This window comes from Pseudarthrobacter linnaei (assembly GCF_055412825.1).
This window is the reverse complement of record NZ_JBVAYX010000011.1, coordinates 57,494-114,806: the sequence shown is the minus strand read 5'-3', so window position 1 is coordinate 114,806 and position 57,313 is coordinate 57,494. Positions and strand designations below refer to the sequence as shown.

Annotated in this window: 45 protein-coding genes (1 of these 45 only partly in view); 17 read left to right on the top strand and 28 right to left on the bottom strand. The window is 66.0% G+C overall.

Annotated elements, in window-relative coordinates; all coding sequences use genetic code 11:
* Positions 1 to 227, top strand: a 227-nt coding sequence (locus ACZYZ3_RS12145) for an LGFP repeat-containing protein (RefSeq protein ID WP_463964066.1), incomplete at its 5' end; no start/stop codon positions are given.
* A gap of 109 nt (positions 228 to 336) precedes the next feature.
* Here ACZYZ3_RS12145 and rfbA read toward each other — a convergent pair.
* A complete protein-coding gene (rfbA, locus tag ACZYZ3_RS12140) occupies positions 337 to 1,206 on the bottom strand; it encodes a glucose-1-phosphate thymidylyltransferase RfbA (protein WP_463964065.1) in 870 nt (289 codons plus the stop codon).
* Positions 1,207 to 1,261: 55 nt separating this feature from the next.
* Here rfbA and rfbB point away from each other — a divergent pair, with 55 nt between their 5' ends.
* The 4 genes from rfbB to ACZYZ3_RS12120 are packed head-to-tail and all read left to right on the top strand — an operon-like array spanning position 1,262 to position 4,850.
* Positions 1,262 to 2,260 carry a dTDP-glucose 4,6-dehydratase gene (gene rfbB, locus ACZYZ3_RS12135; RefSeq protein ID WP_463964064.1) on the top strand — a complete coding sequence of 333 codons (999 nt, stop codon included), beginning with the start codon at positions 1,262 to 1,264 and terminating at the stop codon, positions 2,258 to 2,260.
* A 3-nt stretch (positions 2,261 to 2,263) separates the two neighbouring features.
* A complete protein-coding gene (locus ACZYZ3_RS12130; RefSeq protein WP_463964063.1) occupies positions 2,264 to 3,685 on the top strand; it encodes a sugar nucleotide-binding protein in 1,422 nt (473 codons plus the stop codon).
* Positions 3,682 to 4,428: a glycosyltransferase family 2 protein gene (locus ACZYZ3_RS12125; protein ID WP_463964062.1), complete on the top strand. Its 747-nt coding sequence runs from the start codon at positions 3,682 to 3,684 to the stop codon at positions 4,426 to 4,428. The genes ACZYZ3_RS12130 and ACZYZ3_RS12125 overlap by 4 nt, the downstream gene beginning before the upstream one ends.
* Before the next feature lie 11 nt (positions 4,429 to 4,439).
* A complete protein-coding gene (locus ACZYZ3_RS12120) occupies positions 4,440 to 4,850 on the top strand; it encodes a DUF2304 domain-containing protein (RefSeq protein ID WP_463964061.1) in 411 nt (136 codons plus the stop codon).
* A 70-nt stretch (positions 4,851 to 4,920) separates the two neighbouring features.
* On the opposite strand, the gene ACZYZ3_RS12115 is transcribed toward ACZYZ3_RS12120, so the two are convergent.
* Positions 4,921 to 5,802 (bottom strand): glycosyltransferase family 2 protein, encoded by an 882-nt coding sequence (locus ACZYZ3_RS12115; protein WP_463964060.1) that lies wholly within the window; start codon positions 5,800 to 5,802, stop codon positions 4,921 to 4,923.
* Positions 5,803 to 6,021: 219 nt separating this feature from the next.
* Here ACZYZ3_RS12115 and ACZYZ3_RS12110 point away from each other — a divergent pair, with 219 nt between their 5' ends.
* The 4 genes from ACZYZ3_RS12110 to ACZYZ3_RS12095 are packed head-to-tail and all read left to right on the top strand — an operon-like array spanning position 6,022 to position 10,142.
* A complete protein-coding gene (locus ACZYZ3_RS12110; RefSeq protein ID WP_463964059.1) occupies positions 6,022 to 6,777 on the top strand; it encodes a glycosyltransferase in 756 nt (251 codons plus the stop codon).
* A 7-nt stretch (positions 6,778 to 6,784) separates the two neighbouring features.
* Positions 6,785 to 7,735 (top strand): glycosyltransferase, encoded by a 951-nt coding sequence (locus ACZYZ3_RS12105; RefSeq protein WP_463964058.1) that lies wholly within the window; start codon positions 6,785 to 6,787, stop codon positions 7,733 to 7,735.
* A gap of 43 nt (positions 7,736 to 7,778) precedes the next feature.
* Complete coding sequence (locus tag ACZYZ3_RS12100; protein ID WP_463964057.1) at positions 7,779 to 8,828, top strand: hypothetical protein; 1,050 nt, start codon at positions 7,779 to 7,781, stop codon at positions 8,826 to 8,828.
* A gap of 39 nt (positions 8,829 to 8,867) precedes the next feature.
* Positions 8,868 to 10,142 (top strand): lipopolysaccharide biosynthesis protein, encoded by a 1,275-nt coding sequence (locus ACZYZ3_RS12095; protein ID WP_463964056.1) that lies wholly within the window; start codon positions 8,868 to 8,870, stop codon positions 10,140 to 10,142.
* Between the two features lie 328 nt (positions 10,143 to 10,470).
* Here ACZYZ3_RS12095 and ACZYZ3_RS12090 read toward each other — a convergent pair whose 3' ends face one another.
* Positions 10,471 to 10,959: a hypothetical protein gene (locus ACZYZ3_RS12090; protein WP_463964055.1), complete on the bottom strand. Its 489-nt coding sequence runs from the start codon at positions 10,957 to 10,959 to the stop codon at positions 10,471 to 10,473.
* 94 nt (positions 10,960 to 11,053) lie between these two features.
* Complete coding sequence (locus tag ACZYZ3_RS12085; RefSeq protein WP_463964077.1) at positions 11,054 to 12,994, bottom strand: DUF6541 family protein; 1,941 nt, start codon at positions 12,992 to 12,994, stop codon at positions 11,054 to 11,056.
* 309 nt (positions 12,995 to 13,303) lie between these two features.
* Here ACZYZ3_RS12085 and ACZYZ3_RS12080 point away from each other — a divergent pair, with 309 nt between their 5' ends.
* Entirely contained in the window at positions 13,304 to 14,329 is a 1,026-nt protein-coding gene (locus ACZYZ3_RS12080; protein ID WP_463964076.1) for a substrate-binding domain-containing protein, read from the top strand.
* Between the two features lie 5 nt (positions 14,330 to 14,334).
* A complete protein-coding gene (locus ACZYZ3_RS12075; protein WP_463964054.1) occupies positions 14,335 to 16,023 on the top strand; it encodes a DUF2142 domain-containing protein in 1,689 nt (562 codons plus the stop codon).
* A gap of 79 nt (positions 16,024 to 16,102) precedes the next feature.
* On the opposite strand, the gene ACZYZ3_RS12070 is transcribed toward ACZYZ3_RS12075, so the two are convergent.
* Genes ACZYZ3_RS12070 through glf form a run of 4 tightly spaced genes read right to left on the bottom strand, consistent with a single transcriptional unit; the run spans position 16,103 to position 20,911 of the window.
* Positions 16,103 to 16,864: an ABC transporter ATP-binding protein gene (locus ACZYZ3_RS12070; protein WP_463964053.1), complete on the bottom strand. Its 762-nt coding sequence runs from the start codon at positions 16,862 to 16,864 to the stop codon at positions 16,103 to 16,105.
* Position 16,865: 1 nt separating this feature from the next.
* The gene (locus ACZYZ3_RS12065) at positions 16,866 to 17,735 is read right to left on the bottom strand and encodes an ABC transporter permease (RefSeq protein WP_463964052.1); all 870 of its coding nucleotides are present in this window, start codon (positions 17,733 to 17,735) and stop codon (positions 16,866 to 16,868) included.
* On the bottom strand, positions 17,736 to 19,727 hold the full coding sequence (locus tag ACZYZ3_RS12060) for a glycosyltransferase (protein WP_463964051.1): 1,992 nt from the start codon (positions 19,725 to 19,727) through the stop codon (positions 17,736 to 17,738).
* Positions 19,724 to 20,911, bottom strand: coding sequence for a UDP-galactopyranose mutase (gene glf, locus ACZYZ3_RS12055; RefSeq protein WP_463964050.1), 1,188 nt, complete (start codon positions 20,909 to 20,911; stop codon positions 19,724 to 19,726). Before glf ends, ACZYZ3_RS12060 begins: the two co-directional genes overlap by 4 nt.
* Before the next feature lie 202 nt (positions 20,912 to 21,113).
* On the opposite strand from glf, the gene ACZYZ3_RS12050 reads away from it, so the two are divergent.
* Entirely contained in the window at positions 21,114 to 25,082 is a 3,969-nt protein-coding gene (locus ACZYZ3_RS12050) for an FtsK/SpoIIIE domain-containing protein (RefSeq protein ID WP_463964049.1), read from the top strand.
* Positions 25,083 to 25,148: 66 nt separating this feature from the next.
* On the opposite strand, the gene ACZYZ3_RS12045 is transcribed toward ACZYZ3_RS12050, so the two are convergent.
* Positions 25,149 to 25,637: a hypothetical protein gene (locus tag ACZYZ3_RS12045; protein ID WP_463964048.1), complete on the bottom strand. Its 489-nt coding sequence runs from the start codon at positions 25,635 to 25,637 to the stop codon at positions 25,149 to 25,151.
* A 240-nt stretch (positions 25,638 to 25,877) separates the two neighbouring features.
* Here ACZYZ3_RS12045 and ACZYZ3_RS12040 point away from each other — a divergent pair, with 240 nt between their 5' ends.
* Positions 25,878 to 26,126 (top strand): WhiB family transcriptional regulator, encoded by a 249-nt coding sequence (locus ACZYZ3_RS12040; RefSeq protein WP_003804966.1) that lies wholly within the window; start codon positions 25,878 to 25,880, stop codon positions 26,124 to 26,126.
* A 242-nt stretch (positions 26,127 to 26,368) separates the two neighbouring features.
* Here the strand turns inward: ACZYZ3_RS12040 and ACZYZ3_RS12035 are convergent, their stop codons facing one another.
* From ACZYZ3_RS12035 to ACZYZ3_RS12020, 4 genes are read right to left on the bottom strand one after another with little or no spacing between them, the layout of a single operon-like run.
* A complete protein-coding gene (locus ACZYZ3_RS12035) occupies positions 26,369 to 27,838 on the bottom strand; it encodes a sensor histidine kinase (RefSeq protein ID WP_463964047.1) in 1,470 nt (489 codons plus the stop codon).
* 35 nt (positions 27,839 to 27,873) lie between these two features.
* Positions 27,874 to 32,748 carry an NAD-glutamate dehydrogenase gene (locus ACZYZ3_RS12030; protein WP_463964046.1) on the bottom strand — a complete coding sequence of 1,625 codons (4,875 nt, stop codon included), beginning with the start codon at positions 32,746 to 32,748 and terminating at the stop codon, positions 27,874 to 27,876.
* Positions 32,749 to 32,807: 59 nt separating this feature from the next.
* Positions 32,808 to 34,166, bottom strand: a complete 1,359-nt coding sequence (locus ACZYZ3_RS12025) for a CpaE/TadZ family protein (RefSeq protein ID WP_463964045.1) — start codon at positions 34,164 to 34,166, stop codon at positions 32,808 to 32,810.
* A complete protein-coding gene (locus ACZYZ3_RS12020; protein ID WP_463964044.1) occupies positions 34,163 to 34,807 on the bottom strand; it encodes a CpaB family protein in 645 nt (214 codons plus the stop codon). The genes ACZYZ3_RS12025 and ACZYZ3_RS12020 overlap by 4 nt, the downstream gene beginning before the upstream one ends.
* 149 nt (positions 34,808 to 34,956) lie before the next feature.
* On the opposite strand from ACZYZ3_RS12020, the gene ACZYZ3_RS12015 reads away from it, so the two are divergent.
* A complete protein-coding gene (locus tag ACZYZ3_RS12015) occupies positions 34,957 to 35,172 on the top strand; it encodes a helix-turn-helix domain-containing protein (protein WP_463964043.1) in 216 nt (71 codons plus the stop codon).
* A gap of 36 nt (positions 35,173 to 35,208) precedes the next feature.
* On the opposite strand, the gene ACZYZ3_RS12010 is transcribed toward ACZYZ3_RS12015, so the two are convergent.
* Entirely contained in the window at positions 35,209 to 35,817 is a 609-nt protein-coding gene (locus tag ACZYZ3_RS12010) for a hypothetical protein (protein ID WP_463964075.1), read from the bottom strand.
* A 130-nt stretch (positions 35,818 to 35,947) separates the two neighbouring features.
* Between ACZYZ3_RS12010 and ACZYZ3_RS12005 the strand changes: the two genes are divergently transcribed.
* Positions 35,948 to 36,763 (top strand): LysM peptidoglycan-binding domain-containing protein, encoded by an 816-nt coding sequence (locus tag ACZYZ3_RS12005; RefSeq protein WP_463964042.1) that lies wholly within the window; start codon positions 35,948 to 35,950, stop codon positions 36,761 to 36,763.
* An 8-nt stretch (positions 36,764 to 36,771) separates the two neighbouring features.
* Positions 36,772 to 37,374 carry an Rv3235 family protein gene (locus ACZYZ3_RS12000; RefSeq protein WP_463964041.1) on the top strand — a complete coding sequence of 201 codons (603 nt, stop codon included), beginning with the start codon at positions 36,772 to 36,774 and terminating at the stop codon, positions 37,372 to 37,374.
* A gap of 156 nt (positions 37,375 to 37,530) precedes the next feature.
* Here the strand turns inward: ACZYZ3_RS12000 and secA are convergent, their stop codons facing one another.
* From secA to mtrA, 7 genes are all read right to left on the bottom strand, one after another.
* A complete protein-coding gene (secA, locus tag ACZYZ3_RS11995) occupies positions 37,531 to 40,266 on the bottom strand; it encodes a preprotein translocase subunit SecA (protein ID WP_463964040.1) in 2,736 nt (911 codons plus the stop codon).
* 70 nt (positions 40,267 to 40,336) lie between these two features.
* Complete coding sequence (locus tag ACZYZ3_RS11990; protein ID WP_463964039.1) at positions 40,337 to 41,593, bottom strand: winged helix-turn-helix domain-containing protein; 1,257 nt, start codon at positions 41,591 to 41,593, stop codon at positions 40,337 to 40,339.
* A 32-nt stretch (positions 41,594 to 41,625) separates the two neighbouring features.
* Entirely contained in the window at positions 41,626 to 42,357 is a 732-nt protein-coding gene (gene hpf, locus ACZYZ3_RS11985; protein WP_463964038.1) for a ribosome hibernation-promoting factor, HPF/YfiA family, read from the bottom strand.
* 162 nt (positions 42,358 to 42,519) lie between these two features.
* A complete protein-coding gene (locus ACZYZ3_RS11980) occupies positions 42,520 to 43,521 on the bottom strand; it encodes a ComF family protein (RefSeq protein ID WP_463964037.1) in 1,002 nt (333 codons plus the stop codon).
* A gap of 89 nt (positions 43,522 to 43,610) precedes the next feature.
* A complete protein-coding gene (locus ACZYZ3_RS11975) occupies positions 43,611 to 45,332 on the bottom strand; it encodes an LpqB family beta-propeller domain-containing protein (protein ID WP_463964036.1) in 1,722 nt (573 codons plus the stop codon).
* On the bottom strand, positions 45,329 to 47,167 hold the full coding sequence (gene mtrB / locus ACZYZ3_RS11970) for an MtrAB system histidine kinase MtrB (protein ID WP_463964074.1): 1,839 nt from the start codon (positions 47,165 to 47,167) through the stop codon (positions 45,329 to 45,331). The genes ACZYZ3_RS11975 and mtrB overlap by 4 nt, the downstream gene beginning before the upstream one ends.
* Positions 47,168 to 47,438: 271 nt before the next feature.
* Entirely contained in the window at positions 47,439 to 48,113 is a 675-nt protein-coding gene (gene mtrA / locus ACZYZ3_RS11965; RefSeq protein WP_226761460.1) for an MtrAB system response regulator MtrA, read from the bottom strand.
* A gap of 185 nt (positions 48,114 to 48,298) precedes the next feature.
* Between mtrA and ACZYZ3_RS11960 the strand changes: the two genes are divergently transcribed.
* Positions 48,299 to 49,012, top strand: coding sequence for a DUF4166 domain-containing protein (locus ACZYZ3_RS11960; RefSeq protein ID WP_463964035.1), 714 nt, complete (start codon positions 48,299 to 48,301; stop codon positions 49,010 to 49,012).
* Between the two features lie 31 nt (positions 49,013 to 49,043).
* On the opposite strand, the gene ACZYZ3_RS11955 is transcribed toward ACZYZ3_RS11960, so the two are convergent.
* The 7 genes from ACZYZ3_RS11955 to mnmA form a co-directional block, all read right to left on the bottom strand.
* Complete coding sequence (locus ACZYZ3_RS11955; protein ID WP_463964034.1) at positions 49,044 to 50,087, bottom strand: uroporphyrinogen decarboxylase/cobalamine-independent methonine synthase family protein; 1,044 nt, start codon at positions 50,085 to 50,087, stop codon at positions 49,044 to 49,046.
* 2 nt (positions 50,088 to 50,089) lie between these two features.
* A complete protein-coding gene (locus tag ACZYZ3_RS11950) occupies positions 50,090 to 50,572 on the bottom strand; it encodes a chorismate mutase (RefSeq protein WP_463964033.1) in 483 nt (160 codons plus the stop codon).
* Between the two features lie 176 nt (positions 50,573 to 50,748).
* Positions 50,749 to 52,458, bottom strand: a complete 1,710-nt coding sequence (locus ACZYZ3_RS11945) for an ABC transporter ATP-binding protein (protein ID WP_463964032.1) — start codon at positions 52,456 to 52,458, stop codon at positions 50,749 to 50,751.
* Positions 52,455 to 53,480, bottom strand: coding sequence for an ABC transporter permease (locus ACZYZ3_RS11940; RefSeq protein ID WP_463964031.1), 1,026 nt, complete (start codon positions 53,478 to 53,480; stop codon positions 52,455 to 52,457). The genes ACZYZ3_RS11945 and ACZYZ3_RS11940 overlap by 4 nt, the downstream gene beginning before the upstream one ends.
* A gap of 1 nt (position 53,481) precedes the next feature.
* Positions 53,482 to 54,573 carry an ABC transporter permease gene (locus ACZYZ3_RS11935; protein ID WP_463964030.1) on the bottom strand — a complete coding sequence of 364 codons (1,092 nt, stop codon included), beginning with the start codon at positions 54,571 to 54,573 and terminating at the stop codon, positions 53,482 to 53,484.
* A gap of 130 nt (positions 54,574 to 54,703) precedes the next feature.
* The gene (locus ACZYZ3_RS11930) at positions 54,704 to 56,338 is read right to left on the bottom strand and encodes an ABC transporter substrate-binding protein (protein WP_463964029.1); all 1,635 of its coding nucleotides are present in this window, start codon (positions 56,336 to 56,338) and stop codon (positions 54,704 to 54,706) included.
* 339 nt (positions 56,339 to 56,677) lie between these two features.
* Positions 56,678 to 57,313 carry the 3' portion of a tRNA 2-thiouridine(34) synthase MnmA gene (mnmA, locus tag ACZYZ3_RS11925; RefSeq protein ID WP_463964073.1) on the bottom strand. It continues 519 nt past the right edge of the window, so only the last 636 of its 1,155 coding nucleotides appear in the window; the start codon falls outside the window, past its right edge — the gene reads right to left on this strand; its stop codon occupies positions 56,678 to 56,680.

Genomic DNA, 57,313 nt, shown 5'->3' with positions numbered 1-57,313 from the left:
ACTTCGAGAAGGGCTCCATCATGTGGTCCCCCCTCTCCGGCGCCGCCCCCATGACCCTCGGCCCGATCCAAACAGCCTGGGGACAACAAGGATTCGAAAACGGCCCCCTCGGATACCCCACCAACACCCAAACCTGCACCACCAACAACACCACCTGCACCCAGCAGTTCACCGGCGGAAAAATCACGTGGACGGCAACCCTGGGGGCCAGAATCCAGCCGAGCTAGGTCTCAGGGACCGGCCCCGGCCGGTCCCTGAGACCGGAGCCGCGTTGAAAACTGAGAAAGGTACGGGGGCCAGATTGGCCCCCGTACCTTTCGCTGGATCCGGTTCGTGCTAGGCGCCCTGCTCCAGGAGCCGAATGAGGTAGCTTCCGTAACCACTCTTAACCAGTGGCTCGGCGCGCTGGCGCAGTTCATCGTCGCTGAGGAAACCCAGCCGCCAAGCGATCTCTTCCGGCGCCCCGATCTTCAGGCCTTGACGGTTCTCCGTGGTGCGCACAAAGTTCGAGGCGTCGTTGAGGTCGCTGAACGTTCCGGTATCGAGCCATGCCGTGCCGCGGGGAAGGATCTCCACCTGGAGCTTGCCCCGTTCCAGGTAGGTCCTGTTCACGTCCGTGATTTCCAGCTCCCCCCGCGGAGACGGCTTGAGGTTTTTTGCAATTTCTACGACGTCGTTGTCGTAAAAGTACAGCCCCGGCACCGCGTAGTGGCTCTTGGGCTCCAGCGGCTTCTCCTCCAAGGAGATGGCTTTGCCCGACTCATCAAATTCCACCACACCGTAGGCTTTGGGATCCGCAACCCAGTAGCCGAAGACGGCGCCACCGTCGATGTTCTCGAAACGCCGCAGCTGCGTGCCCATCCCCGGACCGTAGAAAATATTGTCGCCCAGGACCAGCGCTACCGGCTCGTTGCCGATGTGCTCGGCTCCCAGCACAAATGCTTGTGCCAATCCGTCAGGCGCAGGCTGCTGGATGTAGCTGAGGCTGACGCCAAATTGCGAGCCATCGCCCAACAGACGCTGGAACTGCTCAGCATCGTGCGGGGTCGTGATAATCAGGATGTCCCTGATCCCCGCCAGGATGAGCGTTGACAGCGGGTAATAGATCATCGGCTTGTCGTAAACCGGGACGAGCTGCTTGCTTACACCCAGGGTGATGGGGTGAAGTCGTGAGCCGGTACCGCCGGCAAGTATTATTCCGCGCATCCCTCTATCATTCCCTTCACTGTGTGGCTCAGCAAATCCGGTAACGTAGGGGACTATGCAGCGACTTCTAGTAACCGGCGGCGCCGGCTTCATCGGCTCGAACTTTGTCCACTATGTACTTGAAAACACCGACGATCATGTCACTGTGCTGGACAAGCTCACTTACGCCGGCAACGTCGAGTCCCTGACGGGACTGCCGGACTCGCGCTTCCGCTTTGTGCAGGGTGACATCTGCGACGGCGCCCTCGTGGACGGACTCGTTGCCGACCACGACGTTGTTGTGCACTATGCTGCGGAGTCGCACAACGACAATTCGCTGCACGATCCCCGCCCCTTCCTGGATACGAACATCATCGGCACCTACACGCTGATCGAGGCTGCCCGCAAGCACAGCAAGCGCTTCCACCACATCTCCACCGACGAGGTCTACGGCGACCTGGAACTCGACGATCCCGAGCGGTTCACGGAGAACACCCCGTACAACCCGTCCAGCCCGTACTCTTCGACCAAGGCAGGTTCGGATCTGCTGGTGCGCGCCTGGGTGCGGTCGTTCGGCCTGCAAGCGACGATAAGCAACTGCTCGAACAACTACGGCCCCTACCAGCACGTGGAGAAGTTCATCCCGCGCCAGATCACCAATGTGATCGACGGAATCCGTCCGAAGCTCTACGGCACGGGCGAAAACGTCCGCGACTGGATCCACGCCAACGACCACTCCTCCGCTGTCCTGGCAATCATTGCCAAGGGCCGGATCGGCGAGACGTACCTGATCGGCGCCGACGGAGAAAAGAACAATAAGGACGTCGTGGAGCTGATCCTCAAGCACATGGGCCAGTCCCCCGATGCGTACGACCACGTCGTGGACCGACCGGGACACGACCTGCGTTATGCCATCGATTCCTCGAAGCTCCGCAACGAGCTGGGGTGGGAACCCCGCTTCTCCAACTTCGGCGCCGGGATCGAGGACACCATTGCGTGGTACCGGGACAACGAGGAATGGTGGCGTCCCCAGAAGGCCTCAACAGAGGCCAAGTACCAGGAACAGGGCCAGTAAGCGATGTCGATCGAGTTCTCCAAGAAGCTCACTGCCCGCGAAACGCCCATTCCTGGGATTGTGCTGTATGACTTGCCGGTCCATGGCGACAACCGCGGCTGGTTCAAGGAGAACTGGCAGCGGGAAAAGATGGTCGCCCTCGGGCTGCCGGATTTCAACCCTGTGCAGAACAACATCTCCTTCAATGAAAAGGCCGGCACGACCCGTGGAATCCACGCGGAACCGTGGGACAAGTTCATTTCCGTGGCCACCGGCCGGATTTTTGGCGCGTGGGTCGACCTCCGCGAGGGGCCGTCGTTCGGCACCGTCTTCACCGCCGAGCTGGATGCCAGCCAGGCAATTTTCATCCCTCGCGGCGTCGGCAACGCCTTCCAGACACTCGAGGACAACACGGCCTACACCTACCTGGTCAATGACCACTGGTCCGCTGACGCCCAGGAACAGTACACCTTCCTCAATCTCGGCGATGAGAGCGCCGCAATCGCCTGGCCCATTCCCCTGGACCAGGCTGAACTGTCGGACAAGGACAAAGCCCACCCCCGCCTCGCCGAGGTTGTTCCCATGCCGCCGAAACGGATCCTCGTCGTCGGTGCCGACGGCCAGCTCGGCAAGGCCCTGCGGGAACTCTACAGCAGCGACCCGTCCGTCGAATTCGCCGGACGGTCCGGGTTTGACCTCAGCAGCGAGGAATCGTATGCCGCCAGGAACTGGAAGAACTACTCGACCATCATCAACGCTGCCGCCTACACCGCCGTCGACGCCGCGGAAACCGCTGAAGGCCGCAGGTCCGCGTGGGCGGTGAACGTCACCGCGGCGGCCCGGCTGGCTCGCGCCGCCGTCGAGCATGATTTGACCCTGGTCCATGTCTCCTCGGACTACGTCTTCGACGGCACCAGCGATGTCCACGCTGAGGCCGAACCGCTGAGCCCGCTGGGGGTTTACGGCCAGACAAAGGCAGCGGGTGACGCCGTCGTCAGCGTCGTGCCGCGCCACTACATCGTGCGCACAAGTTGGGTGATCGGCGAGGGAAGCAACTTCGTCCGCACAATGGCGTCCCTCGCGGACCGTGGCGTCAGGCCCTCGGTGGTCAACGACCAGATCGGGCGGCTCAGCTTCACCCAGGACATCGCCGCCGGGATCCGGCATCTGCTCGAAAGCGGTGCCCCGTTCGGAACCTACAACCTGAGCAACGACGGCGAAGCGCAATCCTGGGCGGACGTTGCCGGGGACGTGTACGAGCTCATCACCGGGTCCCGGGACGCCGTCACTGGAGTCAGTGCCGCGGACTACTTCAAGGACAAGGACGCAGCACCCCGGCCTGCGGCGAGCACCCTGGCGCTGGACAAGCTTCGCGATTCGGGTTTCTCACCGGCGCCGGCGGCCGAGCGCCTCATAGATTACGTCAACATGCGGACGAAGCCATGACCCATGCCTCGGAAGCCACCCCGGGCGTCCGCCACAAGACGCTCGTCATCATGCCTGCGTGGAACGAGGCCGAGGTCATCGGCACTACCGTGCGGGAAGTCTTTGAGTACGGACCGGCGTGCGACATCCTGGTCATTGATGACGGTTCCCGCGACAGCACCGCGGCGCTAGCCAGTGCGGCGGGCGCCCACGTCCTCCGCCTGCCGTTCAATATGGGGGTCGGCGGCGCCATGCGGACCGGTTTCAAGTATGCGAAGTCCCATGGCTACACGCAGGTCATCCAGGTGGATGCGGACGGCCAGCACGATCCCCGGGACATCAAGGCCGTGCTGGACGGACTCCGGGAAGCCGATATCGCCATCGGGGCCCGCTTCGCGGACAAGGGCACCTATTCGGTACGTGGCCCCAGGAAATGGGCGATGAATGTGTTGGCCTGGAGCCTCTCCCGCATTGCCGGCACCCGGCTGACGGATGTCACCTCAGGATTCCGCGCCGCCAACGAAAAGGCGATCCGGCAGTACGTCGACCACTACCCCGCCGAATACCTGGGAGATACCATTGACTCCCTGGTGGTTGCCGTCCGATCCGGGTGCACCGTCCGCCAAGTGCCGGTTTCGATGCGTGAACGCCAGGGCGGTCAGCCCAGCCATGACCCGGTCAAAGCCGCCTTGTATCTTGGCCGTTCAGGGCTCGCGCTGCTCTTCGCGTTGACCCGAAAAAGGTCAACCCCCTCCACCAATTAGGGATTCTCACAATGGCACTCATTATGGGCCTCATCGTCGTCGTGGCGATACTCATCTACGTTTTTGAGATGCTCCGCACCCAAAAACTGAGGGAAAAATACGCTGTTCTGTGGATCATCATCGGGATCGGCACCCTGATCTTGAGTGTCTTCCCGCAGCTCCTGAACCAGGCGAGCAGCCTCCTCGGAATCCAGATTCCGGCCAATCTGCTGTTTATCATGACTCTGGTCCTCCTGGTCGGCGTCTGTCTTCATCTTTCCCACGAGCAGTCCCAGGCGGAAGATGAGGTGCGGATCCTCGCGGAAGAAGTCGCCATCCTCCGGTCGGACCTGCAGGACCTCAGGGATCAAGGGGCACCAGGGCCGCCGCGCCCGGCGAATGACCCGGTTCTCAACGTCAGGCCCGGAGCCGACTCGCAGTAACCGGACGCAAAGGTGGCCGGCACGCAACAGCGTGCCGGCCACCTTTGGTTTCCCGAGGCTTCGGTCGGGCCTAACTAACGATGTGCTTCATCAGCCGGGGCAGCGAGTCCACGCGCCCCTTGGACACAGACTTCAGCACGACAGAGGCCGCGTTCAGCCTGGACGTTGTATGGAACCGGGCGGCACGCGCCGCATGCTTCCAGCCGAGCACGCCGAACCGGTCGGCTTGAAGCTCAAAGAAGCGGCGTTCCTCGTCAAAGCGGCGGCCATCGAGGGCCCGGACGGACGAATCTGAGGCCGAGTGGCGGCGGTACAGGAAGGCCAGAACCGGGTCCACGATCATCGAGCCGTCCTCGGCAGCAATGTCCAGGAGAAGTGCCAGATCCTGCACAACGTCCAGGCCCTCGGTGAATCCGATGCGGGTGATGGTCTCGGCCCGCCAGGCCAGCGACGGGAAATAGGCCCAGTCTGCACGGACGAGGCTGGTGGCCATCTGCTCACCTTTAAGCTCGATCCGCTCGCTGGTCTTGGGAGCATAGACCTTCTTGACCGTGTCCACGAGAGTGGTGCAGGCAATGCCCTTCTCGTCAATGACCTGGACGCCGGGCTGCACGACATCGGCGGCGGGGTAAGCCTCGAAAGCGCTGACCACAAGACCAAGGTAGTTGGGGAGCATGACATCGTCCGCACCCATAATCACCACGTACTCGGACTCGACGAGTCCGAGCGCCTTGCGGTAGTTGCCGTTGGCGCCGAGGTTCTGTTCGTTCCGCTGGTAGCTGACCCGGGAATCTTCAATGGTGGAGAACCATCGTGCGGGTTCAGGATCCGGGTAACCGTCATCGATGACCAGGAGCCGCCAGTCCTGATACTGCTGGCTCATGACGCTTTGGGCCGCCAGCTTCATCTGGTCTACGTCCCCGTAGTAGGGCAACATTACATCAACGGTCATGGACCTTTGGTTCCTTCCGGTGGGTTCAGCCGCTGGTATCGATTGGGCTGCTTCACAGATATGCGCGTGGATTCAGGTGCAGTCCGACGGCGGTCCTCCGATTATATGGGAAGGACGCCCTCCGACCGTCCCACCGCGGACGCTTGTTAGACTGGTTGATGTTTGTTCCGAGCTTGCCCGTCGCCTCGGCAAGGCAATAAGAAAGCGACATTTCACCGTATGGATGCCCCTTCCCCCCCTATGCCGCGCATCAGTGTCTGCATGGCCGCCTACAACGGCGCCCTCCACATCGAAGAGCAGATCCGGTCCATCCTTGCCGAACTGGGTTCCCACGATGAACTCGTCGTTGTCAACGACGCTTCCACCGACGCCACCTCGGCCGTTGTCAAAGCGATCGAAGATCCCCGCATCCGCTTGATCGATGCCGGCACCAACGCAGGGTACGTCCGCACGTTCGAACGCGCCCTCACACAGGCCCGCGGTGAATACGTCTTCCTTTCGGACCAGGACGACATCTGGATTCCCGGCCGCGTGGAGCTCATGGTCAGTGCGCTCCAGCAGCACAGGATGGTCGCCAGCAATTGCCGGCACATCGAGGGACCGCTTGGACGCTTCCACGAAGTTCGACTCCGCGCGGAGGACTCTCCGCGCCGGGTTCGCAACATCATCGGCATTCTCGTTGGCTACCGGCTGCACTGGGGCTGCGCAATGGCTTTCCGTCGTGAGCTCCTGGGACAGGTCCTTCCCTTCCCACAGCACATGACCGAGTCCCACGACCAGTGGATCGCCCTTGTTGGTAACATGAACCGGTCCATCAATTACCTCGAAGCCGACACGATCCTGCACCGCCTGCACGGCCAGAACCTGACGCCCGACGGCATGCGGGGACTGACCAAGATCCTGCGGGCCAGGCTTGCTTTCATCAAGAACATTGCGGTGGCCTGGCGCCGGGCCCGCCTGGCGGGTGCCAAGTGAGGACCTCTTGAGCGCAGACACACCCACGACGAGAGACCCCTTGAATCCCACCCAGTTCAGCAGCGTGGCCGCCGTCGTCTCAGTGTTTAACCCCACGGCAGACGCGGTGGCGAACATCCACTGGCTACTTCGCTATGTTCCTAACGTCGTCGTGGTGAACGACGGCTCCTCCGCAGCAGTGGAGCCGGTGCTCGCCCAGATCGAGGCGCTGGGCGCCAAGGTTCTCTCACTCGAGGTGAACTCAGGCATCGCTGCTGCCCTGAACACAGGAATCAAGGCGGCTCGAGAGCGCTGGTCACCGGAGTGGGTGGTCACGATGGACCAGGATTCGCGGTTCACCGGGGACTACATCCGGCAGGCGCTCGACTCGGAGCAGGGATCGCCGTCCCGAGAGACCATCGCCATGATCTGTGCGCAGCTTCACAACGGGGTGCCGCTGCCGGTTATGGACGGCCAGCCGGAAGCTGAGGTCTTTGACCCAATGCAGTCAGGAACCCTGATCAGAGCCACGGCCCTTGACCGGCTGGGATACCTCGATGAATCCCTTTTTATCGACTGCGTCGACTCCGAATTCAATGCGCGCGCCCGCAACGCCGGGCTCCGGGCGATCGCGGGACAGGGATGTAATCTGGAACACTCTTTGGGCGACGCCCGCCCGCTTCGCGTGCTCGGCTGGCACGCCCGCCTCGGCCGGAAGCGCTTCTTCGTCCACTATCACGCCCCCTTCCGTGTTTACTACATCACGAGAAACTCCCTGGTCATGGGCCGTAAATATTTCCGGCGACAGCCCCGCTGGGTCCTGCGTCGCATGACCATGGAGTTTCAGAGCATGGCAGTACGCCTGGTATACGGGCCCAATCGGCGCAAACACGCCCTGGCCGCCGTCAACGGCATCCGCGATGCCTTGCGGGGCCGAATGGGCAAGATTGACGATAAGCTCGCCGCGAGGCTGCGCTAGACACCCGCCCCGGCTCGTCCGGACCTACACGAAAGTTCAGTTGATGCCTGAGAATTCACACAAGATCTACGTCCTCTACCCCCGCGGGCTGCGGACGGGTGGGCCCGAGGCCCTACACCAGCTTGTGGATATGCTCCGTGAACTCGGCCAGGATGCATACCTGGTGCCCCACCCCGCCACGGCATCGGTGCCCCGGGCGGAGCAGTTCGGGATCTACGATGCGCCGGAGGCGCCGGCCGCCGTCGATGTCGAAGGCAATGTGGTGGTGGTCCCCGAGGTATACATATCGGAGCTGCATTCGTACAAGCGCGCGACGCCCATTTGCTGGTGGCTTAGCATCGACTACTCGCCGACGTTTGCGGCCGGTCGCACCGCCCTCAGATCGGCCGGAAGCCCTCTCGCGTCCCTTCGGGAAACGCTGATTCCGAGGCTGAGCGCCATCAAGAACCACGTGGGTCCCCGCAGCATCGCGAAAAGCCGCATTGTGCACGCGGTCCAGTCCTCGTACGCCTGGGCGTTCCTCTTCTCCCACCTTAACGTCGTGCCGTCGCTGCTTTCGGACTACACCCCGAGCGCTGAATTCCTCTCCCGCGGCGAGAACGGATCCCGGAACCACCGCCTCGTGACTTTTAACCCGGTCAAGGGTGGGGACATCATCCGGGAGGTCATGCGAGTCTGCGACCAGTCCATCGAATGGCGCCCCATTCAAGGCATGACCCGGACTGAGGTCACCTCCACACTCGGAGAATGTGGCATCTACCTTGATCTGGGATTCCACCCGGGCAAGGACCGGATGCCCCGGGAGGCCGCCTTATCGGGTGCCCTGACTGTGGTCGGCCGCCGAGGCTCGGGCGCCTTCTACTCGGACGTACCCGTGCCCTGGGAGCACAAGATCACCCCGGGACCGACCGAAGTAGCGTCCGCCGCCGCTCTCCTTCCGCAACTAATGGAAGACCTTCCAGCGGAAATCGCCAAACAGGATTCCTACCGGACGGCCATCCTGGGCGAGAAGGACCGCTTCAAACGCGAAGTCTCGGACATCTTCGTCGAACAGCGGTTCGGTAAAGATGCCGCCGACTACCTGGGTGCCTAGGTTGTCACCCCTGGTACCCCAGGGACGGTGTGTTTTTCCTTGAGCACCTCCCGCGCCATGGTCAAAAGGATCGCCTCGTTTGCCGGCCTGCCGCTCCTGTCCTCGCTCGCGCCCTTCCTGCTGCTCCCCTACATCGCCCGGGTCGGAGGCGAGGGCACATGGAATGCCCTCGCCGTCGGGCAGGCCGTAGGCTCGCTCGCGGCCATCCTGGTGGCCTTGGGCTGGACCCTGTCTGGGCCCGCTCGCGTAGCCGGCACGAGCGACCCGGTCCTTCGCCGGCGCCTCTACGCCATGAGCCTGATGACACGTCTCGCTGCGTTCGCGGTCTGCATTCCTGTCCTGGCCGGCGTTGCCGCGCTGTACGCCGATCGCGGACACTTCTGGGAAACGTTCGTCATGGCTGCGGCCCAAGCGGCTGCCGGGCTGTCGCCGGCCTGGTACTGCATTGCCATCGGAAACGCCGGCATGATCGCCCGCTACGATGTGTTGCCCCGGATCATCGCCACTATCCTATGTATCCCGGTGCTTCTGGTCACGGGCCTGATCATCCTTTACCCGGCGGCCATCCTGGTCGGCGGCCTTCTGGGAACGTATTTCTTCACGCGTCGGCACAGCAGGCGCCAGGACTATACCGGGCTGCACGCGGCCCCGGTCCTCAAGGAAATCTGGGCACTCCGGGCTGCGTCCGGAACCACCATGGCAGCCGCCGCGTATTCGGCGACTCCGATCCTGGTCGTGGCGGCAGCTGCCCTGCCGTCAGGTCTGGCGGTCTTCGTTTCAGCCGAGAAGCTCTTCCGCGTCGGGTTGATGGCCGTGGGGGCGCTGGGCAGCAGCCTCCAGGGTTGGGTGGCGGAAATCGACAGCGATCACGTCAAACGGCGCAAGTTCTCCCTGCTCAGTCACACCGTGCTCGGTTTAGCGGGGCTCGCAGGCTTCGCATTGTTGGGCCCGTTTGTCACCGAGATCCTGTTCGGCACTGCTCTGGCGGCAGATTTCGCAACCTGCTTCTGGTTTGGCCTGGCCTTCCTCTTCGTCTCCGTCAACACCTCCACGGGTTCTCACTGGCTCGTGCCGACCGGACGCATCCGAGCCGTCTTCTTGAGCACGGTCGCGGGCGCGGCAATCGGCCTGCCTGCCATGCTTGTCCTCAGCATCTCGATGCAGGGAGCGGGCGGCGCGCTCGGACTGGCCATTGGCGAGTTTGTCGTTTGCGCGGTTCAGGCTGTTGCCTTGCTGGGCTCACAGCGCCCGGACCGGCGGAACCCGACCGATCCAACCACGGACGACTCAACGGCGCCCAACGTAGTGGGCTAGGAGGCTACCGAACAACGCGGCAGGGCGGGAGGAACGCCCCCAATGGCCGTCAAGCGGCGGGGTCTGGTCAGCACCTTTCGGGTGCGACAACGGGGTCGTTCCGCCCGCTGGCGTTCATTTTGCCTTAGATGTGGGCGGTCATCCAGTGGTGGGATTGATTGGCCGGTTCAAGCGGTGGATTGTCCCAGCGCCGATGGTCCCTCGTTCATGGTCAGTCCGAGGGCGAGGTGACGGCTCGGGTGATGTTGTGCGGGCATGTCACGGTGCCGGCAGCCTCATCGGTGAAGTCATCGAGGGTGAATCCACCCTCGCCGACAGGGCGGAGGGGTCATTGTTTGATCACTGGGGTATGCGCGGTGCGGGCGGGAACGGCGAGCATTTCCCCGGAACCGTAGGTCGAGTCGGCCAGGACGTCGACGCTGGTGCCGGCCATCGTGGGGTCCATGGCGATCAGCCGGGCACCGGCGGCTCCGTCGCAGTTCTCCGGTCCGGAGTCCCTGGTCGTCCCAGGAGGTGTCCGGTTAGCCGGTGCGTGTCTAGTCATACCCCTGGCGTGGGTGCTCAGCAGGTCCTGGCCGTCAGGGACTTCACGGACGAACCGGCAGATCCCCGCGATCAGCTGCGCGATCGAGTCCTGCCTCGCCACCGCGTCATCAAGGTCCGTCGAATCCACCGCCCGCCGACGCTTGCACTTCAGGATTCCGGCGTCCGCCCCGACGTCGACGATGGCCTCCATGATCCGGTGCGGGTGTCCCGACCCGGGCAGACACCGTCGCCGATAGGTCATCGTGCTCGGGTGGAACGCAGTATCAGTCAACAGCGGTTTCCCGGTCAGGGAGCCCGTGCAGTGCCTGCATCACCAGCACCGAGCCGATGACCGGCGCGCCCACCCTGCGATATTTCAGCAGCCTCTAGCCGCAAGCGGTGATCCGCAACAGCCGGGCGGCCCCCTGGGAGTCAATCAGCTCGGCCACCCCACTGGACACGAGATCATCCAGTCCCGTGAAGACATCCTGCCGTTCGTCTTCGAAATTGACCTCTTGGTGCCCGAAGTCCAGGACGTAGCCTACCTTCAGCTCCCTGACGGCGTCGCAGACAGCGGGATCCGAGGCTGCGTCCCGCAAGTGGTCGTAGAGGAGCTGCGTGCTCTGCGGGATGGCACCCAGGATGTGAGGCTGCACGGACTTCCTTTCAGCCAGGGCGTACGACAGTGAGCTGCCGTTCCACGGATTCCCAATGATGATGGCCCCGGGCGGCACACGCTGGTCCAGCCGCTCCAGCAGCGCCAGCTCATCCGAGTTGACCAAGGGTGCCGAGGCCCCCATCGCATACTTCCGTTCGGCTGCCACTGCCGCTTCGTCAACGTTGGCCTGCTGCGTCGTGACGAGGAGCAGCAAAACGACGCCGGCACCCCCGCCGTAGCGCACCAGATCCCGGCGCCGCGGCGACCATTCCCCGGCGCCCCTCGCGCTTCTTTGCTTGAGCAATGTCCAGAGTTCGACAGCGCCCACCACGGCGAGCGGCAGGATCGCGACGGGCAACAGGGCCGCAAGCCGCGGCGGATCGTTGTACCAGATCCCGGTCGCGAAGTCCCTGATCCGTCCGGTCTGGAATGACGCTGCGACCACAAACAGCAGCGCAGCGACGGAATAGACTCCCAGCAGCCAGAGCATGCGCGGCCGGCGCAGCACAATCGCCACGCCAACGAGAACCAGGATCATCACGGCCCACGACACGGGCCGGTCGATGGCCGAGCTGGTGACCACTTGTGCGACTGCTCGGTACCCAGGCTGGATAGGAGGCCAGAACGCGGCTTCCCTGGGCGGGCGGACCGTCATCCACAGCACAAGGGCGACCGCTCCGACGCCAAGAAGGACCCCAGCGTGGATGCCCACCGAGCGGAAGGAGGCTCCCTGTCGGCGGACGCTTTCACGGACCGACACCCACCACCGGAACAACGCAGCCGGGGCAAGGAACGCCATGAGTGCCATGATGGAACTGGGGTGGGCCAGGGACAGCCCCGGAAGGATCAGGACGAGCGAGGTCAGCGGGAGAGCGCGCCCCTGCCACGGAACAGTGGCCAGGCCGAGCAGCTGCAATCCCAGCGCCAAGGCGGCCGGCAGCATGCTGATGCCAAGGAAGTTCGGGTACAGCACACCAAACTCCACCATCAGCAGCGGGAACGCGCCGAACGCCGCGGACAGCACAGCCGCTGCCCACGTGGCAGCCAACGTCGGCCCCATGATGACCCGCGCCAGGTAAATACACGACAACGGCCACACAAGCGCACCGATGCAGAGGTTCACGACGTTGACAGCCACCGGGATCGGCGCCGTTGTCAGTTGGACCGTCAGGGACACCAGATCGTGCCAGGCCGTGGGGTAGAACCCTCCCCTTGTCATGGAGCCGACGGTGAGCGACGAGCCGGAGCCGGTGTCCAGAATGTACCGGACAGCGTTCAGATGGAAGACGTTGTCGAACGTCTGCGAAAAGGCTACCGGTTCACCGAATGCTCCGACCAGCCGGACACCGACTGTGAGGGATGCCATGAGGACGGCGGCGGCCACCGAAAGCATGGCCGTCCAGTGGACCACTGATCGGCCAGGTTCTCGCGCTGGCTGTTCCTTGACCCCCCGGTGCCTGACCACTGCGGCTGCGGCCATGCCCAGAACCGTGCAGACAGCCACTGGTGCGAACGACCAGGGAACTCCGGCGAACGATGCCAGAATGGCCGCCACGGACGTAACTGATACGGAAAAGCCGGGAGCAAGGGCCGCCAACGCGAAACCTCGGACGCCTGCGGCGAGTCCTAACAGAAGGCCCGGTACGAAAATGATGGCTGCTGCCAGCATGAATTCCGGGGCCACGGACCACCAGGACATTAAGACCTTCCGGGAGCCGGGAACAGCTCAAGTTGAGGATTTGGGCATCGGTGTACCACGCGCGTTTTTCCTTCCGGTCTGGGGGAATTCTACTAGACAGTAGGCGGCTCGTCCGCGAGGCGATGGGAGCTGCGCGCTTTCGGCCCATTTCCCCCGGCCGCGTCCGGGTGGGGCCGTCGGGCGCCGAGCAAGTAGGCTGTAAGCGTGCGAAATACCCCTAGCTTCTTCTTCTTCCCGCCCTTCCGGGCGTCGCGTCTCTGGGCACCAGCGGTGGCAGGCATGATGGCCGCTGCATTGTCCGGGTGCTCTGTTGAAACGCCGGCCGGAACAGTGCAAGGTGCCCTGGTGGGCATCGGCACCTCCTCCCAGCGAGGTGCCGTCGCTGCCTGGGCTAAGGCCTGGAAAAACGAGCATCCCGGTGTTTCCATCGCATACTCTCCGGACGGTGCAGAAGTCGGAATCACGGCTGTCATGAACGGGCTGTCGTATTTCGCGGCTGGCGATTCCCCTCTCGACCGGGGAACGGCGTTCAGTGAGGCGTCGGCTTGCGGTCCTGAGGGACTGATGTCCCTCCCCGTCTCCGTGCTTCCGGTGGGAGTGGTCTTCAACCTAGAGGAGGTCCGGGAACTGCGGCTTGATGCGCCGATCCTTGCCGCGATTCTCCAGGGGCGGATCACCAAGTGGGACGACCCGCGGCTGGCGGCAGCCAATCCAGACGCTTCACTCCCTCCCATTGACATCGTGCCGCTCCTCGAAGAGTCTCCGTCGGACGTGACGCATGCCGTCAACAAGTACCTTGCCGCCGAGGCGCCGGGGCAGTGGCCCGGCAGCAGCGGCCACGAATGGCCCGGCGGCACCGTCGAGTCGGAGGAGGGCAAAGTCACGGATGTGGCAGACAAAGTCGAGGAGACCAAAGGCGCAATTTCGTTTTTGGATTCAGCCGTCATCGGGTCACGGTTTTCTGTAGCACAGCTTAAGTTCGGAGAAACGTACCAGGCATTCGGCAACGAGTCCGCCGAGTCGGCAATATCCTCCGGCGCGACAGTCGAGTCGGTCCCACGTGTCGTGGAACAACGGCTCGACGGACGGACGGGGTACGCCTTAGGCATCGTCGTCAACCAGTATTTCTGCGCCCGCTACGGGAACGACGCCACCGCGGACCTGGTGCGGTCGTGGGGCGAGGCTGTACTCAGCAAACAGGGGCAGAAGGACGCCGTAGTCTTCTCCAGTTCACTGCCTCCCAGCGAGAAGTCCACGGCAGCCGGCTTGAAGCTGGTTCGATCCATCTCAGCCGAGAAGGAGTAGTAGCCATGGACGAGGTGAAGACACACACGAAGGAAAAGGCCCTGGTGGCCAGTGGTGAACAATCCCGCCCTGTCAGCAGACCTGCGGGCCCCGCCCCGTGGTCGCTGTTCGTCAAGTTGTTCTTGCTCTTTTCCGCCGGCATAGGGCTTTGGTCGCTGGCTACCCCGCTCATGGCTTTTCCCGATGAGCCGGCCCACACAATCAAGGCCGCAGCGGTGGTGCGCGGCCAGATCACCATCGAAGGAGGAACGTCCTTCGGACACGGTGTGCATGTCCGGGTGCCCGCCTATATCGCGAATCTTCACGCCCAGGACTGCTTCAAGTTCCGCCCGGACGCTGCGGCGGATTGTGCCTTGGCGATCCCCTCGGACGCCAACGAGGAAGCGATCGGCGTGACTTCGGCAGGGTCCTATAACCCGATGTACTACTGGATCATAGGACTGCCCAGCCTCCTTTTGACTGGTCAGCCGGCCCTGTTCGCAATGCGCATTCTCAGCGCGTTGCTCTCAGCAGCGTTCTACGCGGCAGGCTTCACCGCCCTCCTGCAGTTGCGCCAGCCACGGATCCCGATCATCATGGCCGCCGTCGCCTTGACGCCGATGGTGGTGTACCTCGCGGCCGGGATCAACCCAAACTCCCTGGAAGTGGCGGCCACGATGGCTGCCTTCTGCGGGTTCGTCATCACGCTGGACAATGCGCACCGGATCCGCCACGTCGTACCGGCAGTAGTGACGGTGGTCGCATCCACCATCGTGCTGGCCAACACCCGGCAAGTCTCACTTGTTTGGCTGCTGTGCGCCCTGATCACAGGGCTGCTGCTGTTCCGGGTCTCCGAGATCAAGGATGCGTTCCGGAACCGGCTGGTCCTGACGGGAGTGGCCGTAGCAGTCCCCGGGGTGGTCCTCGGGCTCTACTGGATCTATCTGATGCTGCACGCTCCGGCCAATTCGGGCGCCGCCCCCGAAGGAATCGCCAACCCCGAACCCGGGATGTCCATTTTCCGCGCATTCCTGATCATGGTGGAGCGTGCCTCCGAATTCGTACCGCAGTATATCGGCGTCATGGGCTGGCTGGACTCCCCAGTACCCATGGTGGTGGTCATGTTCTGGAGCATGTGGTTTGTCCTCGCGATTCTCCTGCCGATGATAATCCGCCCCTTCAGGACGACACGCGGTGCATGGGCTGCATTGGCGCTGCTCATCATCGTGCCAGCGATCCTTCAAGCCTCCATCTGGAAATCGATGGGATTCATCTGGCAGGGGAGGTACAATCTGCCGCTCGTGGTCGTCTTCCTCATCGCCGTCGGAATGACGGCGCGCCGGCTGCCCATCTCCAAGAGCGCAGAGGCACCCAGGGTGGCCCGGGTCCTGCTGTGGTCCGGTGTAGTATGCCACGTTCTGGCCTTTGCTTTCGTTCTCCGGCGTTACACAGTGGGAACGTTCGGTGGGGGCAACTGGCTCGCCATGATCAACGGCGTACTTTGGCAACCTCCCCTGGGGTGGTTCCTTCTCACAGTGGCATACCTGGCGGTCATGGCGACGGCTGCCAACAGCTTGTTCAGATTCCTGTTCCCAGGGTCAGCCCTGGTCCATCTGCCGCAGCTCCACAGGAGCCAGAAAACCACGGCCGGCGCGGTGGCTCCGGAGGCTGCCGTGACGCTAACAGTCACCGGATCGTCTGAAACAACCGGCTAGCCTCCCGCCCCCGGGGGCTCTCCCCCGGGTAAGGCGACTCCTCCGCCGCCGTCAGCTCACATGCGGCCTGTTCGGAGGCTCACGGGGCTTCGGCAGGCGCGGCGCGGCGTCGCAGCTCCGCCACAACGTCGTGGACTTCCCCGTCCATTGCGATTTGGCCGTGCTCCAACAGCACACCCCGCTCGCAGACCGTCGCCACAAGGTCCAAGTCATGGCTCACCACGAAGAGAGTCTTGCCCTTGGCGGCCAGTTCCTTGATCTTTGCTATGCACTTGCGCTGGAAAGGCTCGTCGCCGACGGCGAGAATCTCATCGATGAGGAATACCTCCGGGTCCGTGTGCACGGCGATCGAGAAAGCCAGTCGCAGGTACATGCCCGACGAGTAGAACTTCACCTCGGTGTCAATGAACTCACCGATTTCCGAGAACTCCACGATCGAGTCGAACTTTTCGTCGATCTGTTTCTCGGTCATGCCCAGAATGGCTCCGTTGAGGTAAACGTTGTCCCGTCCACTCAGGTCGTGGTGGAAACCCGCCCCGACCTCGATCAGCCCGGCAACACGGCCGCGTGTGCGCACTGTTCCGCCGTCCGGCTGCAGCACCCCTGAAATAAGCTTAAGAAGTGTTGACTTTCCGGACCCGTTGAGGCCGAGGAGCGCCACGGTCTCGCCCTGTTTCACTTCAAGCGAGACGTTCTTCAGTGCCAGGAATTTCTTCGACAGGTCGCCCTTCCGTCCCTTGACAAGCCAGACGACGGCTTCCTTGAGCGACCGCGTGTGGCGCAGCACAAACTGCTTCCGCAAATCGATGCAACTGATGGCGACATGGCCAGCCGGAATCATTTCAGAGCTCCTGGGCAAAGTGGACGGCGAGTCTGCGGAAGGTCAGCTGTCCCAAAAGCAGGACGGCAGTGATCGTAAGCATGGCGATCGGAAGCCACAGCGTCAGCAGGTCCGGCGGCAGGGCGGACATGCTCATCTGGTCGGGCTTCAGCGTCGGCTCCCAGAACACCCAGTGGAACACCTCGACGGCGACCGTCATCGGGTTCAACTGGTACAGCCAGAACCATGACCCCATGGCATCCTGCACCATCGACCAGACGTAGAGCACGGGCGACGCCCACGTGACGACCATGACGATCATTTCAACAATGTTCTCGGAATCCCGGAAGTACACGTTGACCGCGCCGAACATGAGTCCCAAGCCAGTCCCCAGCACGGCGACCATCAGGAACACCAGGACAAAGGCTGCTATTTGGAGGATCGAGGGCGCCCATCCGACGATGAGGCAGGCTCCGATCAACACCACGAATTGGGGCAGGAAATGCGCAGCCGAGACCCAGACGGTCGCCACAGGGAACAGCTCCCGGGGCAGATAGATCTTCCGAATGAGATCCCGGTTGTCCACAATTGAACGCGTGGCATTCGACAGCGACTCCGTGAAGAAGTTCACGAGGACGATTCCCGAAAAGAGGTAAATCGCGTAGTTGGGAGTGCCCCGTTGGAGGTCCAGGAAGATGCCCAGCGCGACGTAGAAGATGAGGAATTGCACAAGTGGCTTGACGTATGACCACAACAATCCGAGTACCGATCCCCGGTAGCGGACCTTGATTTCCTTCCGCACCAACAGCTTGAGGAGAAACCGGTCACCGTAGACGTCCAAAAGACCTCTACCGCTGCCCGGTTTAACGAGCTCGTCAATCTGGCCGGCCACCTAGCTCCCGTCCTTGGATCCGGCTTCGAAGGTCTTCTTCCACGAGTCGATCGAACTGATGTCTGACACAGCACCCCGGTATTCCTCGGCGAGCCTGTCCCACTCACGGAACAGTCTGACGTGCAGCCGAGTGGCCTCGGTCAGCATCGATTTCAGCTTCTTCGGGTCCCGCAGGTACCAGGACGCGCCCGTACCTTCGGCGTTGGACACCACCACGCTGTCGTAATGGGCGACTCGGAACCAGCGGTTGTCCCGGTGCGCTAGGAAACCCTGCGGCCTTTCAGCGCTTTCCGGGCCAGGCGCTTTGATCAGTTGGCGAGCGACCGTCTTGATCCCCCAGGGAATGATGTCCTTCTTGCTCGGCATCCCGACTACGGTTCCACCCATGGGTCCCCGGCCCAATTTGGGAGCCGGAAAGTCATCCACGTTGTCTTTCAGCTGTGCGTCAGGGTACTGCGACTTGACCGCGTTAATCTCCGGCAGCTTAGTCCCTAGGACCTTGTGGAGGTCAGCCGGTCCCTTGAAGATGTCCTTCAGGGCCTCGATGCGGCCATGCTCGGTGAAGTACTGCATCGACACCAGGTGCTTGACATCCGATTGCACGGATTCGCGTAGGAACCTCCCGCCCTTGGGGTAGGGGCTGTGGATCAGGGTCGTGATCAGGCGGTTGCGTTCGTGGAAGTAGGCCTGCCAGCCGACCAGGTCATCCTTGTCGATCCAGGACACATGCCAAACCGCGGCCCCTGGCAGGGATACCGTCGCAATCCCGGCCTCACGCGCGCGGAGTCCATACTCGGCATCGTCCCACTTGATGAAAAACGGCAGCGAAAGGCCGATCTCCCGGATCACTTTCGTGGGGATCAAACACATCCACCACCCGTTGTAGTCCACATCCACGCGCCGGTGCAGCCACGCCGTTTGCCGGAGATTGGCAACACTGAAATCGTGCCGCACATCCATGTCCGCGTGGGGCAGGGCAGGCACAAACCGGAACGGATCGACGACCTCGCCAAAGGTGTGAAGGACGCTACGGTTGTACAAATCGAACATGTGGCCGCCCACAATGGTCGGTTTGCGGCAGCGGTCCGCGAAAGTGAGCAGCCGGAGAATACTTTCGGGCTCGACCACGATGTCGTCATCGAGCAGCAGCACGTAGTCGCTGCCGTTCTCGACGGCCTCATACATTCCACGGGCGAACCCTCCCGACCCGCCCAGGTTCGCCTGGTTAACTACACGGAGCTTGCCGCCAAGAGATGCCTTGACCTCGGCAAAGCCCTCTTGATCCTCAACCTTCTGGGTGCCTTGATCCACGATGAGGATCTCTTTGACGTTGCCGAGTACGTCCGGGTTCTCCGCCAAGATGCGGGCATTGTTGAGACAGAAATCAGGCTTGTTCATGGTGGTGATCTGGAGCGTCACCTGGCCGCTGGGCCCGCCAGAATCCGGCGCTTCCCACCGGGCGCTGTGCAGGGTCAGTTCCTGCGAACTGGCCGCGAGGTCGAACCAGTACCATCCGCCGTCGCCGAACGGCTTCAGGGACAGCTCGAAAACCGAGGTGGCGTCGCCGTCCACGTGGACCCCGTCGACCCGCTGGACGGATCCGCGCGCATTGGACCTGTAGACCGTAACGGTGCCGGTACCGCCGGTCCGGACAACCAGCCGGATGTCCCTGACGGACGTCCACCGTCGCCAGTAGCTTGCCGGGAACGCATTGAAGTAGGTTCCGAAGGAAATTTGCTCACCTGACCGAACACGCATGGAATGCCGGGACAGGAGATCTTCAAAGTGTGCTTCACGGCCCCCGGAGCTGAACATCTGCAACTTCTCTTCGGGCAGCTTGGGCGTGCGGGCCAGCTCGTCGTTCTCCCGCAGCCGGATCCCGCTGGCACTGCCGGCATCCGCATACAGCGGGACTGTGTCCGCCTGGTCCGGCGATGGAAGGATCACCCGCTGAAGAGCGCTCCATGCGGACCCCTCTTCAGTGGTCATCATGCGTCCACTCCCCCACTCTCAATCTTTGCGCCGCCCTCAAAATGCGGGCGGATCTTGTTGTCGAACATGGTCAGGGCAGACCCTATGGCCATGTGCATGTCCAGGTACTTGTAAGTGCCAAGGCGCCCACCGAAGAGGACGTCCTTCTCGGCCGCCGCCAGGTCGCGGTACTTGAGCAGACGCTCACGGTCCGCGGCGGTGTTGATCGGGTAGTACGGCTCGTCGCCCTTTTCGGCAGCGCGGGAGAATTCACGCATGACGACGGTCTTGTCCGTCTGGTAGTCGCGCTCGGGGTGGAAATGGCGCGGCTCGATGATCCGGGTGTAGGCCACATCCGCGTCGTTGTAGTTGACCACCGACGTTCCCTGGAAATCCCCGACGTCGAGGACTTCTTCCTCGAAGTCGATGGTGCGCCAGGAGAGGTCGCCCTCGGCGAAATCGAAGTAGCGATCCACCGGTCCGGTATAGATGACCGGAATGTTGCCAACGACCTTGTCCTTGCTGTACTCGTGCGATTCGTCGAAGAAGTCGGTGTTGAGCCGGACTTCGATATTCGGGTGGTCCGCCATCTTCTCGACCCAGGCGGTGTAGCCGTTCGTCGGAAGGCCCTCGTATTTGTCGTTGAAGTACCGGTTGTCGTAGTTGTAGCGGACCGGGAGGCGGGAGATGATTCCCGCGGGCAGGTCTTTGGGATCGGTCTGCCACTGCTTGCCGGTGTAATGCTTGATGAACGCCTCGTACAACGGCCGCCCGATCAGCTGGATGCCCTTGTCATTGAGGTTCTGCGGATCGGTCCCCGCCAGTTCCCCGGCCTGTTCCTTGATCAGTTCCTGCGCCTGTCCCGGCGTCAGGTTCGTCCGGAAGAACTGGTTGATCGTGGCCAAGTTGATCGGCAGGGAATAGACCTCGCCCTTGTGGACGCCGTAGACCTTGTGCACATAGTTCGTGAACGTCGTGAAACGGTTCACGTACTCCCAGACGCGGTCATTGGAGGTGTGGAAGAGGTGCGCCCCGTAGCGGTGGACCTCGATGCCGGTCTGCTCGTCCTTTTCGCTGTAAGCGTTGCCCCCGATGTGGTGGCGGCGGTCGATGACGACGACCTTCAAGCCCAGCTCAGTGGCGGCCTGTTCTGCGATTGTCAGGCCGAAAAAGCCTGACCCTACGATGACGAGGTCAGCGGTCACAAAATCTCCTGGTTCGAGTGGGGGCAGCGCAACATTGTGCATTGTCTGCTGCTCTAGCCTACCCGAGACAGGGTGGGAACCAGCGAATCGCGGACCCTAGGGGGCCTGCCGACAGCCCCTCCTCCGACGGTTTGCCGATGTTTAGCGCGCCTTTCCACATAGGCGGAATCCCCTGCCCCGGGTCAGTGCTACCACGCCTACCGTGGGATCCAAACGACGCCGCGGAAAGGACTCGTCCTCGATGATGCTGCACTGCACCCTGGTTGCGGCTCCGGGGTCCGCCCTCCGCTCCGGACCGGTGGAACTGGCGGTCGAGCTGCCCGACAGTTGTCCCGGCGCGGATCTCCAGGCGGCAATTTCCCGTCGCTACGGTACCGGGACGCTGTCGGTGGGCCGGGTGCCGGTGGCCGTCTTGAACGTCGGCGAGGGTCCCCTCGTCCAGGGTGCCGTTCTGGTGGACGGCGCCGCCCCGGCCGCCGCCCCGAGCATCGCACCGCTGGCACTGGCCGTGCACAGCGGGCCTGGCGCCGGTCTGGTCTTTCCGTTGCGGCGTGGACGGTTCCGGATCGGCCGCAACGGAACGGAGATCGTCATTCCGGATGCCGAGTTGTCCCGCGAACATGCGCAGCTGGACGTGACTGATTCCACCGTCACCCTCCTCGATCTCGGGAGTGCCAACGGGGTCGTGGTGGACGGGAAGAAGATCCATGCGACGGCCGTCTCGACGGATTCTCTGATTCACTGCGGCGGCTCGTCGATGTCCCTGGTCTTCGCCGGCACCGTGGACCCCGGCAGCCTGGCCGTTGCCGGGTCCGACGTCACGGCACCGCTGGTGGTCAGCAACCCCGCCGCGCACAGCAGCAGGGCAGCGCTGCTGGTGGCTGCGGTGCTGCCGCTGGCCATCGGAGCCGGGCTGGCCGTCCTGACCGGAATGTGGATCTTCCTGGCCTTCACCGCCTTGTCCGCAGTTTCGGTTCTCGTGCCCGTCGCCGCGGGCAGGAGGCAGCGCCGCGAACTCAGTGCCGCGGTCGCCGCGGCAGCGCGGGCGGACAAGGAACGACGACGGCGTGCCGCACCATCCGCCGGTGAGCTGTCGCTGGAGGTTGGCTCCACAGAACCGGAACCCCTGAAAGTTTCTGCCACCACCGGCCCGGTCTGGTTGCGGCTCGGACAGGCAGAGCAAAGCGCGAACATCCGGCTGGATCCGCCGGATCCCGGGGTCCGTCCACCGCCACCCGCCAGGATGCCGGTGACCCTTGATCCCGCGACGGCAGTGACGACGCTGCGTGGACCGGCACCGTGCGTGGCCGGGCTGGTCAGATTCTTGGTGTTGCAGCTTGCCGGCTACGCCGCTGCCCGGCGGACCAGGATCCTCATCCACGGTCCAACCCCGCCGCTTCTTGCCGCTCGCTTCCTGCCGGCCGCAATTCTCTCCGCGCATGAGGGCGCCACGATGGAGGCCCTGGCAGCCGGCCCGGGCCGGGACTATGAGCGCGGCGTCCTGATCATCGTTGCTGCCCTTCGCACGGCCGGACTGCGCGCCGTGGCGGTCAGCCGAGGCTGGCAGGTGATTGACTGCGCCGGCGAACCGGCCCCGGCTGCCGGCGCGGCCCTGGTTCTCACCGAGCGTACTGCCTGGCTCTCAGCGGCCGGCTCGTCGCTGGAGTTCACTCCGGATCTTGTTCCCTCCGGCGTCTTCGACCGCAATTGCCGCCGGCTGGGGGCACCGGACCCGGCCTCGGCTCCCGGGTCGGGCATCCCCGGTGCCTGTTCCCTCGGCGCGCTGCTTCCGGTCTCGGCGGAGGACATATCGTTGCGCTGGGCCGAGTCCACTGCCGCGCGCGGCCTTCCGGTCCTGGTCGGTATCGGCAGTTCCGGCCCCCTGCGGCTGGATCTGCAGGCCGACGGACCCCACTTCCTGGTGGCGGGCACCACCGGATCCGGCAAGTCGGAGTTCCTGCGGACGCTCGCGGCGGCGTTGGCGGCCACGCATCCCCCGGACCGGATCAATCTGCTGTTCATCGACTTCAAGGGCGGATCCGGCCTGCGGCCGCTGGCCGGGCTGGCCCACTGCGTCGGGCTCCTCACGGATCTCGACCTCGATGAGGTGACGCGGACCCTGCTGTCTCTGGGGGCTGAAGTCCGCCGCCGGGAGGTGCTCCTCGCCTCGCATCAGGCCGCCGATCTCACGGCTTACGAGGCGCGTGATCCGCACGGTCCGCCGCTGCCCCATCTGGTCCTCATCATTGATGAATTCAGGATGCTGGTTGACGAGGCGCCGGACGCCCTGGCCGAGCTCATGCGGATTGCTTCCATCGGCCGCTCACTGGGGATCCACCTGATCATGGCAACCCAGCGTCCGCAGGGGGCCGTTTCCGCAGATATCCGCGCGAACGTGACCAGCTGCGTCGCCCTGCGGGTTCAATCCGAGCTCGAATCCCTCGACGTCATCGACTCCCGGCTGGCGGCCGCCATCCCGGTCACGAGTCCGGGAAGAGCCTTCGTGGTCCGTGGAAACGCGGCACCGGAGGAGTTCCAGACGGCCACGCTCACGCCGCCCGTTCCCAGGACGCTCCGCGGCCCGACCGTGGCGGAGGCGATGGAACTCCTCTACCGTCCGTCAACCGCCGGGTCCCCGGGCAGGGACGGCGGCGCTCCCCCGCCGCCGTCCGCGGCGGTGCCCCAGCTGGCGGAAGCGGTGACGGCAGCCTGGGCGGCCACCGGAAGTCCGAACCCGCGCCGCCCTGTCGCGGCGCCCTTGCCCCGGCAGGTGCCGTTCCCCGCCGACGGGAACCTCCGCCGCATCAGGCTGGGGCTGCTGGACCTCCCCGAGGAACAACGCGTTGCCGAGTTCGGCTGGAATCCGGGCGCGCACGGCCACCTTGGACTGGTCTCGGGGCTCGCCGGTGGTGCCGACGCTGCTTTGGGGCTCATCGTGGCGCAGCTCCTGAACGGCGGCGACGAATCGCATCTGTACCTTCTGGATGCCGCCGGTTCCTTCAGCGCAGCGATTGCCCACCCCCGAGCCGGGGCGGTCGTGGGGCTGCACGAGCTGCGCCGGTCGGCGCGGGTGCTGGAGCGCGTTGCCGAAGAGATGACCCGGAGGCTGGGCACCGCCCGCTCGGCCGGCGCCCCCGCCCTCGTCCTGGCACTGTGCGGGTGGGGCTCCTGGGTGTCGGCGTTCCGGGCCGGGCCGCTGGCCTGGGCGGAGGACCTGGTCCAGGACATCGTCCGCGACGGTGCCCGGGCGGGGATCACCGTGGTGGTGGCGGGTGAACGCGAAGTTGTCACCTCACGGTTCTTTGCTGCCGTTCCCAACCGGATCTTCCTGCCTGCCGGTTCAACGGAAGAGGGGCGGCTCGCCTGGCCCCGGCTGCCTGCCGCCGCGGCCGTCGCCGGACGGGTGGTGGTCTTCGGGCCGCTGTCCGCCGCGTCCTCTCCGTCCGGCCACGTGGGACAGCTCTACGAGCCCCGCCCGCCCGCCATCGGCGAGCCCCACCCGCCCGCGCGGACCCGGCCCTTCCGCATTGAACCGCTTCCTGTGCAGGTGACGGTCGCCGACGTCCGGTCCGGCGCCGCCGCTGGCCTGGGTGGGCCGCCGGGCCAGTTGCGCCTCGGGGTCGAAGGCGATGAACTCGTGCCGGCGTACGTCCCGTTACCTGCCGCCGCTGTCCTCGCCGTCCTGGGCGGCCACGGTTCGGGGAAGACCTCGCTGCTGTCGGCGTTGCCGGGCCTCAATCCCGCCGCGGGCTGGCTTCGGTGCCCGGCGGCAACGGATCCGGAGCGTTGGTGGGCCGGGACCCATGACGCTGCGCTCGCCGGCACCCTGGACCCGGCGGCAATTCTCCTGGCGGACGACCTCGATCTGCAGTCGCCCGAAACCAACAAGCGGCTGCTCCTGCTCAACACCCTCGGCTGGCGGGTGGTCCTGACCGCGGGTTTCAGCCCGGGCCTTCGGCTGCGGGTGCCGCTGGTGCAGCATGTGGCGGGCCTGGGACGGGGCGTGCTGATCGCCCCGCGGGCGTTGATGGACGGAGACTTGTTCGGAGTCCGGTTCGAACTGGAGCAGAACCCTCCCCCGGGCCGAGCCGTCCTAATTTCGGACGGGCGGGCACGGGCGGTGCAGTTGGCGTTCGATCCGGCTGCCGACGCCGAGGCCAGCACACCGTGAACGGACCGCGAACACCGGGCACGGGCCGGGCAGTGTGCACGGCTGCAGGAACTGTTGCAGGAACGGCTACAGGGCCGGTGGTGCGCCGCCGGCGCGTGACGCAAAAGCGATAACACTCTTGTCGAACAGCAGGACAATGGCGAGAACCGCCGGTACCAGCATGGCCAGACCGGCCAGGGGGTAGCCGCCTGTCAGTGTTGGAAAGCCGATCGTGAGCGTGAAGAGCTGCGCCACCAGGGCGCCGGCGCGGGGCCACCGGTAGCCGCGGGACAGGAAGGTGGATACCGCATAGAGCCAGGCCGAGAAGGCCAGCAGGAGCCCCAGCGTGAACACGGCCCCCCAGAAGGAGAGCACCGGGGCGCCGGTCAGCAGTTGGCTTCCGTACCAGATGGCCGCCACCAGCAGCGCGGTCGCCTCCAGAGCCACGGCGACCGCAATCACCAGGATTCCTGCGGGCCGTGCGGGGGCGCCGGTCCCGCCGCCTGCCGGGGTCCCTGCTGGGTCGGCGTCGCGGATTTCGGCAGGATCGGAGGGGTCTTCAGGGGTTCTTGACACACTGGCACAGTACCGGAGGTAGTCGAACAGATGTGAGGCCGCCGCCAGCCAATGTGATGCATCGCTCACGATCCCGCGGTATTTTTCGGCCGGGTACCCCTTGTTTACGCAGCGTTAACATGACACGCTTAATCCAGTTGACCAAGGGGGCCCCAGAGGGCCCCTTTCTTATGAAGCCTCTAGTGAATAATTTCACAAAGGTTTTTAACGTGTGCCCAGGAAATGGAGTGACTGATCAGCATGGATTGGCGTAACCGCGCAGCGTGCCTTGACAAGGACCCGGAGCTATTCTTCCCCGTAGGAAACACCGGTCCTGCCCTCCTGCAGATCGAGGAAGCCAAAAGTGTTTGCCGTCGATGCCCCGTCGTCGACACGTGCCTGCAGTGGGCACTTGAGTCCGGGCAGGACGCCGGCGTCTGGGGCGGCATGAGCGAAGACGAGCGCCGCGCCCTGAAGCGCCGCGCTGCCCGCGCCCGCCGCGCCTCCTGACCCGAGGTTCCTGAAGCCGGCCCGCCGGCGAGCCGCGGTGAGCGGCAGGAAAGCACTGGCCGCAGACCTCCGTCTGCGGCCATCGCCCGTTAACCCCCCCGATCCGACCGGCCGCCAGCAGACCGAAGGACTCAGCCGTTCCGGCGCCACTGCTTCGCCAGGCTCAGGACACTTTGAATTCAGCCGTTCCGCCGCCACTGCTTCGCCAGGCTCAGGACACTTTGAATTCAGCCGTTCCGCCGCTACCGCTTCGCCAGGCTCAGGACAATTTGGACGGCCGTTCCGCCGCCCTCCCGGGCCTTCCATTGGATGCTGCCGCCCAGTTCGCTCGTCACCAGGGTCCGCACGATCTGCAGGCCGAGTCCCTCCACGTACGGGGTGGCCGGGATGCCGACGCCGTCGTCCGCCACCGTTACGGTGAGCAGCTCCTCGCCGTCCTCGCTTTCGGACCGGTCCGCGATCAGCCAGACGGTACCGGTCCGGCCCTCCAGGCCGTGTTCGACGGCGTTCGTCACCAGCTCGTTGATCACCAGGGCCAGCGGCGTGGCAAAGTCGCTTGGCAGTTCGCCGAAGAGTCCGGAACGCGCCGTCTTCACCTGCTGTGACGGGGAAGCCACCTCGGCCGAGAGCCGGAACTGGCGGCCGATGAGCTCATCGAAGTCCACGCTCTGGGTCAGGCCCTGCGACAGCGTCTCATGCACGAGGGCAATCGTGGCCACCCGACGCATCGCCTGCTCGAGGCCCTGCTTGGCCTCGTCGCTGACCATCCGCCGCGATTGCATCCGCAGCAGCGCAGCGACGGTCTGCAGGTTGTTCTTCACCCGGTGGTGGATCTCGCGGATCGTGGCGTCCTTCGTCACGAGTTCCAGCTCCCGCCGCCGCAACTCGGAGACGTCACGGCAGAGCACCAGGGCGCCGAAGCGCTGCTGCTCGTCCCGCAGGGGAATCGCCCGCAGCGACAGGCTGACCCCACGGGACTCGATTTCACTGCGCCACGGCATGCGCCCTGTGACGACCAGGGGCAGGGTCTCGTCCACCATGCGGCGGTCCCTCAGCAGGCCCGCGGTCACCTCGGCCAGGCTCCGGCCCTCGAGGGACTCGCCATCGCCGAGCCGGCGGAAGGCCGAGACCCCGTTGGGGCTCGCGTACTGGACGATGCCCTCGGCGTCGAGCCTGATCAGCCCGTCACCGACGCGGGGCGCGCCGCGTCGGGAGCCGGTGGGCGAGGCGAAGTCCGGCCACAGCCCCAGCGTCCCCATCCGCAGCAGGTCATAGGCGCACTGCCGGTAGGTCAGCTCCAGCCGCGAGGGCATCCGGGAGCTGGACAGGTCCATGTGGGTCGTGACGATCGCCAGCGTCCGGCCGTTCCGGATCATCGGCACGGCCTCGACCCGCAGGGCCATGTCGCTGCTCCAGTTGGTGTCGTTGGAGCGCTCGATGGCGCGGCTCTCCCATGCCTTGTCAACCAGGGGCTGCAGGTCCGACCTGATCCCCTCCCCCACGAAGTCGGCGTGGAACACCGTATGCGTGGTGGAGGGGCGGACGTGGGCCAGCGCCACGTAGCCGAACTCAGGGTGCGGAAACCACAGGGCCAGGTCCGCGAACGCAAGGTCAGCGACCATCTGCCAGTCGCCGACGAGGAGGTGCAGCCACTCGGCATCCCCCGGCCCGAAATCAGCATGCTCCCTGATGGGGTCCGTAAAGATTGCCACAGCACCTCCATATGCGACGCGGGCAGCCCAGCTGCCTAGCGTCGAACGATTGACCTCAAGAGCCTCAATGCTACCGACAGCGAGGCCATGTCATCGGCCTCGAGGGCGTTCACCTCGTCAAACATGCTCTTCGCCCGGTCCAGCTGCTCAACATTCTGGCTCTCCCAGGCAACCAGCCGTTCCTCCGCCGGCATTTCCGGCGGCGTTGACTCCAGCACCGCCGTCGTCATGTCCGAGACCGTCGAGTAGAGGTCGTCACGGAGGGCCGCCCGGGCCAGGGCCTGCCAGCGGTCCCTCCGGGGCAGCTTCGTGATGCGTTCGAGCAGCGAGTCTGCGTGGAAGCGGTTGAACACCGTGTAGTAGACATGGGCGATGTTCTCCACAGGTTCCGGGCTGGCGTGGACGATCTTGGCGATGTCGAGCAGCACGAAGCTCTCGAACAGTTCCGCCCAACGGTGGGCCAGGTCCTCGGGAAGTTCCCAGCCGCGCGCCTTCTCAAGCCATTCCGCCACCCGGGCACGGTCGTCGCCGCGCAGATAGTCCAGCAGGCGTGCCCGCATGGGATCCATCAGCGGCTTGAACTCGCCAACGACCTCGGCAATGGGCCGGGAGGCGTTGCTCTGGCTCAGGACCCAGCGTACGGCCCGGTCCAGCAGCCGGCGGATGTCCAGGTGCACGGTGCTCCAGTGCTCCGTGGGGAAGGACGCGGGCAGCTCATTGAGTTCCGCGACCATGATGTCCAGTTCGTAGACCTCGCGGAGTGCCACGAAGGCCTTGGCGACGGCGGCCTCGGTGGCCGAGGTCTCCTCCATGGCGCGGAACACGAAGGTGATGCCGCCCATATTGATCATGTCGTTCGCCACCACGGTCGCGATGATTTCGCGCCGCAGCGGATGGGTGTCGAGCTCGGCGTCGAACCTTTCGCGCAGATGCCCAGGGAAGTAGGCCCGCAGCGTCTGCCGGAACCACGGGTCCTCGGACAGGTCACTGTCCCGAAGTGCTGAGGCAAGTTCGATCTTGGCGTAGGCCGCCAGCACCGACAGCTCGGGCGAGGTCAGGCCCTGGCCCTGCTCCAGCCGCTCGCGCAGTGTCTCGGTGGTCGGCAGCGCCTCCAGATCGCGCTTGAGGTCGGCGGACTTCTCCAGCCAGTCCATCAGGCGCTCGTAGCTGGGGCTCCATTCGGAGACCCGCATCCGGTCATTGAGCAGCAGGATGTTCTGGTCAATGTTGTCCTCCAGCACGAGGCGGCCGACTTCGTCGGTCATCGACGCCAGGAACTCCGAACGCTCCGCAGGATCCAGCTTCCCCGCGGCAACCATCCGGTCCACGAAGATCTTGATGTTGACCTCGTGGTCCGAGCAGTCCACGCCGGCGGAATTGTCGATCGCATCGGTGTTCAGGATGACGCCCTGGAGGGCCGCCTCAATACGGCCACGCTGCGTCATGCCCAGGTTGCCGCCCTCACCGACCACCTTCACACGCAGGTCGCGGCCATCGACGCGGATGGAGTCATTGGCCTTGTCGCCAACCTCGGGGTTGGTTTCGGTGTTGGCCTTGACGTAGGTGCCGATTCCGCCGTTGTACAGCAGGTCGGCCGGGGCGAGCAGGATCGCGCGCAGCAGTTCGGGCGGGCTGAGCTGGGTGGTCCCCTCGGGCAGCCCGAGCGCGGACCTGACCTGGTCCGAGACCGGGATGGACTTGGCCTGGCGGGCAAACACCCCGCCGCCCTCGCTGATCAGTGACTTGTTGTAGTCGTCCCAGGAAGAACGGGGAAGCTCGAAGAGCCGCTGGCGCTCGGCGAAGGAGACGGTCTCGTCCGGGGCGGGATCGAGGAAGATGTGCCGGTGGTCAAAGGCCGCCAGCAGCCGGATGTGCTTGGACAGCAGCATGCCGTTGCCGAACACGTCACCGGACATGTCGCCGACGCCGACGACGGTGAACGGCTCGGACTGCGTGTCCAGGTCCAGCTCGCTGAAGTGGCGCTTGACGGATTCCCAGGCACCGCGGGCGGTGATGCCCATGGCCTTGTGGTCGTAGCCGACGGAGCCGCCGGAGGCGAAGGCATCGCCGAGCCAGAAACCGTATTCCGCGGCAAGGCCGTTGGCGATGTCGGAGAAGGAAGCCGTTCCCTTGTCGGCCGCGACGACGAGGTAGGAATCGGCGTCGTCGTGCCGTACGACGTCGGCCGGCGGCACCAGCTGCTCGCCCTCCGGCGTCGTGACGAGGTTGTCCGTGACGTCCAGGAGTCCGCGGATGAAGGTCTTGTAGCTTTCGACGCCCTCCGCCATCCAGGCGGTGCGGTCCGCCGCCGGATCCGGGAGCTGCTTGGCGTAGAACCCGCCCTTGGCGCCGGTGGGCACAATCACGGCGTTCTTGACCGTCTGGGCCTTGACCAGGCCGAGGATCTCGGTGCGGAAATCCTCGCGCCGGTCCGACCAGCGCAGCCCGCCGCGGGCGACCTTGCCGAAGCGCAGGTGCACCCCCTCGACCCGGGGCGAGTAGACCCAGATCTCGAACATGGGCCTCGGGAACGGTAGGCCCTCCATGGCGGACGGGTTCAGTTTGAAACTGAGGTGCGGTTTGTTCTGGTAGTGGTTGGTCCGCAGGGTCGCCAGGATCAGGTTCTTGAAGGTTCGCAGCACCCGGTCAGCGTCGAGTGTCGCGACCTGTTCGATGGCGGCGTCCAGTCCGGTGAGGACCTCGTCCTGCCTCATCCGGCGTGCGTCCTCGTCCAGCGAGGGATCGAAGCGGGCTTCGAACAGTGCACTGAGCCCGCGGTTGACATCCGGGTTGGCCAGCAAGGTGTCGGCCAGGAACCCGTAGGAGTTGGTGTTGCCCATCTGCCGCATGTATTTGGCATAGGCGCGCAGCACAATGACCTGGCGCCAGTGCATTCCCTCGCGCAGGACCAGCCGGTCGAAGCTGTCCGATTCCGCCGCACCGGACACCGCGGCGCCGAAGGAGTCCGCGAGCAGCTGGCCGGTCTCAAGGGGGTCCACCCCGGCCGGGTACTTCAGGCCCAGGTCGTAGAGGAAGAAGTCCCGGTGGTCGGCGGTTTCGATCTCGAACGGGCGCTCGTCGAGCACTTCCAGGCCCAGGTTGTGGAAGTAGGGCAGGATCTGGCTCAGGCTTTTGGGCTCGAGCATGTAGAGCTTGACGCGGGCGTCCTCTTCAAGCGTCGCGCCGGCGCCGTCGGGGAGGTAGACGTGGACGCCGGGGTGTTCCTTGACGGCTTCCCCGGCCCGGGCGGCTGCAGCACCGTACTTCTCGAAGCGGGCGATGTCCTCAAGGGCGTCCTCCACCTCGTAGTCGACGCGGTAGCTTGCCGGGAAGGCCTCGGCCCATACGGCGGCAAGCTCCTTGGCGCGGTTTTCCTTGAGGCCGCCGGCGCCGTCGGCGCGGGCGTGCAGGACCTCGGCGATGCCTTCGCTCCACGAGCGGGCCGCGCGGACCAGCCGCTTTTCGAGGTCGTCGGTGTTGACGTTGCCGACATCGGCGTCCTTCGGAAGCCGGATCCGGAAGAAGAGCCGCGCCAGGGCGGATTCGGTCATCCGCGCCTCGTAGTCGATGGACACGGCGTCGAAGGTCTCGCGCAGTTCCTGCTCGATACGCAGGCGCACGTTGGTGGTGTACCGGTCGCGCGGAAGGTAGACGAGGGCGGACATAAAGCGGCCGTAAATGTCCGGCCGCAGGAACAGCCTGGTCCGGCGGCGTTCCTGCAGTCGCTGGATACTCGTGGCAATGGCGGCCAGGTCGGGGATCTCGATCTGGAAGAGCTCGTCGCGGGGGTAGGTTTCGAGGATGCCCAGCAGGTCCTTGCCGGAGTGGGAATCCGGCGGGAAGCCGGCATCCCGCAAGACCGCGGCGACTTTCTCCCGGACCACCGGGATATCACGCACGGATCCGGCGTACGCGGTGGTGGCGAAGAGTCCGATGAAGCGTCGTTCGCCGTTGACGTTGCCGGCTGCGTCGAAGCTCTTGACGCCGATGTAGTCCAGGTAGGCCGAGCGGTGAACGGTGGAGCGTGAGTTGGCCTTGGTGATGACAAGCGCGCGCTTTTCGCGCGCCTTCTTGCGGCCGGTCTCCGTGAGGTGCTGGATCTGGTGCGGCGTGTCGGCACTTGCGCGCAGCAGCCCCAGTCCGCTCTCCTCCCGGGGTTCCAGGACATCCTCGCCGGATTCGTTCCTGAGGTCGTATTCGCGGTAGCCGAGGAAGGTGAAGTTCCCGTCGTCCAGCCATCGCAGCAGTTCCTGGGCCTGGCGGAGTTCGGCGATCTGCGCCGGATTGGCGAGCTTGTCCAGGTCCCCGGCAATCTGGAGGGCCCGGTTCCGCAGCTTCGGCCAGTCCTCGACGGCGGCGCGCACATCGTTGAGCACCCGGCCGATGCCCTCGGTCAACGCCGCACGCTTCGCGTCGTCGACGCGGTCGATTTCGACCGCGATCCAGGATTCCATGTGGGAGGCGTTGTCGCCCTGGGCGATGAGGTGCGACAGGTTGGGCATCGCTGCCGTGTCGCCGCTGGAGATGCCAAGGTGGGAGGGGACCCGGGCGACCCGTGCCAGCTCCCCGGTCTCACGGTTGCGGGTCACGACGAACAGCGGATGCATCACCAGGTGGATCGGGGCCTGCTGCCGGACCAACTCGGCGTTGACCGAGTCAACCAGGAAGGGCATGTCGTCGGTGACGATGTAGACGACGCTGCGGCCGTCGTCGTCGGAGATGGTGATGTTGGCGTGGCCCGGGAAGCGCTGCGCCGCCGCTTGGCGGTGCGTTTGCGCCCTTGTCGCGAGCAACTCCGCGGGATAAGCCCGGGCGTCTTCTCCGGCGATGTGCTCGTAGTAGTCCCGCAGGTAGCCTTCTCCGGCACCGATCGAAACGGGTTGATCCTCCACGCTGGACCCAGACGACATCGACAAACGCCTCCATCAAGAAAGTTCATGGCCGCTTCGTTGCGGCCCTCATGGCGAGCCTAGCCCCTTAGCCGGCGCTTCGCTGTGGTGGAAAATACAGAGGATCGGCTGTTTTGCTGGACGGGTGCACAAACCAAGGCGGCGATGCCCGTCCGAAGCGGGGAAGCCGGTGCAACTTCCAGCAGCAGGGATCCGGAGAGCAAAGCCGCATCACTGGAGGCCGGATCGGCCGGGAGGAACGCCAACAACGGGGCGCTCGGGCCGTACCGCTCCCAGGCGTCGCGCAGTTGCCGCTCCGGGGAGCGCCCCACTGCGGACTGACGGACCTTGTTCAGCACCACACGCGGGGACGCCTGCGGGACGGCCACTTCAAGTTCGGCAAGACCGCGGACCAGCCGCGGGACGCCGATCGAGTCAGCGGCCCCGACGGCGAACACGGTGTCCGCCAGTTCCAGGCTCCTCAGCGTCGCGGCGTTCCGGCGCGGCGCCATCGTGTCGAAACTCAGTTCTTCGTCGCTTTCAAGGCAGAACCCCGTATCGACGACGGTGACGTCCACGATCTGCCGGGCACGGGCCAGGACGAGGGACAGCGCCGCGGCGCGAAGTTCAGTCCAGCGGTCCGCCCGGGTGATTCCGGTCAGCACCCGAAAGGTTCCCGCCCTGGTCACCACGGGGGCCGCAATCCGGAGCAGAGCTTCGGCGTCCAGGAGGCCCTGGTCCGCCAGGCGGCACGCCTGCGCGAGACCTGCGGCTTCGTCCAGGAGTCCAAGCATGGCTGCGACGCTGGCACTGTAGCTGTCGGCATCCACCAGCAGCACCGACTTTCCCTCGGCAGCGAGTTCGGCGGCCATGTTGGCAGCGAGCATGGTCCGGCCCGGCGACCCGGCCGGGCCCCACACCGCAATGATCTGCCCGGCGCCGGATCCTTCCGGTCCCTCAGCGGCGGCACCGCCGGAGTGGTCGGGCGTCGGGCCGGGTCCCTCCGCGGCAGCACCGCCGGAGTGGCCGGGTGCCGGGCCGGCACCGGCCAAGCCGGGACCGCCTGCCCGCCGAAGCCGCTGGTCCGGTCCGGCCAGGCGTGCCACCGCCCCCGTGATGCGGCCGGCGAGGGCCGCGGCGTCGACGCCGGTGATGTCGGCGTCCACGCCGATCCCCAGCAGCCGGGCCTTTTCCTCCGGACTGTCGGTCAGTGCCAGAACGGCCACACCGACGGCGGACAACCGGTCGACCAGCGACGCCGTCAACTGCTCGCTGCCCTGCGCCACGACGGCGGCCCGGGCCAGGCCGCCCTGGCACGCCGCCAGCAGTTCCGCCAGTTCGCTGCACCGCCGGACGACGGATATCGGCCCGTGAAGCCGTTCCAGCCTGCCGACCAAGTCTTCGCGCGAATCCCCGACAGTGACGACCGGTATGCTCATCGGCCCGTGCCTCCGGGGTTCCACACCACGGAGATCTTGGCCTTGTTGGCCTGCGCGCCCAGCAGATTGGGCATCTGCCCGTCCGTTACCAGCACCATCACGACGGTGGACCGGGCAGACCCCAGCGCGGTGCTGCCCGGGGTGATCTGGGCGACTTCGGCGCCCGGCAACAGCAAGGCCGGCTGAATGAACCCGTTCCGGTCGTCGGGCAGCGCAACCCAGACGTCCACCCGCGACCCGGCAACCGCCTGCGGCGGCAGCGCCTCATCGATGGTGACCGCGACCGGTTTCCGGTCCAGGCCATCGGCCTGCCCGAAGCTCCCGCGCGGCACCAGTTGGTCCTTGCCAATTCTCTGGACGGCAACGAGCCCGTCCGGCACGCCGGACGCGGGCGTCAGATACTGCTGCTCCACATCGCCCAGGCGGACCTTGACGCGGTTCAATTTGTCCGGGGTCAGCTTTTCGCCCACGGCGATCGCCTCCCGTGCGGTGTAGGCCTCAGCTGTCTGGTCCGCGCCGCCGACCAGGGAGGTGACTCCTGCAACGGAGGCCAGGACGAGTAGGATGCCGATGAGGAGCCTGGGATCTTTCCAGGATGGTTTCTTCAGCCGCGCCCCTCCGGCCACCGTGCTCCCGCTCATGCGCCTGCTCCCCCCCGTAGTCGCCGCCCGGCACCGGCCGGGCCCCATCATTGTTACGCCTTCGCGCCCTGACGGGAAGATGCCGGAACAAAGAAGTGCAAACTGTGGATATCGGGCCCAGACGAATCCATTGGTGGCAAAATGAAGTCATGCCCCGATTCCTGACCCTTGCCGACGTCGCAGAGCAGCTCCAGATCAACGCCCCTGCCGCCTACGCGCTTGTGCGCAGCGGCCAGCTCAAGGCCATTCAGGTGGGCGGCCGCGGCCAGTGGCGTGTCGAGGAAAGGATGCTCGAGCAGTACATCGAGGAACGGTACGCCGAGGCAAGCCGGATGATCGAAGAGGCCAAGTCCAAGACCCGCTGAGCCCGGCGTCCCCCGTGGGCTGCGGGCCCGGCCCAGTCATCGTGCCTCGTAGCCCGCAGCCCTGGCCGACCTGATGCCGGCCAGCGCGGCAAAAGGGATCGTCGCCAAGTGCCGGACGTTGGCCGCCCGCCGGTCCTCGCCTTCGCCGGTGACCGCCAGGTCAAGGTAGTCGCGACCGACCCGGTCAATCACCCCGTGGAGCGTCGTTTCACCCGTTGAGCCGCCGGAGATCAGGACAGCGAGGCCGGTGCGGTCCCGTGCCAGCCCGCGCAGGGCGCTGGCCAGGCCCAGTCTTTGCCGGACCTTGGACGGCTCGGGCACGGCGAGCCGCGAGAGCCCGAGATAGCGAACCGCCGAGGCATAGGGAACCAGCACCTGATGCGTGGGTTCATCCAGCACGAGCGCCTGGCTCCCCGCATGGCATAGGGTCCCCTGGAACGTCGATCCGGATGCAAGCTCGACCACGATCAGCAGCCCCAGTGAGCCGCGCAGCCGGTCCGCGAGTTCCACCGCAGCCGACTCTGACCGGGTCCGCTCCGCGATTTCCGCGTCGAGATCCAGCCGCTCGCTGGCGGCCAGCTGTGTCTCCAGGTCGTCAAAAAGGGCATCCCAGCGCATGGCGTCAGCGTAGGCGCGCCAGGCCACGGGGGTCAACAACGCCTTTTTGAATTTTCTCTGGACAAATAGCCTCCCACGGGATCAAACTATGTTCAATTGCATCAAACTGCATCAAACGACATCAGTTTCCGGTCACTACAGGCGAGGCGGTCAGACCATGAGGGCAGCAGATTTCCGACAACCCCGGCGCCGCCGCGTGTTCCACACCGACGCGGCCATGGCCGCCGTCATCTTGTTGCTCGGAGCTTTCCTTGCCGCCAACGGCGGGAGCATCATCCAGCGCTGGCGGTCATCCCCGGGCCGGCAGCAGCCCCTCGGGCTCGAGGACCAACTGGGCCTCGCGGCCAACACGGCCGGCCTGATCGTCATCGTCTGGTGGGCCATGACCTTTGCCATTGCCGTCGCGGCAGCACTCCTCGACCGCTGCGGGGACGCCCGCGCCGCCTCGGCTGCCGGAAAGTTCACCCCCGTCTTCATGCGTCGTCTGGCCCTGGCCGCGGTCGGACTCCAGCTGGTCACCGTACCGCTGGCCACCGCTTCTCCCCTGCCGGCTGGCCCTGGATCTCCGGGGGCCGCGCCGGCCGCATGCGCTGCGTGGACACCGACGACAGTCCCGGCCACACCCGGGACTCCCCCGCCGGCCGCCAATGCAACCCCCGGGCCGGCGCCGCAGCCGGCGCCTCCGGCCGTCGCCCATCCACAATGGCGCCCACTCAGCCCGGCCGTCGAACCCGGCCCCCTGGCGGGACACCCGCTGCGCCAGCAGCAGCCCGGAGCCCTGGCCGCGGAGGTGACGGTCCGCGCCGGGGATTCGCTGTGGAGCCTGTCCGCTGCCCGCCTGGGGCCCTTCGCATCCGACGTCGACATCGCCCGGGACTGGCCCCTGATCTACCAGGCCAACAGCGACATTATCGGCGGGAACCCCAGCCTCCTGCGGCCGGGCCAGGTGCTCCAGCTGCCGCCCGGGCACTGAATCCGCAGATGCCGCGGGACGCCTTCAACGGCTTCGCCGAAACCGCCAGCAACGCCACGACCGCACGGCAGTCCAAACCGCCAGCCAACCGCAAAGGAAGCACGATGAGCGCCCAGCCCAGCCCCCGCGACGCCGGGGAAGCCCCCGCATCCGCTGCCACGCCGCTGCGTCTGGTGCCCGGGGGCGCCGACCCTGCCACCCCTGACCCGGCCACCCCCGCGTCCAGTCCCGGCCTTCCGGCAACGCCGCTGCGCGTGACCGATGAGGACCGCGAGATCTGTGCGATCTCCCGCAGCACGGTGCAGGCCGCCATCGAGGTGCTGGCGGGCACCCGGCCGGCGCAGCAGCTCGCCCGGCGGCTCGACGAACGCTGCCTCGCGGCCCTGCAGCACCGGGCCGCCCTGACCCGGAGGGTGGCGTGCGGCGCGTCACCAACCGCCGGACGCCTGCACCGCAACCCCGCAGTCCGCTCCGTCCGGGCCTGCCGGGTCTCCGCCGACGTCTATGAGGCCAGTGCCGTCGTGGTCGAGGAGCTGCGGGTCCGGGCGGTCGCCTTGAGGCTGGAGCGCAGCAGGCTTGCCTGGCGGGTCACCGTGCTGGAAATCGGCTGACAGCCGCGATAAGTCGTCCGTGGAAACCGCTGGGGGCAGACTCACGGAACCGAGGAAAGGAGGAGGAAGCAGCAACGAAAGAGGACCGGAGCATGCTCCGGTCCTCTTTCGTTGCTGCGCCGTTGGGGCTGGCTGCTGCGGCCGGTCGGCAGCCGGTCAGCGCCGCTTTTTCTTGTTCGCGCGGCGCGGTGAGTCCTGCGCGGCCTTGGCCGGGTTGCCGGAGCGGCCGGAGGCCTTGGCCTCGACGCGGGTCTGGGCCGAACCGTCCTCGCCGGGTGCCGTGTACTGCAGCTGGGCCGGCTTTTCGGGAGCTTCCAGCCCGGCAGCCCGGATCTGCGGCTCGTGGTGTTCGGTGTGCTGGCCTGCCCCGTCCGCCACGACGACGTCCTCGGCCGGGGTCACCTCGACCTCGAGATTGAACAGGAAGCCGACGCTCTCCTCGCGAATGGCCTCCATCATGGACTGGAACATGATGAAGCCCTCGCGCTGGTATTCCACCAGGGGATCGCGCTGGGCCATCGCACGCAGGCCGATGCCTTCCTTCAGGTAGTCCATCTCATAGAGGTGCTCCTGCCACTTGCGGCCGATCACGGACAGGACAACACGGCGCTCAAGCTCGCGCATGCTCTCCTGGCCGATGGCTTCCTCGCGTGCCTGATAGACCAGTCGCGCATCGGAGAGGATCTCCTCCCGGAGGAAGTCCACGGTGATCCGCGACTTTCCGCCGGCCTCGTCGATGAGGTCGCGCGGGGTGACGCTCACGGGATAGAGGGTTTTGAGGTTGGACCACAGCAGGTTGAAGTCCCAGTCGTCGCCGGTGCCCTCCGCGGTGGCTTCCTCGATGGACGAGTTGATCGTGTCTTCCAGGAAAAACTGGACCTTCTCGTGAAGGTCATCGCCCTCAAGGATGCGGCGTCGGTCACCGTAGATGGCCTCGCGCTGGCGGTTCAGGACGTCGTCGTACTTCAGGACGTTCTTCCGCTGTTCGGCATTGCGGCCTTCCACCTGGCCCTGGGCCGAGGCGATGGCGCGCGAGACAAGCTTGGATTCGAGCGCGACGTCGTCGGGCACCGAGCTGTTCATCAGCCGTTCAGCCGCGCCCGAGTTGAACAGGCGCATCAGGTCGTCGGTGAGTGAGAGGTAGAACCGGGACTCACCGGGGTCGCCTTGGCGGCCGGAGCGGCCGCGCAGCTGGTTGTCGATCCGGCGGGATTCGTGCCGTTCGGTGCCCAGCACGTACAGCCCGCCGAAGCTGAGGACCTCCTCGTGTTCGTCCTTGACCGACTGTTTGGCCGCTTCGAAGGCTGCGGGCCAGGCCGCTTCGTATTCCTCGGAGTTTTCCTCAGGGTCCAGGCCGCGCTTGGCGAGTTCGGCGACGGCGGTGAACTCGGCGTTGCCGCCGAGCATGATGTCGGTACCGCGGCCCGCCATGTTGGTCGCCACGGTCACGGCGTCCTTGCGGCCGGCCTGGGCCACAATCGCGGCCTCACGGGCGTGGTTCTTCGCGTTCAGGACCTCGTGCCGGACGCCTTCCTTGGCCAGCAGCCTGGAGAGGTATTCGCTCTTTTCGACGCTCGTGGTGCCGACCAGGATCGGCTGGCCCTTGGCGTGCCGTTCGGCGATGTCCTTGACGACGGCGTCGAACTTGACGGCCTCGTTCTTGTACACGAGGTCGGCCTGGTCGATGCGCGTCATGTCGCGGTTGGTGGGAATCGCGACGACGCCGAGCTTGTAGGTGCTCATGAACTCGGCGGCTTCGGTCTCGGCGGTACCGGTCATACCGGCGAGCTTGTCGTACATGCGGAAATAGTTCTGCAGCGTGACCGTGGCGAGCGTCTGGTTTTCGGCCTTGATCTCGACGCCTTCCTTCGCCTCAATGGCCTGGTGCATGCCTTCGTTGTAGCGCCGGCCCGCGAGGATACGGCCGGTGTGCTCATCGACGATCAGCACCTCGCCGTCGAGGATGACGTAGTCCTTGTCCCGCTTGAAGAGTTCCTTGGCCTTGATGGCGTTGTTCAGGAACCCGATCAGGGGGGTGTTGGCTGACTCGTAGAGGTTGTGGATGCCGAGGTAGTCCTCGACCTTTTCGATGCCGGCTTCCAGCACACCGACGGTGCGCTTCTTTTCGTCGACCTCGTAGTCCTCCTCCGGCTTGAGCCGGGTGACGACCTTGGCGAACTCGCTGTACCAGCGGTTCGTGTCGCCCTGGGCGGGGCCGGAGATGATGAGCGGGGTCCGTGCCTCATCGATGAGGATGGAGTCCACCTCATCGACGATGGCGAAGTGGTGGCCGCGCTGGACGAGTTCGGACTTGTCCCACGCCATGTTGTCGCGCAGGTAGTCGAAGCCGAATTCGTTATTGGTGCCGTAGGTGATATCCGCGGCGTACTGCTCTCGCCGCAGGGCGGGGTCCTGGTTGGACAGGATGCAGCCGCTGCTCAGGCCGAGGAACCGGTACACACGGCCCATGAGGTCCGACTGGTATTCGGCCAGGTAGTCGTTCACGGTGATCACGTGCACACCCTGGCCGGCGAGGGCGTTGAGGTAGGCCGGAGCGGTCGCCACGAGGGTCTTTCCTTCACCGGTCTTCATTTCGGCGATATTGCCCAGGTGCAGGGCGGCGCCGCCCATCAGCTGGACGTCGAAGTGCCGCATGCCAAGGGTGCGGGAGGAGGCTTCGCGGACGGCGGCGAACGCCTCAGGCAGGAGATCATCGAGTTGCTCGCCGTCGACGTGGCGTGCGCGGAGACGGTCGGTCTCCTCGCGCAGTTCGGCGTCGGTGAAGGTCTGGAAAGAACTTTCAAGGGCATTAATGGAATCGGCATAGTTCCGCAGTTGCCTCAGGGTTTTTTTGTCACCCGTGCGGAGAAGTTTTTCGATAAGTGATGCCACGTGAAGTTGCTCCCAGTCTCAAGCTGCCGAATTCTGGCGTTTTTAGTCTACGGGAGAGACGCAGGGCCGGTTACGCCTGTTCCCTCTGAGCGGATACACTGCTTCCTGCCCCGGACACGGCGTCCGCGAGCGCCGGAGCCAGGTCTCCTTTGGGGGAGACAACGACCCTGTCCAGTTCCAACCACTCTGCCATGAGCTGCAGTTCCGCGGCGAGTTCGACGGCGGTGTCGGCGGGAGCTCCGGGCTCCGCGTGGGCGGCCCTCGCCAGGAGGAGGCCGTTCGTCCGGTCGGCTTTGAGGTCAATGCGGGCCACGATCCGCTCGCGAAGCAGGAACGGCAGCACGTAATAGCCGAAGCGGCGTTTCGGCTCCGGGGTGTAGATCTCGATGCGGTAGTGGAACCCGAACAGGGCCTCCAGGCGCCGCCGCTCAAAGACCAGCGAGTCGAAGGGGCACAGCAGCGCGCGGCCGGTGGCCGTGCGCGGGAGTTTCGCCTCGATGTGCCGGTAGACGGGTTTGTTCCAGCCGGACACGGTGACGGGGACCAGCCTGCCGGCGTCGGCGAGGTGTTCGACGGCGGTGGCGGACGCACGCATGGGCGTCCGGAAGTAATCGGCGAAGCACCGCAGCGTGCCGATCCCGTGCGCCCGGGCGGCGGCGTCGATCAGGCGGACCAGCGCGGCCTCCGGGTCCGGCCCGGCATCCGGGGCGGCGTCGGGATCCGGCCGTACGGGCAGGACCTTGGCGGTGAGCGTGTAGCGGCGTTCAAAGGAGTCGGTGCGGGAGGCTGCCGAGATCAGGCCCGCTTCGAAGAGGTGCTCCAGCACCCGCTTCACGGCGTTCCAGTTCCAGCCCCAGTTGTCCTGTTGCCGGTCCTCCACATGGCCCAGCCGGGCGGTGAGTTCGGCAGCGGTCATCGGCCGGCCTGCGGCGAGCGCGCCAAGCACCCGGGCCGCGACGCCGCTCCGCAGCTCGGGATCCATGGAGTGGGCCCCCACCCATGTGCGGCTCTGCCACAGGCGCAGGTCCTGGAAATGGTCGGGACGGATAAAGCTGGCCTCGTGGGCCCAGTACTCCATCATGCGGCGCGGGTGGCGCCCCGCCATCCGGTCCAGGATGGTGCGGTCGTAGTTCCCCAGGCGGGAAAAGAACGGCAGGTAATGGCTCCGGGACAGGACGTTGACGGAGTCGATCTGGACCAGCTGGAGGCGGGCAAAGGTACGGCCCACCGCCCGTGCAGTCACGGGTCCGGCGGGCCGTACCTTATCCAATCCCTGGGCTGCCAGTGCGATCCGCCGGGCCTGCTGGAGGCTCAGCGATTCCTGCACGTCAGCCCCTTCGTTGGATAGTCAGCACCAGCTTATGCGCTGGCCGGCTCATCCTCGGAACGGTACGCAAGGATCTTCTCTTCCAGCGGAGCCGGCGCCTCACCCGGCTCGCAGGTCTGGTCGAGGGAGATCACTCCGTATGTCCACCCATCCCGGCGGTACACAACCGACGGCGCCTTGGTCTCCTTGTCCACGAAGAGGTAGAAGTCGTGACCCACGAGTTCCATGTTGTCGACCGCGTCGTCGAGCGTCAGGGATGCGGCGGGGAAAACCTTCCGGCGGATGAGCACCGGCGAGTCGCCGGCCGGGATATCGTTCTCGACCTCATACGGTGATTTCTCGGCCGGAGCTTCCTGGGGCTCCAGCCAGGAACTCGCCTCGACGTAGATGGGCTCGCTGGTGCTTGCCGGCGCGAGCGTTGCCGTCGCCTCGGTGACGGACTTGGGGGTATGCCTGCCGTGGTGGACCTTTTTGCGGTCCTTCGCCCGGCGCAGGCGTTCAAGAAGCTTGTTATAGGCGAGGTCGAACGCGGCAAACTTGTCCGCGGCGCTGGCTTCGGCACGAATCACGGGACCCCGTCCCAGGACGGTCAGCTCAACCGTGAGCATCTCGTCGGTCTGCCGGGCCTTGGTCTCCTTGGAAACCTTCGCGTCCACCCTCTGGACCTTGTCCCCCAGCGACGCGATCTTCGAGATCTTCTCGTCGGCGTACTCGCGGAACCGGTCGGAGACCGTCAAATTACGTCCGCTGATCATGAACTCCATGGTGCCCTCCAAATGACTTCGGTGACACGACGGCGGCACTTCCTGGGGCTGGTCTGACTGACAGTCGAGCCCCTTTCCGAGCCGCTATCGACAGGTACATCTGTTCTTGGTACCCATCTCCGACGTTAGTTCATAGCCCCCTCTTATTCATCCTTTTTTGGTTTATTTTTTTCCTTGACATGGCGGTTCCCCTGCCATTGCACCGTCCGAGGCGCCGAAGTCGAGGGTGCCGGGCGGGCGTGTCGCGGCGACGACCACGGCGCCCCTCACCACGGCGCCGGCCGCCCGCAGCGCCCGGGCCGCCTCGGCCAATGTGGCCCCGGTGGTGAGCACGTCGTCGACGATGATGCACGGCCGGCCGTTCACCTCCGGAGCGAACAGCCCCCGGCGGACCCGCATGGATCCCCGCACCCGCTGTGCGCGGTCCCCGCGGCCCAGCCCCTTCTGTCCGCCGGGCGCTCCCCGGGCTCCCGGGAGGCGGTGCGCCGCCCCGGACCGCAGCCCGGGCAGAGCCTCCCCTGCCGCTCCCCCGGCCGTCGCGGCAGCGGCCCGCAGTCCGGCCTTCCGGAGCGCATGGACGGTCGTGAACCCGGTGCCCGGCCCGCTTCCCGGGGCCCGGATCCGCCGCATCCTGCCCAGCAGCACGTGGACCGGGCTGAAGCCCCGCTTCCGGTAGGCACCCCTGCTGGTTGGCACGGGCACGAGCAGCAGCCCCGGGGCCTCCCCGGCAGCGGCCCGAATGGCCCTGGCCAGTCCTTGCGACAACACCTCCGCAAGCTGTCCCTGGCCGTGGCTCTTGAAGGACAGGACGGCCTGCGCCAGCTCTGCCCGGTACGCGCCGGCGGCCACGACTGGAAGGAGCACGGAGCCGTCCACATCCATCAGGGCGGGTGCCTGGGCCTCTGCCCGGAACGGCCGGCGCATCAGCAGCCGGACCTGTCGTTCGCAGCCCCCGCAAAGCGCCCGATCCTCAGCGCCGCAGCAGACGCAGTCGACCGGTGCCGCGAGTGCCAGCACCTCGCCCGCCGCCCCATCCACCAGCCGCGCCAGTGCCCGGCGGTAGTCCCCGCGGTGTCTCGCCGCGGCCGTTGCCGCCGGTGCCAGATCAGGGTCAGTGATGGCACTGATCCGGCAGCCGCCGCGGAATCCTCTGAAAGTCCCCACAGACACTAGGTTCCGTCGGCCCGGCATATGGCGGCAGGGCCGTGGCACGCCATGTGGAAAAGTCGTCCCTCCCGGAGACCCTGTGGTCCCTACCCCGGATAGGACGGGTCGACCGGGCCCTTGAGCTGCGGCGACCAGCCGTTGCCGGTCCGCTGGAAGATCCCTTCCGTGGACTGCGCGTAGATCTCCTCCCGGCCGTTCCCGGCGCTGAGCGCCGTGAGTCCCGGCCATGGTGCAAGCTGCTGCGGCTGGGACGCGGTGAGCGACAGCAGTTCAGGGGTGACGGATTCGCCCGGGGAGCCCTTCATCACGGCGACTGTGCTGTCATCCACCCACACACCCTGGTCCGGATCGTTGGTCGCCAGCAGGGTTATTGGCACGGTGAGGTCTTTGGGCGTGCCGTCCGCGGCACGGACCACCCCCGCGACCTGGACCTTGGTCTCGCCGTTCTGCTCCGTGAGGACAAGGGCGCGCGTGCCCTCGCGGGAGACCCGGAGCTCCTTGACGGACCGTCCGGCGAGCCAGGCCGGGGACAGCGTCACCGCGGGGACGCCTGAGCCCGCCGCCACGCCGACGGGCCGGTGCGCGATGATTTCCGTAGCGCCGTTGGCCCCTGGCCCCGCCGTCCAGACCCAGTCGTACCAATCAAAGGAGGGCCGGGTCAGCGTGGAGCGGGTGGTCAGTGCCCTGGCGGGCTGCCCGGGCACTACGGAGTACAGCGTGCCGCGGCCGGCGTTGAGGAAGGCCGCGGCCTGCGAGACGGGTGACTCCGCCGGGGCCCGCGGCGCCAGTGCCGCGACAGGCTGGATGTCCGGAAGCGGCGAGATCCGGTTGTTCTCATACCGGACCAGGCCGTTGTCGCTGACGGCGATCTGACGGGCCGGAACGTACTTGTCCCGGATCGGCGGGAGAACCGAACCGTTGTCCTCGACACGCACCAGGTCCTGGTTGGCCCGGAGCTCAACGTTGATGACATCGGGCTGGCTACGGAAGGTCAGGGCAAGCTGGGTCTGCATCCGCAGCCGGTCCTCGTTGGACGCCTCCACGAGGTCCTTTGCCGTGAGGTCCACCTGGGCGGCGCCGGAGACGACCGGGACAGACTCGCGGGCCAGCTTGATGCCGGAGGGGAAGGCGCTGACGACGGCACCCTTGAGGTACGGGGCCGGACCGCCGAGGAGCGCGCTGGTCATGGCCTTGACGGTCTTCTTCTTGATGAACCACCGGACATCCGGCACCGCGTAGGTGAAGGTCGGGTCATAGAAATAGATCGGGTAAGCGCCGTAGATGACCTTGAACGTCTCTTCCGGGATCGCCGTGCCGTCCGGGAGTTCCGCAATCCGCCATTCACCGTCCACCTGGGTCAGGGTGGCAGGGATGTTCTCCTTGGTGCCCTCCGGCAGCTGGGTCGCCACCCCGTCCGCGTCGACGGAGTAGGAAACGTCCAGTTCATAGTTGAAGACGTTTTCGACGCCCGTCGGCACAACGCGTGCGGCACGGAAGACGAGCGCCCGCTGGTCCGGCTTCCAGGTGACCGACGATGCCTGGGTCAGGTACTGGCGCGCCACCGCGTAGTCGTCCTCGTAACCGCTGCCGGCGAGGTAGAAGTCCTCGATGACGGCTTCCGGCGCGGCGCCCTCACGCGGCGCGGACGGGAAGAAGACGGGGGCATTCTTGGGGTTCCCGGCGCTCTCGTCAGTGCTTTTTCCCACCGGACCCGAGCGGGGGATCTGGGCGCATGAGGTCAGCAGGAACAGCAGGACTGCCAGCAGGGCGGCCGCCGCGCGGGTGGTTGTCCGGATGGAAGCGTTCATGACCCGTCCTTCCTTCCGGTTCCGGCTGTTCCGGGGACCGTGGCTCCGCTTCCGGCCGCGCGGCCATCCCGCGTCCCGGCGTCGGACGTGCGGGCGGCGTCGTTCCGGCCGTCGGTGCGTGGCGGCGGCGAGTGGTCCAGCAGCAGCATGGTCCGGTCGCTGCCTGCACCCTGGACTCCGACGTCGACCGGCTCCAGCTGGAGGGGGGACTTCGCGATGGTCTCGCCCTGGCGCAGCGCGAGGGTGAGGCGGAAGTTGGCGCCGCCGCCTTTCCTCCCCCAGGCCTGCAGCCAGCCGTTGTGAAGTTTCGTGTCCTCGGCGGCGATGGACAGTCCGAGGCCGCTGCCTCCCGTGGTGCGCGCCCTGGCCGGGTCGGCACGCCAGAACCGGTCGAACACACGGGCCGCTTCCGCGGGGGTCATGCCGATGCCGTGGTCGCGGACGGCCACGGCCACGGCATTGTCGTTGGCGGCCACGGAAATATTCACCGGACGGCCCTCGCCGTGTTCCAAAGCATTCAGGACGAGGTTGCGCAGGATCCGGTCGATTCGGCGGTCATCCATGTCCACGATGATGCTGCCCGCGGGCGCGTTGAGGGTGACCTCGGAGCCGTACTCGGCGGCCACCGGGGCCACGCCTTCCATCACATGCGAAACGAGCTGCACGATGTCTCCCGGTTCAGCGTCGAGCGTGGCCACCCCGGCATCGAAGCGGGAGATCTCCAGCAGGTCGGCCAGCAGGGACTGGAAACGCTCCACCTGGTTGTAGAGCAGCTCCGCGGAGCGCTTGTTGATGGGGTCGAAGTCCCCGCGCGCGTCGTAGAGCACTTCGGCGGCCATCCGCACGGTGGTGAGCGGGGTCCGCAGTTCGTGCGAGACGTCGGAAACGAACCGCTGCTGCATCTGGGACAGCGTGGCGAGCTGGGTGATCTGCTCCTGGAGGCTGGCGGCCATGTGGTTGAAGGAAGCTCCGAGCCGGGCCACCTCGTCCTCGCCCTTGACCACCATGCGTTCCTGCAGCTGGCCCGCGGCGAGCTTCTCGGAGACGAGCGCGGCATGGCTGACGGGGCTGACGACGTTCCGGGTCACGTACCAGGCGACCGCGCCGATGAGCAGCGCCAGCACCGCGCCGCCGGCCAGGAGAACGTTCTGGATCTCGTTGAGGGTCTTCTGGGCCGTATTGAGGTCATAGATCAGGTACAGCTCGTAGACCGTGCCATTGAAGGTGACCTTGTTGCCGACGGCAATTCCGGGGCGATCCTCGGTGCCCACCGGGAACTCCGTGGAGGCCCAGAACTGCTCCTTCCCGGAATCCTGCACGGCCTTGCGCAGTTCCGGCGGAATAACGCTGATGGTGAGCTGGTCCGAAGCCCGCGATTCGACCCAGCGGTTGCGCGGTTTGGTCTGTTCGGGCATCGCCTCGAAGACGTACCGCCGCTGGATCACGGAGCCGCGGCCCTCGACGGCGTTCAGGGTGTCATAGACGAGCGTGATGACGCTGGACTGGTCGGTGACCTGGGCGCCGTCGAACGTGTCCTGGATCTGCTTGACGTTGTAGCGCGTCTCCGATTCGGCCTGGACGAGCCGTTCCTGGAAGAGGTTGTTGGCGATCTGGTTGGACAGGTACGCCCCGACGACGGCGAACGACGCGACCGCAAGCATGAGGGTCGTCAGTACGGTTCGGAATTGCAGCGACCGCCGCCACTTGCGGTGCAGTGAGCGCAGCAGGTAGCGGATGCCCGGAAGCAGGCGCGCTGCGCCGATGCTGACCAGACGCGTCACCCGCACGCCCACAATCCGTGCGCGCTTCACCCAGAGCCGGGTGCGGAAGCGCATGACCTGCCAGCCGGCGGCGAGGCCTGCAGGGCGAGGGGCGGCCGGTGCTGCAGCGGGTCCCGTGGTGCCAGATTCGGTGGTGCCGGATTCGGTGGTGCCGGGTCCGACGTCGGCCGGCCCGGAGGGGGCCAGGTCCGCCGCCGGGACGCTGGAAGCGGGCGCCGTCACGCCCGGTTCGCCGAGGTCAACAAAGGTGCGGGCGGCGTTCTCCGGAGCGCCCCGTTCCAGCGGGGCGCTCACCGGACCGGCTCCGGGGCGGCCGTCCCGCGGTTCAGGAACCTGCTTTGTAGCCGACACCACGGACCGTCAATACAACTTCGGGGGCTTCCGGGTCGCGTTCGATCTTGGACCTCAGCCGCTGGACGTGGACGTTGACCAGCCGGGTGTCGGCTGCGTGCCGGTAGCCCCAGACCTGTTCCAGGAGCAATTCCCGGGTGAAGACCTGCCAGGGCTTGCGTGCCAGCGCGACCAGCAGGTCAAATTCCAGGGGCGTCAGCGAGATGCGCTCGGTGCCGCGGCTGACCAGGTGTCCCGCGACGTCGATCGTGACGTCCGCGATGCGCAGCGTCTCCGGTGCCTTCTGGTCGCCGGGACGGAGCCGGGCCCGGACGCGGGCAACCAGCTCGGCCGGCTTAAAGGGCTTCGGAACGTAGTCGTCGGCCCCGGACTCAAGTCCGCGGACCACGTCCGAGGTGTCCGCCTTGGCGGTAAGCATCACGATCGGCACGTCGGACTCGGCCCGGATCTGGCGGCAGACTTCAATGCCGTCAATGCCCGGGAGCATGAGGTCGAGCAGCACGAGGTCCGGCTTGGCGGAGCGGAAAACGTCCAGCGCCTGCCCGCCGTCAGCGCAGAAGACGGGCTCGAACCCGTCATTGCGCAGCACAATACCGATCATCTCGGCCAGCGCCTCGTCATCGTCCACTACCAGAATGCGTGCCTTCATATGTATATATTCCCCTATTGAAATGGCTTTGTCGTATTCGGCGGTGCCCCGGCATGGCGCCGCAGGCACCCGTGCCACACATCCACGCTGCTGCGCGGCGTCCTGCCGGCTGTGACAAACCCCGCTCCGTCCCGCATGCTGTGGACAGGAACACATCAACCGGCCAGGAACCCCAGGAGGATTCTGTGAGCACCCCGATCTACCAGCGCGCCCTCGGCACTGACTATGCCCGGCTGCAACCGGAGCTGCAGGAGTATTTCTCGCTCACTCCCGGCTCCGGCCGCTACGGCGTCGGCGAGGGCGTGTTTGAGGTGGTCGGCTGCCGGCAGAAGTGGCTCCGTCCGCTGCTGCGTCTCGCCACCGGCGAGGAGTCCTTTTTCCCGGAATACGGGGAGGGCATCCGGTTCCGGATCGAGAACCACGCCCATCTGGACCCGTTCGGCCGTTCCAGCCTCACGGCCCGGCGCGAGATCTTTTTCCCGGGCACCACCCGCGTGTTCCACGACACCACGAGCTTCGATGATTCGGGCAGCCGGCACGGGCTGGTGGATTACGTCGGGCGGTACCGGCGGCTCGTCACGGACCTTTTCCCCAGCGTCACTGCCGGGGGCCGGCTGCGCGGGGTTTCGGAGGCATCACGGCTGTTCCTGGGTCCGCTGCGGATTCCTCTGCCGGGCGCCTTTGATGCCAAGGCCTACGCTGAGCAGTGGTGGGCGCCGGAGGAGGGGCCGGCCGGGAAGCACCGGATCCAGGTGAAGGTGATCCAGCCGCAGCTCGGGCTGGTCCTGGTCTACGCCGGGCATTTCGACTACCGGCTGGAACCATATCCGGGCGGCGTGGCGGCTCCGGGCTACCTTCCGGACCACGCCAGGCCGGACCGCTGGGAAGGCCGCAGCTGACGGTGCCCCGTGCCGGCGCTGCGTCCCGGCGCTATCCGAGCGCGAGCTGGTTGAGTCCGTCGGCGACCTGGGTCAGCCTGGTCAACACCGCCGTCGCGGCCGACGGCGAATACCGGGCCAGCCCTTCCGAGGGCGTCACCCGCAGGGCGCCCAGGGTCGAGGCCGGCAGTCCCAGCTGGCGCCACGGCCGCCAGACGGTTTCCACGACGTCGGCCACGCGGGGGAGCGCTACGGCGGGGTTGGAGACGTCCAGGGCACCGGCCCACAGCCGTTTGCCCGCCTCCACCGCGCCGGCGAGCTGTTCCCATTGGCGGGACGTCAGCGCCCGGAGGGGCACGGCAATCCCGTCGGCCCCGGCGGCCAGGATCCGGTCGAAGGGCGCCTCGACTTCGGGGACGGAGACAACAACCTCGACGGCACCGGCCGCCCGGAGGGCATCGATGACCAGCTGCCAGGCGTCGGTGGCCTCCCTGCCCGGCACGGAGCGCAGGCTCCGGTAGCCGCTGGAGGTGGGAATAGTGCCGGCCAGCACCGAAGCGATCTCCGGCTCGTCGATCTGCACGGTGATCCGCGCCCCGGGGGCCGCCACAGCCACCCGGCTGAGGTAGCTGCCGGCACCCGCCGCCAGGGAGGCCGCCAGGTCCCGCCGGGCGCCGTGGTCGATGAGGGCACGTTCCCCGTTGTGCAGGTGCAGGCCCGCGGCGAGGCTGAGCGGACCGCGGAGCTGGACCTTGATGTCCTGCGCCGGGGTGTCCTCGGCGCCGATCACATCGGCGAGGATGTTGATGTCCGTGGACAGGGCAGAACGCGCCCGCTTGAAATCCTTCCCGGGCCGGTCCACGATCCGCCAGCCATAGGGCTGGACGTCCACGGCCAAGTCCACCAGCAGGGACGCTGTCCGGCCGAGCGCGTCGGAGCCGACGCCCCGGTCGGGGAGCTCGGCCAGGAAGGGCAGGTGTGGGCTGCCGAGCTCGCCGCGGATGATCCGCGCGGCCTCGACCGGGTCTTCGCCGGGCCAGGTGCCCAGGGCGGTGGCGGTGACCTGTTCCGGCTCCGCGGCCAATGGTGCGGCCACGGCTAGGCGGTGGCGGAGACGGCCGGGCCGGCCGCCCCGGGGACGTGGCCGGCAGACCCGGAGCGTCCGGCATCCGAAGCCTGGGTACCGGCAGCCTGGGTACCGGCAGCCAGCGAGGCTTCGTGGTCCTCGGCAATGGCCTCGTGGTGCCGGATGACCTCGCCGATGATGAAGTTGAGGAACTTCTCGGCGAACGCCGGATCCAGGTGGGCCTCCGCAGCGAGCCGCCGCAACCGCGCGATCTGCGCCGCCTCCCGGCTGGGGTCTCCGGCGGGAAGCTGGTGGGTTGCCTTGAGGAATCCGACCTTCTGGGTGGCCTTAAAGCGCTCCGCGAGAAGGTAGACGAGGGTGGCATCGATGTTGTCGATGCTGGAGCGGATCGACAGCAGCTCCGCCATCACCCCGGGATCCACCTGACCGGCCAGCGAGCTGGCCCCGGGGTCATAGGAATCGGCGTCGGGATGAGTCTGGTTCTGCTCGGTCATTGACCCAGTCTAGGGGCACCGGCGCTAATCACTTCTGCTGTTAAGTGCCGGCGGCACGGCTGGTACACGAGCTTCCTGCGCGCCGCCGGACGCCGCTTCCGTGGGCGCACGACGGGACATGCCCACCGTTCGCAGCGAACGGTGGGCATGTCCCCGGGTGCTGCCGCCAGTGCGGCCTAGCCTTGAAGCACGGCGCGGAATTCCTCCCGGCGCCGGGCCTGCTCATCCGGATCCGGAACCGGCAGGGAGGCGATCAGCTTCTTCGTGTACGCGTGCTGCGGATTGCCCATGACCTGGTTCCCGAGCCCCTGCTCCACCATCTTTCCCTTGTAGAGCACGCCCACCCAGTGGGAGAGGATGTCCACCACGGCGAGGTCGTGGCTGATGAACAGGGCGGCAAATCCGAACTCGGCCTGGAGGTCCTTGAACAGCTCCAGCACCACGGCCTGCACCGACACGTCCAGGGCCGATGTGGGCTCGTCGGCGATCAGCAGCTTCGGGTTCAGGATCAGCGCCCGCGCCAGGGAGGCACGCTGCCGCTGGCCGCCGGAGAGCTCATGCGGGAACCGGTCGGCGTAGGCGGCCGGCAGCTGCACGGCTTCCAGCAGCTCCCGGGTCCGTTGCCTGGCCTGGGCCGGGGTCGGCTTGGTGTGGATGATCAGGGGTTCGGCGATGCAGTCCCCGATGGTCAGCTGCGGATTGAAGGACGCGGCCGGGTCCTGGAACACGAACCCGATCTCCTTGCGCAGTGGTTTGAAGGTGCGCTCCTTCAGGTCGAGCATTTCATAGCCCAGCACCTTCAGGCTGCCGCCGGTGGTGCGGTTCAGGCCCGCGATAGCCCGCCCGATTGTTGTCTTGCCGGACCCGGACTCCCCCACGAGGCCGAAGACCTCGCCCTCGGACAGGGTGAAGCTCACCCCGTCCACCGCCTTGAAGGCGGGGGTTCCCAGCCGGCCGGGGTACTCGATGGTCAGGTTCTTGGCCTCGACGAGCACCTTGCCGCCCTGGTGCGCCCGCTGGGTCAAGCCTTCAGAGGCGGAGTTCCTGCCCAGGTGCGGGACCGCGGCCAGGAGCTTCCTGGTGTAGTCCTGCTTCGGCTCGGCAAAGAGCACCCGCGAGGAGGCCTCCTCCACGACGTCGCCCTGGTACATCACGACGACGCGGTCGGCGAGGTCCGCCACCACCCCCATGTTGTGGGTGATGAGCACGATCGAGGTGCCGTACTGGTCCCGGAGGTCCCGGAGGAGCTCGAGGATTTCCGCCTGAACAGTGACATCCAGGGCGGTGGTGGGCTCGTCGGCGACGATGAGCCCCGGGTTCAGGGCCAGCGCGGCGGCGATGACCACGCGTTGTTTCTGTCCGCCGGAAAACTGGTGCGGGTAGTAGTTGACCCGCGTTTCCGGGTCCGGGATGCCCACCTTGCGGAGCGCCTCGATGGCGCGCGACTTGGCTTCCTTGGCGCTGACCCGGCCCGCTCCCCCGCGGCCGGCGTGCGCGCGGATGCCTTCGGCGATCTGCCAGCCCACGGTGAAGACGGGGTTGAGTGCCGTGGACGGCTCCTGGAAGACCATGGCCACGTCCCGGCCGCGGATCTGCCGGAGCTTTGCCGCACTGACACTGATCACGTTGTTGCCGTTGATCAGCACCGCACCGGAGCTGATGGCGGTTTCGGGGAGCAAGCCCAGGATGGTCTTCGCGGTGACGGTCTTGCCGGAGCCCGATTCGCCCACAATGGCCACGACCTCGCCGGGGTTGACCTCAAGACTTACATCCTTGACGGCGTAGACGTCGCCGGCGTCCGTGGCGAACGTGACCTTGAGGTGGTCGATGTCCAGAACCGGACCGGCACCGGGGCCGGTGCCGTGCTGGTCGATGTTGATGGTCATGAACTTCTCGCTTCTGCTTCGAGTGCAGCCTGGGCGCCGGTGGTGGAATCCGGGCCACCCTTGCCGGAGACCGCCTTCTTGCGGCCCCGCAGGCGGGGGTCGTTAAGGTCGTTGATGCTCTCGCCGACCAGCGTCAGGCCCAGGACGGTGAGGACGATCGCCAGGCCCGGGTACACCCCTGTCCACCAGATGCCGGACGTGGTGTCCGCCAGGGCCTTGTTGAGGTCGAAGCCCCACTCGGCGGCCGACGTCGGCTCAATGCCGAAGCCGAGGAAGCCCAGGCCGGCGAGGGTCAGGATGGCCTCGGAGGCGTTGAGCGTGAAGATCAGGGGCAGGGTGCGGGTGGCGTTCTTGAAAACGTGGAGGCGCATGATCCGGATGTCGGAGGCGCCCACGACCTTGGCCGATTCCACGAACGGTTCCGCCTTCAGCCGGATGGTCTCGGCCCGGATGACGCGGAAGTACTGCGGGATGAAGACAACGGTGATGGAAATCGCCGCCGCGAGGATGCCGCCCCAGAGGCTGGACCTGCCGCCGCTGATGGCGATCGCCATGACGATGGCCACGAGCAGCGGCGGGAAGGCGTAGATCGCGTCGGCAATCACCACGAGGGTCCGGTCCAGCCAGCCGCCGATGTAACCGCTGACCAGGCCAAGGATCACGCCGATGAAGATCGACATGATCACGGCCACAATAATCACCAGGACGGCGGTCTGCGCCCCCCAGACGACGCGGGAGAAGACGTCGTAGCCGCCAACGGTGGTTCCCATCAGGTGCTTTCCGCCGGGCGCTTGCTGTGCCGGGAAGCCGCCCTCGGCGTCGGAAATCTGGGAGAAGCCGAAGGGCGCGATCAGGGGCGCAAAAATCGCGGTCAGCAGGAAGGCCGCTGAGAGGACGAGTCCCGCCACCAGCATGCCCCGCTGCAGGCCTACGCTCTTGTTGAAGTGCGATATGACCGGCAGTCGCCGGAACCACGGTCCCCGCGGGTCTTTGATGGGTTCAGTAACGGCTGTAGTGCTCATATCAGTACCTCACGCGGGGGTCGATCAGCGCGGCGAGAATGTCCACGAAGAAGTTGGTCACGGCCACGATCACTGCGAGGAGGATCACGATGCCCTGGACAGCCACGAAGTCGCGGGCTGTCAGGTAGGTCACGAGCTGGTAGCCGAGGCCCTTCCATTCGAAGGTGGATTCGGTCAGGACCGCACCGCCCAGCAGCACGGCGATCTGGAGGCCCATCACGGTGATGATGGGAATGAGGGCCGGTTTGTAGGCGTGCTTGGTGACGAGGCGGTATTCGCTGACACCGCGTGAGCGGCCGGCCTCGACGTAGTCCTTGCCCAGGGTGCCGATCACGTTGGTCCGGACCAGGCGCAGGAAGATGCCGGCGGTCAGCAGGCCAAGGGCCAGTGCGGGCAGGACGGCGTGTGCCATCACGTCAGCCAGTGCGGCCATGTTGCCGCTGCGGATGGCGTCCAGCCAGTAAATGCCGGTCGGCGATTCGAGCGCGGTCAGGGCAAGCTCGTTCGCGGGCGTGGCCCGTCCGGCGACCGGGAGCCAGCCCAGCCAGACAGAGAACGTCAGCTTGAAGAGCAGCCCGGAGAAGAAAACCGGAGTGGCGTAGCAGAGGATCGCGAAGACGCGCAGCCAGGCGTCCGGGCCCTTGTCGCGCCGGTGCGCGGCGATCAGGCCCAGCGGGATGCCCACGACCAGGGCCACCAGCAGGGCGTTGATGGTCAGCTCCAGGGTGGCTGCGCCGTAGGTGGCGAGCATCTCCGCGACGGGGCGGTTGTCGGACAGAGTGGTGCCGAAGTTGCCGGTCAGGAGCTGGGCCAGGTACTCGAAGTACTGCACAAAGATGGGCCGGTCGTAGCCAGCGGCGGTGATCCGCTCCTGGAGCTGTTCCGGCGGAAGCCGGCCTCCCAGGGCTGCGGTAATGGGATCACCGGTGGTCCGCATCAGGAAGAACACCATGGTGACAAGGATCAGGATTGTCGGGAAGATCAGGAAAAACCTGATCAGGATGTAGCGGCCCAGTCCCCCACCGGACGTCTTCTTCTTTATCGGCAGGAGGCCTTCGCCGTCGGTCGGCGGTGCCTCGATAAGTGTTGTCATTGGTACCTAAATGTGTGTTCCGGGAGCCTTGTGGGCTGCGGAATCGGTTGTCCTGTCTCAGCACCAGAGGCGGGGCGCCGTGTGGGCGCCCCGCCTCCTTGGCTGGTCAGAAGCGGATGGGGAATGTGACCTACTTGGAGATGACACCAAGGCGGGTCTTGAAGGAAGCGTCCAGGGTCTGGTCAACGCCCTTGATGTCCTTGCCGGCGACCATCAGCTGGGCGCCCTGCAGCAGCGGCAGCGTGGACAGGTCCTTGGCGACGGCGGTCTGGGCCTCGCCGAGGACCTTTTCACGCTCCGTCTTGTCAACGGTGGTCAGCTGCTTGCTGATCAGCTCCGTGACGGCGGGGTTTTCGTAGTGGTTCTTCAGGAAGTTGCCGGGGACGAAGAACGGCGTGAGGTAGTTGTCGGCGTCGGAGTAGTCCGGGAACCAGCCGAGCTGGTAGACCGGGTAGACGTCCTTGGTGCGGTCCTTGTTATAGGTGACCCACTCGGTGGACTGCAGTTCAACCGTGAACAGGCCGGACTTCTCGAGCTGTTCCTTGATCATGGCGTATTCGTCGCCCGAGGACTTGCCGTAGTGGTCGGGGTTGTACTGCAGCTTGATGGTGACCGGAGCGGTGACGCCTGCCTCTTGGAAGGCCTTCTTGGCCTTGTCCAGGCTGGGCTTGCCGCTGCCGTCGCCGTACATGTCCTTGAGCGGCTGGATGGCACCGACGAAGCCGTCGGGAACGACGGAGTAGGCCGGCAGGTAGGTGTCCTTGTAGACCTGGCTGGCGATCGCGTCGCGGTCGACGAGGTTGGCCATAGCCTGGCGGACGGCAAGCGCCTTAGCGGGATCGGCGTCGGCGGCCGTGGCGCCGAACGGCATGGTGTCGAAGTTAAAGACGATGTAGCGCAGCTCGCCGCCCGGGCCCTTGTGCACCTTGACCTTGGAATCCTTTTCCAGGTCGGCGGCATCGGTGGCCGTCAGGCTGCGGCCGGCGACGTCGATGTTGCCCTGCTGGACATCCAGCTTGAGGTTGTTCGAATCGGCGTAGTACTTGATGGTGGCGCCGCCGTTGGCCGGCTTGCCGAGCAGGCCCTGGTAGTCCGGGTTGACCTTGAGGCCGACAAGTTCGTTCTTCTTGTAGCTGTCGATCGTGTAGGGACCGGCGAACGGCTTGCCCTTGACGATTTCGTCGTCGGTCATCAGCTTGTCGGCCGGGAAGACCTCTTCATCGATGACCGGGCCTGCGTTGGCGGCGAGGACGCCCGGGAAGACCTGGTCGTTGCCGGCCTTGAGCGTGAAGACCACGGTGGTGTCGTCCTTGACGGCGACCGAGTCGAGGTTGCCCAGGAGGGATGCCGGGCCGTTGTCATCGGCGATGCTGACGATACGGTCGATCGAGAACTTCACGTCGGAGGACGTCAGCGCGTGGCCGTTGGCGAACTTCAGGCCGGGCTTGAGCTTGACGGTGTACTCGGTGGGGCTGGTGAAGGAGGCAGACTCGGCAATGTCGGGAGTGGAGTCGGCGGTGCCCGGCTTGGAGTTGAGCAGGAACGGGTAAATCTGGTTCATCACCATGAAGGAGCCGGCGTCGTAGGAGCCGGCCGGGTCGAGGGTGACGACCTTGTCGGTCGTGCCGTAAGTAATGGTGCCTCCGCCGGCCGCGCTGCCGGTCGCCGCTCCGCCGCCGGAGGGGCCGGTGCAGGCGGTCAGTGCGAAGGCGGATACCCCGGCGAGCGCGATGGCGCTCTGCAGGGCTTTTTTGTTCATTGCCATCTGTGAACTTTCTGTTCGATGAGTACTAGTGCGTTGCCCGGAATGGTTGTTGGTCACGACTCGGGGCAGAACGCTGTCCTGATGGTCTGATTCAACCAGACGACCCGCGGGTGAATCGTTACATCTTGTGAGATGAGACACAAAATTTACACGATCGCACAGATCTCATCATTATCTGCAGGAATCCCCGCGGATTTTCGACAGGGTGCAGGGCGCAGGGCGCCTGCCGGCCCGCGCCTGCCGGGCCGGGCCGCGATACGAATGCGAAAAAGCCGCACACCGGCGGTGTGCGGCTTTCCGGCGGGGCCGGGACGGGGTCGTTCGCTGATACCGGGTGGTTTAGAGTGCGGCCCGCTGCAGTGACCGTGCGGCGTCGATGGTGGCCTGGCCCAGCACACGGCTGCCCTGGTACAGCACCACGGTCTGGCCGGGGGCCACGCCGCGCAGCGGCTCCGTCAGGGTGACCAGGAGGCTGCCGTGTCCGCCGGTGCCGCCGTCGCCAGGACCGCCGGCCGGACCGCCGCCGTCGGCAGGCGGGCGCTCCATCCGCGCCGTGGCGGGCACGGGGTCGCCGTGGGCGCGGACCTGGGCATAGCAGTCGAACTCCTCGCCGGTGGCCACTTCGGCGATCGGCAGCCCGGCCCAGGAGACCTTGATGCCGCGGATCTCGTCGATGGCCAGGAGTGCCTCCGGACCCACCACAACCTTGTTCTCCTTCGGCCGGATTTCCAGGACGAAGCGCGGTTTGCCGTCGGCGGCCGGTGTGCCCAGCTTCAGCCCGCGGCGCTGGCCGACCGTAAAGGCGTTGGCGCCGGGGTGCTCGCCGACCTTCGCGCCGGACTCGTCCACGATGTCGCCGGTAGTCATCTTGATCTTCTCGGCCAGCCAGCCGGCGGTGTCGCCGTCCGGGATGAAGCAGATGTCATGACTGTCCGGCTTGTTGGCCACAGACAGCCCGCGGCGTTCCGCTTCGGC

Bases quoted from the DNA above. Each gene is read 5' to 3' on its own strand.
- rfbA (WP_463964065.1), bottom strand. From the start codon at position 1,206: ATGCGCGGAATAATACTTGCCGGCGGTACCGGCTCACGACTTCACCCC.
- rfbB (WP_463964064.1), top strand. From the start codon at position 1,262: ATGCAGCGACTTCTAGTAACCGGCGGCGCCGGCTTCATCGGCTCGAAC.
- ACZYZ3_RS12130 (WP_463964063.1), top strand. From the start codon at position 2,264: ATGTCGATCGAGTTCTCCAAGAAGCTCACTGCCCGCGAAACGCCCATT.
- ACZYZ3_RS12125 (WP_463964062.1), top strand. From the start codon at position 3,682: ATGACCCATGCCTCGGAAGCCACCCCGGGCGTCCGCCACAAGACGCTC.
- ACZYZ3_RS12120 (WP_463964061.1), top strand. From the start codon at position 4,440: ATGGCACTCATTATGGGCCTCATCGTCGTCGTGGCGATACTCATCTAC.
- ACZYZ3_RS12115 (WP_463964060.1), bottom strand. From the start codon at position 5,802: ATGACCGTTGATGTAATGTTGCCCTACTACGGGGACGTAGACCAGATG.
- ACZYZ3_RS12110 (WP_463964059.1), top strand. From the start codon at position 6,022: ATGGATGCCCCTTCCCCCCCTATGCCGCGCATCAGTGTCTGCATGGCC.
- ACZYZ3_RS12100 (WP_463964057.1), top strand. From the start codon at position 7,779: ATGCCTGAGAATTCACACAAGATCTACGTCCTCTACCCCCGCGGGCTG.
- ACZYZ3_RS12085 (WP_463964077.1), bottom strand. From the start codon at position 12,994: ATGCTGGCAGCAGCCATCATTTTCGTACCGGGCCTTCTGTTAGGACTC.
- ACZYZ3_RS12080 (WP_463964076.1), top strand. From the start codon at position 13,304: ATGATGGCCGCTGCATTGTCCGGGTGCTCTGTTGAAACGCCGGCCGGA.
- ACZYZ3_RS12075 (WP_463964054.1), top strand. From the start codon at position 14,335: ATGGACGAGGTGAAGACACACACGAAGGAAAAGGCCCTGGTGGCCAGT.
- ACZYZ3_RS12070 (WP_463964053.1), bottom strand. From the start codon at position 16,864: ATGATTCCGGCTGGCCATGTCGCCATCAGTTGCATCGATTTGCGGAAG.
- ACZYZ3_RS12060 (WP_463964051.1), bottom strand. From the start codon at position 19,727: ATGATGACCACTGAAGAGGGGTCCGCATGGAGCGCTCTTCAGCGGGTG.
- ACZYZ3_RS12040 (WP_003804966.1), top strand. From the start codon at position 25,878: ATGGATTGGCGTAACCGCGCAGCGTGCCTTGACAAGGACCCGGAGCTA.
- ACZYZ3_RS12030 (WP_463964046.1), bottom strand. From the start codon at position 32,748: ATGTCGTCTGGGTCCAGCGTGGAGGATCAACCCGTTTCGATCGGTGCC.
- ACZYZ3_RS12025 (WP_463964045.1), bottom strand. From the start codon at position 34,166: ATGAGCATACCGGTCGTCACTGTCGGGGATTCGCGCGAAGACTTGGTC.
- ACZYZ3_RS12020 (WP_463964044.1), bottom strand. From the start codon at position 34,807: ATGAGCGGGAGCACGGTGGCCGGAGGGGCGCGGCTGAAGAAACCATCC.
- ACZYZ3_RS12015 (WP_463964043.1), top strand. From the start codon at position 34,957: ATGCCCCGATTCCTGACCCTTGCCGACGTCGCAGAGCAGCTCCAGATC.
- ACZYZ3_RS12005 (WP_463964042.1), top strand. From the start codon at position 35,948: ATGAGGGCAGCAGATTTCCGACAACCCCGGCGCCGCCGCGTGTTCCAC.
- ACZYZ3_RS12000 (WP_463964041.1), top strand. From the start codon at position 36,772: ATGCCGCGGGACGCCTTCAACGGCTTCGCCGAAACCGCCAGCAACGCC.
- hpf (WP_463964038.1), bottom strand. From the start codon at position 42,357: ATGGAGTTCATGATCAGCGGACGTAATTTGACGGTCTCCGACCGGTTC.
- ACZYZ3_RS11975 (WP_463964036.1), bottom strand. From the start codon at position 45,332: ATGAACGCTTCCATCCGGACAACCACCCGCGCGGCGGCCGCCCTGCTG.
- mtrB (WP_463964074.1), bottom strand. From the start codon at position 47,167: ATGCGCTTCCGCACCCGGCTCTGGGTGAAGCGCGCACGGATTGTGGGC.
- mtrA (WP_226761460.1), bottom strand. From the start codon at position 48,113: ATGAAGGCACGCATTCTGGTAGTGGACGATGACGAGGCGCTGGCCGAG.
- ACZYZ3_RS11950 (WP_463964033.1), bottom strand. From the start codon at position 50,572: ATGACCGAGCAGAACCAGACTCATCCCGACGCCGATTCCTATGACCCC.
- ACZYZ3_RS11945 (WP_463964032.1), bottom strand. From the start codon at position 52,458: ATGACCATCAACATCGACCAGCACGGCACCGGCCCCGGTGCCGGTCCG.
- ACZYZ3_RS11940 (WP_463964031.1), bottom strand. From the start codon at position 53,480: ATGAGCACTACAGCCGTTACTGAACCCATCAAAGACCCGCGGGGACCG.
- ACZYZ3_RS11935 (WP_463964030.1), bottom strand. From the start codon at position 54,573: ATGACAACACTTATCGAGGCACCGCCGACCGACGGCGAAGGCCTCCTG.
- ACZYZ3_RS11930 (WP_463964029.1), bottom strand. From the start codon at position 56,338: ATGGCAATGAACAAAAAAGCCCTGCAGAGCGCCATCGCGCTCGCCGGG.